Here is a 40851-nt window from a genome sequence, read left to right as displayed (position 1 = left end):
CGGGCCAAGCAGCTCACCGTCTCCCACGCCTTCCACTCGCCGCTCATGGACCCGATGCTCGACGACTTCCGCCAGGTCGTCGCCGGGCTCACCTTCACCACACCCCATATCCCGATCGTCTCCACCCTCACCGGCAAGCCCGCCGGGGACGAGATCCTCACCCCCGACTACTGGGTCGACCACGTCCGCGAGGCCGTCCGCTTCGCCGACGCGGTACGGGCACTGGACGAACTCGGCGTCACCACCTACCTGGAGCTCGGCCCCGACGCCGTCCTCACCGCCATGGCCGCCGAAACCCTCGACGGCGACGCGGTGTTCGTACCGTCGCTGCGGCGGGCACAGGAGGAGGCACCGGCCGTCGTGTCGGCACTCGGCCGGCTGCACGGGCGGGGTGTCCCGCTCGACTGGGCGGCGTTCTTCGTCGGGTCGGGCGCCCGCCCGGTCGACCTGCCCACCTACGCCTTCCAGCGGCAGCGCTACTGGCTCGACGCCCCGGCCGCCCCGGCCGTGGCCGACGGCAGCGGCGGCGGCTCCGAGTCGCGGTTCTGGGAGGTCGTCGAGAGCGGTGACCTTGACGCGCTGGGTGTGACGCTCGGTAGTGGGGACAGCGCCTCCCTCGGGGCGGCGCTGCCGATCCTCGCCGACTGGCGGCGCGGCGAACGGCTGCGGGAGACCCTGGACTCGTGGTCGTACCGCGTCCACTGGAAGCGGCTGTCGAAGGACACCGGTCCCGCGCTGTCCGGAACCTGGCTGGCGGTCGTGCCGGCCGGTCTGGCCGAGGGGCCCAGCACGGCCGCGGTCCTGGACGGGCTGCGGGCGCAGGGCGCCGAGTTCGTGGTGTACGAGGCCGGTACGGACGCGGAGGCGTACGGCGATGGTCTGCGGGCCGCGCTGGACGAGGCGTCGGGGCGGGGGGAGTGGGGCGGTGTGCTGTCGATGCTCGCGTTCGACACCCGGCCGCACCCGGAGCACCCGGCGCTGACGCGGGGTCTTGCCGCGCTCGCCCGGCTGCTGCCCGCGCTGGACGAGGCCGGTGCTTCCGGGCCGGTGTGGTCGCTGACCCGTGGCGCTGTGGGTGCGGGCCCGGACGGCCGGGTCGAGGACCCGGCGCAGGCCCTGGTGTGGGGCTTCGGTGTGGCCGCGGCCCTGGAGTTCCCGCGGCTGTGGGGCGGTCTGGTCGACCTGCCCGGCTCCGACGGTCTGGACCGCAGGACCGTGCAGCGCCTGGCGCTGGCCCTAGGCGGTGCCGAGGGTGAGGACCAGCTCGCCGTCCGCGCGTCGGGCGTCTTCGTCCGCCGTCTGGTGCGGGCGCCGCAGCGTGGCGCGGTCACCGAGTGGGCGCCGCGCGGCACGGTTCTGGTGACCGGCGGTACGGGCGGGGTGGCCGCGCAGATCGCGCGCAGGCTCGCCCGTGCGGGCGCCGAGCATCTGGTGCTGACCAGCCGGCGTGGGTCGGCCGCCGAAGGTGTGGCCGAACTCGCGGCCGAGCTGGCCGAGTCGGGGGCCGAGGTGACGGTCGCCGCGTGCGACGTGACCGACCGGGCCTCGCTCGCCGCGGTGCTGGACGCCGTGCCGGACGCGCTGCCGCTGACGGCCGTCGTGCACGCGGCGGGTGTCGGGCAGACGGGCTCGGTCGCGGAGACCGGGCCGGAGGAGATGCAGCGGATCCTGGCGGGCAAGGTGCTGGGTGCGGCGCATCTGGACGATCTGCTCGCGGACCGGCCGCTGGACGCGTTCGTGCTGATCTCGTCCAGTGCCGGTGTGTGGGGCGGCGGCGGGCAGAGCTCGTACGCGGCCGCCAACGCCTATCTCGACGCGCTCGCCCTGCGGCGTCGCGCGCTCGGCCGGACCGCCACGTCGATCGCGTGGGGTTCGTGGGGCGGGGCCGGGATGGGTGCGGAGGACGGCTCGGCGGAGCGGATGCGCCGGCTGGGTGTGCCGCCGATGGAACCAGAGCTGGCCGCGACGGCGCTGATGCGTGCCGTCGGGCGGGGCGAGACGACGCTGTCGGTCGCGGACGTGGAGTGGTCGCGGTTCGCGCCGGGCTACACGGCGGCCAGGCCGAGCGCGCTGATCGGCGAACTGCCCGAGGTGGTCGAGGCGCTGCGTGAGGACGACGTTCCGGCCGCCGCGGCGGGCGGGGGCGGTTCGTTCGCCCAGAAGATCTCCGCGCTGCCCGAGGGGCGCCGTGCGGACGCGGTCCTGGAGGTGGTGCGTGAGGCGGCGGGTGCCGTGCTCGGGTACGCGAACGGGTCGGCGGTCGCGCCGGAGAAGACGTTCAAGGAGCTCGGGTTCGACTCGATGACGGCGGTCGAGCTGCGCAACCGGCTGGGTGCGAGCACGGGGGTGCGGCTCTCCCCCACCCTGGTCTTCGACCACCCGACGCCGCGGCGGCTCGCCGAGCACCTGCTCGCGGAGGCCGGGATCGGTGCGCAGAGCGCCGCCCCGGTGGTGGCTGCCCGCGCGGTCCTGGACGACGATCCGATCGCGATCGTGTCGATGGCCGGGCGGTTCCCCGAGGGCCTGGACTCCCCCGAGGCGCTGTGGGGTCTGCTGGCCGAGGGCCGGGACACGATCGCCGACTTCCCCACCGACCGTGGCTGGGACATCGACGGCCTGTACGACCCGGAGCCGGGTACGCCCGGCAAGACGTACTCGGTGAAGGGCGCGTTCCTGCGCGGCGCCGACCGGTTCGACGCGGCGTTCTTCGGGATCTCGCCGCGTGAGGCGCTGGCGATGGACCCGCAGCAGCGGGTGATCCTGGAGACGGCGTGGGAGACGTTCGAGCGCGGTGGTATCGACATCACCACGCTGCGGGGCAGCCGGACGGGTGTCTTCGTGGGCGCCTTCCACACCGGATACGCGGTCGGCACGGACAACGACGAGGTCGACGGCTACACGGCGACCGGTAACCAGCCGAGTGTGCTGTCGGGCCGGGTGTCGTACACCTTCGGCTTCGAGGGTCCGGCGGTCACGGTCGACACGGCGTGCTCGTCGTCGCTGGTGGCACTGCACCTGGCGGCGCAGGCGGTCCGTAACGGCGAGGTGGACCTGGCGCTCGCGGGCGGTGTGACGATCCTGGCGAGCCCGGACGGGTTCGTGGAGTTCTCGCGGCAGCGGGGGCTCGCCATGGACGGCCGGTGCAAGGCGTTCGCGTCGGGCGCGGACGGTACGGGCTGGTCGGAGGCGGCCGGGCTGCTCCTGATCGAGCGGCTTTCGGACGCGCGCCGCAACGGCCATCAGGTCCTGGCGGTGCTGCGGGGCAGCGCCATCAACCAGGACGGCGCGTCGAACGGTCTGACCGCGCCGAACGGTCCCGCGCAGCAGCGGGTGATCCTCCAGGCGCTGGCGGACGCGGGTCTGGCGCCGGCCGACGTGGATCTGGTCGAGGCGCACGGTACGGGTACGAAGCTGGGTGACCCGATCGAGGCGCAGGCGCTGATCGCGACCTACGGTCAGGGGCGCCCCGAGGGGCAGCCGCTGTGGCTGGGGTCGTCGAAGTCGAACATGGGCCATTCGCAGGCGGCGGCCGGTGTCACCGGAATCATCAAGGTGATTCAGGCGATGCGGCACGGTGTCCTGCCGAAGACGCTGCATGTGGGCGAGCCGACGCCGCACGTGGACTGGTCGGCCGGTGACGTGGAGCTGCTGACGGAGGCGCGGCCGTGGCCGGAGACCGGCCGTCCGCGCCGGGCGGGTGTGTCGTCGTTCGGTGTGAGCGGGACGAACGCGCACGTCATCATCGAGCAGCCGCCGGCCGAGGAGCCGGTGGAGAGCGCCGACGAGACCGAACTTCCTGTCGTCGACTGGCAGTTGGCTGGGGCGACGGAGGAGGCGCTGCGGGCGCAGGCCGGGCGGCTGCTGGACTTCGCCCGTGGCCGGGACGCCCGTGCGGTGGGCCGTGCGCTCGCCCGGCGTCCGGCGCTCGACCGCCGTGCGGTGGTCGTCGGCGCGGACCGCGATGAATTGCTCGCGGGTCTGGAGTCGCTGGCGGCCGGTACGGCGTCGGCGCAGGTGGTCACCGGGTCTCCGGTGCCGGGCAAGGTGGCCTTCCTGTTCACGGGTCAGGGTGCGCAGCGGGCCGGGATGGGCCGTGAACTGTACGCCGTGTTCCCCGCGTTCGCCGACGCCTTCGACACCGTCTGCGCCGAACTCGACCAGTACCTCGACGGATCACTCGCCGAAGTCATTGAAACAGGTGACGGTCTGGACGACACGGGCTGGACCCAGCCCGCCCTCTTCGCCATCGAGGTCGCGCTCTTCCGGCTCTACGAGTCCTGGGGCGTACGCCCCGACCACCTCGCCGGGCATTCGGTCGGCGAGATCGCCGCCGCTCATGTCGCCGGCGTCCTCTCCCTTCAGGACGCGGCCAAGCTGGTGACCGCACGCGGGCGCCTCATGCAGGCCCTTCCCGCGGGCGGAACCATGGCCGCACTCAACCTCACCGAGAACGAGGCTCTCGCCCTCATCGACGGCCGCACCGACCGGGTGTCGATCGCCGCCGTCAACGGGCCGGCCTCGGTGGTCATCTCGGGCGCTGAAGAGGTCGTCCTGGAGATCGTGGCGAAGGTCAAGGAACAGGGCGGCCGGGCCAAGCAGCTCACCGTCTCCCACGCCTTCCACTCGCCGCTCATGGACCCGATGCTCGACGACTTCCGCCAGGTTGTCGCCGGGCTGACGTTCGAGGCGCCGAATGTCCCGATCGTGTCCACCCTCACCGGCAAGCCGGCCGGGGACGAGATTCTCACCCCCGACTACTGGGTCGACCACGTCCGCGAGGCCGTCCGCTTCGCGGACGGGGTGCGGGCGCTGGGCGAACTCGGCGTCACCACCTTCCTGGAGCTCGGCCCCGACGCCGTCCTCACCGCCATGGCGGCGGAGACGCTGGACGGCGAAGGCTCCCTGACCGTGCCCGCGCTGCGGCGGGGCCATGACGAGGTCCGGGCCGCCGTCCTCGCGTGGGGCACGCTGCACACCCGTGGTGTGCCGACGGACCGGGCGGCCCTGCACGCCGTCGACGCCGAACGGCCCGACGAGCGGCTGCTGCTGCCGACGTACGCCTTCCAGCGCGAGCGGTACTGGCTGGACCCGGCGGCGCCCTCCGGGGACGTCGGTTCGGTCGGTCTCGGCGAGCCGGACCATCCGCTCCTCGGCGCGGTGATCGTGCTCCCCGACTCGGGTGGTGTGCTGGCCTCGGGCCGGCTGTCGCTGGCCACCCAGCCGTGGCTGGCCGAGCACACGATCGCGGGGACCGTGCTGCTGCCTGGCACCGCGCTCGTGGAGCTGGCGGTGCGGACCGGTGACGAGGCGGGCAGCCCGCATCTGGAGGAGATGATCGTCGAGGCGCCGCTGGTGATCCCGGCCAAGGGCGGGGTCCACGTCCAGGTCGTCGCCTCCGGCGAGGACGCCTCGGGCCGTCGTACCGTCGGGATCTGGTCCCGTGCGGACGACGCGGCGGCGGACCTGCCGTGGACCCGGCACGCGAGCGGCTCGCTCACCGCGGCCGGTGCGGCCGCGCCGGAGGCGGACCTGACGGTCTGGCCGCCGGCGGGGGCGGAGCCCGCCGGGACGGACGGCTTCTACGAGCGGCTCGCCGAGGGCGGTTTCGCGTTCGGTCCGCTGTTCCAGGGGCTCGGCCGGGTGTGGACGCGCGGCGAGGAGGTGTTCGCCGAGGTCACGCTGGACGACCTGGGGGCCGCCGACCGGTTCGGGATCCATCCCGGGCTGCTGGACTCGGCGCTGCACGCGGCGGCGTTCGCACCGTCGCGGGCCGGTGACGAGCGGACGCGGCTGCCGTTCGCGTGGAACGGCGTCACCCTGTACGCGTCGGGTGCGACCGCGCTGCGGGTGCGGATCGCCCCGGCCGGTGCGGACGGGTTCTCGGTGACGGCGGCGGACGCGACCGGTGCTCCGGTGGCGGCGGTGCGCTCGCTGGTCTACCGGGAGGTGGCCGCCGAGCAGCTGGGCGGCGGCGCGGAAGCGGCCGTGCGGGACGCGCTGTTCCGTACGGAGTGGACCGAGGTGCCGCTGGGTGCCGCGGCCGGGGATCCGGGCTGGTCGCTGCTCGCGGCCTCGGCCGATCCGGCGCTGCCGGTCCCGGCCAGGGTGCGGGCGCTGACCGGGCAGGTCCTCGCCGCCGTGCAGGAGTTCGTGGAGGACCCGGCGAAGGACGGCACGTCCCTCGTGGTGACCGTGGACGCGGGCGATCCGGCGTCGACGGCGGTACGGGGTCTGCTGCGCACCGCGCGGCTGGAGTACCCGGGCCGGATCGTCCTCGTCGAACTCGACGGTACGGACGCCTCCCGCACCGCGCTGGCGGCGGCCGTGGCGACGGGCGAGTCTCATCTCGCTCTGACCGGCGGCGTGGCGACGGCTCCTCGGCTGGCGCGGAACGTGCCGGTCGGGACGGAGGCCCCGCTCGGGGCGGACAGCGTCGTCCTGATCACGGGCGGCACGGGTTCGCTGGGCGCGCTGGTGGCCCGGCACCTGGTCTCGGCGTACGGCGTGACGCGGCTGGTGCTGACCAGCAGGCGGGGCCGGGCCGCGGACGGGGTCGACGGACTGGTCGCCGAACTGACGGAGCTGGGTGCCACGGACGTGGCGGTCGAGGCGTGCGACGCCGCCGACCGGGACGCCGTACGGGCCCTGCTGGAGCGGCATCCGGTGACGGCGGTCGTGCACACGGCCGGTGTCCTGGACGACGGCTCGCTGGCGTCGCTGACACCGGAGCGGTTCGACACGGTCCTGACGCCGAAGGCGGACGGAGCCTGGAACCTGCATGAGCTGACCGTGGACCGGGAGCTGGAGGCGTTCGTGCTCTTCTCGTCGGTGTCGGGCACGCTCGGCAACCGGGGTCAGGCCAACTACGCCTCCGCCAACGCCTTCCTTGACGGTCTGGCCGCGCTGCGGCGGGCCGCGGGCCTCCCGGCGACCTCGCTCGCCTGGGGCCTGTGGGAGCAGGTCGGCGGTATGGCGTCCACGCTGGAGGCCGGCGAGCAGCGCCGGGCCGCGCGGGACGGCATGCGGGCGATCGGCCAGGCGGAGGGGCTGGCGCTGCTGGACGCGGCGCTGCGCTCGGAGGAGGCCGCGCTCGTCCCGGCGAAGCTGGATCTGGCGGCGTACGCCCGTCAGCAGCCCGTCCCCGCCCTGTTGCAGGGGCTGGTGCGGCCGGCCCGTAAGCAGGCGGTCGCGGCGGCGGCCGAGCAGTCGGCGGAGTCGTTCGCGGACCGGCTGGCGAAGCTGGACGAGCGGGAGCGGGAGGCCGCGGTCCTGGAGCTCGTACGGACCGAGGCGGCGATCGCGCTGGGGCACTCCGGTGCCGACGCGGTCCAGCCGGAGCAGGCGTTCAAGAACCTCGGGTTCGACTCGCTGGCGGCGGTGGAGCTGCGTAACCGGCTGACCGCCACGACCGGGATCCGGCTGCCGGCGACGCTGGTCTTCGACTATCCGACGCCGCTGGCGCTGGCCCGTCAGCTCCAGGAGCAGCTGGCCCCGGCCGCCGCCCAGGGGGCGACCGCGTCGGAGGTGCTGGCCGAGCTGGAGCGCCTGGAGCGGGCGCTGGCCGCGACCGTCCTGGACGACGGGCGGCAGTCGGAGCTGGCGCTGCGGCTGCAGACCCTGGCGGCGCAGTGGGGCGGCAAGGCCCCGCTGGGCGGCGGGGACGACTCGGGGATCGATCTGGACTCCGCGAGCGACGACGAACTCTTCGACCTCATCGACAGCGAACTCGGGCTGTCCTGACCGGTGGACCTCACCTCTTTCACACAAAGGAACAGACTTGTCATGACCAATGATGAGAAGCTCCGCGACTATCTGAAGCGTGTGGTCGCCGAGTTGAAGCAGACGCAGGGACGGCTGCGCGAGATCGAGTCGGTGAAGTGCGAGCCGATCGCGATCGTCGGCATGGCGTGCCGGCTGCCGGGCGGGGTGTCCACGCCCGAGGAGCTGTGGCGGCTGGTCGACGAGGGCCGGGACGCGGTGAGCGAGTTCCCGGTCAACCGGGGCTGGAACACCGACGACCTGTACGACCCCGATCCGGAGAAGTCCGGGAAGTCGTACGTCCGCGAGGGCGGATTCCTGCACGACGCGGACGAGTTCGACGCCCGGTTCTTCGGGATCTCGCCGCGTGAGGCGCTGTCCATGAACCCGCAGCAGCGGCTGCTGCTTGAGACGGCGTGGGAGACGTTCGAGCGGGCCGGGATCGATCCGACGACGCTCGGCGGCGCCAGCGTCGGCGTGTACGCCGGGGTGATGTACCACGACTACGCGGTCGGTCTGACCGATGTGCCGCGTGAGGTCGAGGGGATGCTGTCGATCGGCAACTCGGGCAGCGCCACCTCGGGCCGGGTGTCGTACACGCTGGGCCTGGAGGGTCCGGCGGTGACGGTGGAGACGGCGTGCTCGTCGTCGCTGGTCGGTATCCATCTGGCGGCGCACGCGCTGCGCTCCGGCGAGTGCACGATGGCGCTGGCCGGCGGGGTGGCCGTGATGGCGACGCCGGACACGTTCGTGGAGTTCTCGCGGCAGCAGGGCCTGTCCCCCGATGGCCGGTGCAAGGCGTTCGCGGGTGCCGCGGACGGCACCGGCTGGTCGGAGGGCGCGGGTCTGATCCTGCTGGAGCGCCTGTCGGACGCCCGACGCAACGGTCACCCGGTCCTCGCGGTGATCCGTGGCACGGCCGTCAACCAGGACGGCGCGTCGAACGGTCTGACCGCGCCGAACGGTCCGGCGCAGCAGCGGGTCATCAAGCAGGCCCTGTCCAACGCGGGTCTGTCCCCGCAGGACGTGGACGTCGTGGAGGCGCACGGCACGGGTACGAAGCTGGGTGACCCGATCGAGGCGCAGGCGCTGATCGCCACCTACGGGCAGGGCCGCCCGGAGGGACAGCCGCTGTGGCTGGGGTCGCTGAAGTCGAACATCGGCCACTCGCAGTCGGCGGCCGGTGTGGCCGGTGTGATCAAGATGGTGGAGGCGATCCGGCACGGCGTGCTGCCGAAGACGCTGCACGTGGACGAGCCGACGCCGCACGTGGACTGGTCGGCCGGTGAAGTGGAGCTGCTGACCGAGGCGCGTCCGTGGCCGGAGACGGGCCGCCCGCGCCGGGCCGGTGTGTCGTCCTTCGGGGTGAGCGGCACCAACAGCCATGTCGTGATCGAGCAGGCCCCGTCGGAGGAGCCCGCGGCGGACGAGGCGGAGCGCCGGGAGGTGCCGGTGGTGCCGCTGGTGCTGTCGGCCCGTACGCCGGAGGCGCTGGGCGCCCAGGCCGGGCGGCTGCACGCGCTGCTGTCGGCCGACCCCGAGCTGGACCCGGTCGACGTGGGCCATGCGCTGGTGACGACCCGTACGGCCTTCGAGCACCGTGCGGTGGTCGTGGCCTCGGAGCGGCAGGAGCTGCTGGACGCGGTCGCGGCGCTGGCGCGCGGTGAGCGTCCGGCGGGCGTGGCCGAGGGTGAGCGGGCGCCGGGGAAGCTGGCGCTGCTGTTCACCGGTCAGGGCGCGCAGCGGGCCGGGATGGGACGGGAGCTGTACGAGTCGTTCCCGGTGTTCGCGGAGGCGTTCGACGCGGTCTGCGCGGAGTTGGACCAGCACCTCGACCGGCCGCTGGCCGAGGTGATCGCGTTTGGTGACGGCCTGGACGAGACGGGGTTCACGCAGCCCGCGCTCTTCGCCCTGGAGGTCGCCCTCTACCGGCTCGTGGAATCTTGGGGGGTGCGGCCCGACCATGTGGCGGGACACTCGATCGGTGAAATTGCAGCGGCGCATGTGGCGGGCGTACTCACGCTTGCGGACGCGAGTGCGCTCGTCGCGGCTCGTGGCCGGCTGATGCAGGCCCTGCCTTCGGGCGGGGCGATGGTGGCGCTGGGTGTGCCGGAGGCCGAGGTGGCTCCGCTGCTGGCCGGGGCGGTGTCGATCGCGGCGGTCAACGGGCCGTCGTCGGTGGTGATATCGGGTGAGGAGGCCGCGGTCCTCGCGGTCGCCGAGCAGGTGAAGGCGGCCGGGCACCGCACCAAGCGGCTGACGGTGTCGCACGCATTCCACTCGCCGCTGATGGAGCCGATGCTGGCCGACTTCCGCGCGGTGGTGTCGGGGCTTTCGTTCGCGGCGCCGAAGATCCCGGTGGTGTCGACGCTGACCGGTGCGCTCGCCGGGGAGGAGCTGCGGACGCCGGAGTACTGGGTGCGGCACGTCCGGGAGGCCGTGCGGTTCTCGGACGGGGTCCGGGCGCTGGCCGCGCTGGGGACGACGACGTTCCTGGAGCTGGGGCCGGACGCGGTGCTCACCGCGATGGCGACGGAGTGCCTGGACGGCGACGGCGACGCGGTGGTCGTGCCGGCGCTGCGGCGCGGGCACGCCGAGGCGCCGGTCCTGGTGGAGTCGGTGGGCCGGGTGTGGTCGGCCGGCCGGATCGTGGACTGGCCCGCCTACTTCGAGGGCACCGGCGCGCGCCGGGTGGAGCTTCCGACGTATGCCTTCCAGCGTGAGCGGTACTGGCTCGCGGGCGGCGCGGGCGCGGGTGATGTGACGGCGGCCGGTCTGGCCGGTGCCGGGCATCCGCTGCTCGGCGCGGTCCTCGGCCTGCCGGGCGAGGAGGGCCTGTGGGGGACGAGTCGGCTGTCGGTGTCGACGCATCCGTGGCTCGCCGACCACACCGTCGGCGGTGTGGTGGTCGTCCCCGGCGCGGCGCTGGTGGAGCTGGCCGTACGGGCCGGTGACGAGGCGGGCGCGGGGACGCTGGACGAGCTGGTGGTGGAGGCGCCGCTGACGCTGCCCGCGCACGGCGCCGTGCAGCTGCGGATCGGGGTCGCGGGTCCCGACGCCACGGGCCGCCGTCCGGTGACGGTCCATTCGCGGCCCGAGGACGCCCTGGCGGGCACGCCGTGGACGCGGCACGCGTCCGGGTTCCTGACCGAGGCGCCGTCGGCGGCCGGTGCGGCGCTGGCGGTGTGGCCGCCGGCCGGTGCCGAGGCGGTGGACCTGGCCGGGTTCTACGAGCGGCAGGAGGCGGCGGGCCTGGGCTACGGCCCGGTCTTCCGCGGGCTGCGGAAGGTGTGGACCCGCGGGGAGGAGGTGTTCGCCGAGGTCGCCCTGGACGAGCAGGAGACCGGCGCCGCCGAGCGGTTCGGGCTGCATCCGGCTCTGCTGGACGCGGCGCTGCAGGCCAGCACGTTCCTCGACGTTGCCGTGGAGGACGGCGAGGAGGACGGCGTACGGCTGCCGTTCGCGTGGAACGGCGTGACCCTGCACGCGGCGGGCGCCGCGGCGCTGCGGGTGCGTGCGGTGGCCTCCGGGTCCGGGGTGTCGCTGGATCTGGCGGACGCGTCGGGCGCGCCGCTGGCCACGGTCGGGTCGATGGTGACGCGGCCGGTGGCGGCGGAGCAGCTGGCCGGTGGCGGTGACGATCCGCTGCGGGACGCGCTGTTCCAGGTGGAGTGGGTCCCGGCCGCCCTCGACACGGCGTCCGTCGCCGGGGGCTGGACCGAGCTGGACGCCACCTCCGGGGACGGCGGTTCGCTGCCGGAGCGGGTGCGGGCCCTGACCGGCCGGGTTCTCGCGGCCGTCCAGGAGCATGTGGAGGACGGCGACCCGGCCGCGGGTCCGCTGGTGGTCACGGTCCGCTCCGGCGACCCGGCCGCGGCGGCCGTGCGCGGTCTGCTGCGCTCGGCGCAGCTGGAGTACCCGGACCGGCTGGTCCTCGCCGAGCTGGACGGCACGGACGCCTCGCGGCAGGCCCTGGCCGCGGCGGTGGCGGCGGGCGAGTCGCAGTTCGCGCTCACCGAGGGCGCGTTGAGCGTGCCGAGGCTGGTGCGCGCCACGGTGGCCCCGGCCGACCACGGCGTGCTGCGGGACGACGGCAGGGTCCTGATCACGGGTGGTACGGGCTCGCTCGGCGCGTTGCTGGCCCGGCACCTGGTGTCGGAGTACGCGGTGCGCAACCTGGTCCTGACCAGCCGGCGAGGCCGGGCCGCGGACGGCGTGGAGGAGCTCGTCGACGAGCTGTTCGAGCTGGGTGCGGCCTGTGTGGCGGTGGAGGCGTGCGACGTCGCCGACCGCGAGTCCGTGGCGGCGCTGCTGGCGCGCTATCCGGTGACGGCCGTCATCCACACGGCCGGTGTCCTGGACGACGGCATCCTCGGCTCGCTCACCCCCGAACGGCTGGACACCGTCCTCGCCCCGAAGGCGGACGGCGCCTGGCATCTGCACGAGCTGACCGCCGGCCGGGATCTCGACGCGTTCGTGCTGTTCTCGTCGGTGACCGGCGTCCTGGGCAACCCCGGTCAGGCCAACTACGGTGCCGCGAACGGCTTCCTGGACGAGCTGGCCCGGCTGCGGCACGGTCTGGGCCTGCCGGCGACATCGCTGGCCTGGGGCCTGTGGGAGCAGAGCGGCGGCATGGCCGCCACGGTCGAGGCGCGGGCCGCCAAGGGCGGGATGCGGGCGATCGGCGAGGCGGAGGGGCTCGCGCTGTTCGACGCGGCCCTGGCCGCCGAGGAGGCCGCGCTCGTGCCGGCGAAGCTGGACCTGGCGGCGTACGCCCGGCGTCAGCCCGTACCGGCGCTGCTGCACGGGCTGGTGCGCCCGGCCCGTAAGCAGGCCGCGGTGGCCGTGGCCGGCGGGGACACCCTGGCGGTCCGGCTGGCGGCGCTGCCCGAGGCCGAGCGGCAGCGCGAGGTGCTGACGCTGGTGCGGGCCGAGGCGGCCGCGGCGCTGGGTCACTCGGGCGGTGACGCGATCAAGGCCGGGCAGGCGTTCAAGGAGGTCGGCTTCGACTCGCTGGCGGCGGTGGAGCTGCGTAACCGGCTCACCGCGGCGACCGGGATCAAGCTGCCCGCGACGCTCGTCTTCGACTATCCGACGCCGGCGGTGCTCGCCGAGCACCTGCTGGCCCAGCTCGCCCCGGCGGCCGGCGGCCAGGCCGCCGACCCGGCCGGCCGTGAGGCGGACATCCGCCGGTTCCTGGCCACGGTGCCCCTGGACCGGCTCGCCACCCTGGGGGTCCTGGACCGGGTGCTGCCGCACCTGGACACCGTCACCCTCGAATCCCTCGAACTCCCCGTCGAGAGCGGCGCCGACGATGCCGTCGCCTCCGAACGGATCAGCGACATGAGCGTCGACAGTCTGCTGGAGCTCGCGCTGGGCAGCGAAGCCCGCTGAGCCAGGCCCATCGACCGAGCCCCTTTACGGAGGAAGCAATGACCGCAACAGAGGACAACGCCGCCAAGCTCGTCGAGGCGCTGCGGGCCTCGCTCATCGAGAACGAGCGGCTCAAGCGGGAGCAGGCCGCGGCGGCCGCGGCCGCCAAGGAGCCCATCGCCATCGTCGGTATGGCGTGCCGGCTGCCGGGCGGGGTCACCACGCCGGAGGAGCTGTGGCGGCTGGTCGCCGACGGCACCGACGCGATCAGCGAGTTCCCGGCCGACCGTGGCTGGAACACCGACGACCTGTACGACGAGGACCCGGAGAAGTCGGGCCGTACGTACGTCCGCGAGGGCGGGTTCCTGCACGACGCAGCCGACTTTGACGCCGGGTTCTTCGGGATAGCCCCGCGGGAGGCGCTCGCCACCGACCCGCAGCAGCGGCTTCTCCTCGAGACGGCGTGGGAGGCGTTCGAGCGGGCCGGGATCGCGCCGAGCAGCCTGCGCGGCGGCAGCGTCGGCGTCTACGCCGGGCACATGTACCACGACTACGCCGGCCGCCTCCAGGACGTTCCGAAGGAGGTGGAGGGGCTGCTCGGGATCGGGAACTCCGGCAGTGTCGCCTCCGGCCGTATCTCGTACACCTTCGGGTTCGAGGGCCCCTCGCTCACCCTGGACACCGCCTGCTCCTCGTCGCTGGTGGCGATCCATCTCGCGGCGCAGGCGCTGCGCTCCGGCGAGTGCTCGATGGCGCTGGCGGGCGGTGTCGCCGTGATGTCGACGCCGGGTGTGTTCGTGGAGTTCTCCCGGCAGCGCGGGCTCGCCACCGACGGCCGCTGCAAGGCGTTCGCGGCCGGCGCCGACGGCACCGGCTGGTCGGAGGGCGCGGGTCTGATCCTGCTGGAGCGCCTGTCGGACGCCCGACGCAACGGCCACAAGGTCCTGGCGGTGGTCCGGGGCAGCGCCGTCAACCAGGACGGTGCCTCCAACGGTCTGACCGCCCCCAACGGCCCGTCCCAGCAGCGGGTCATCAAGCAGGCCCTCGCCAACGCGGGCCTGACCGCCCGGGACGTCGACGCCGTCGAGGCGCACGGCACCGGCACCACCCTCGGCGACCCGATCGAGGCGCAGGCGCTGCTGGCCACCTACGGCGAGGACCGGCCCCGGTCGGCGCGGGGCGTCGAGCCGCTGTGGCTGGGGTCGCTGAAGTCGAACATCGGCCACTCGCAGTCGGCGGCCGGTGTGGCCGGTGTGATCAAGATGGTGGAGGCGATCCGGCACGGCGTGCTGCCCAAGACGCTGCACGTCGACGCGCCGTCGCCGAAGGTGGAGTGGACCGGCGGGGTGGAGCTGCTGACCGAGAACCGGCCGTGGCCGGACCTGGGCCGGCCCCGCCGGGCCGCGGTCTCCTCGTTCGGTGTCTCCGGCACCAACAGCCACGTCATCCTGGAGCAGGCACCGGCCGAGGAGGAGACGGAGGAGCCCCGTACGGCCCCGCCGGCCGTGCCGTGGGTGCTGTCCGCCCGCTCGGCGGCCGCGCTGAAGGACCAGGCGCTGCGGCTGCACGACCATGTCACCGCCCGCCCGGAGCTCGAACTCACCGACATCGGCCACTCGCTGCTGACGACCCGTGAGGGCCTGGAGCGGCGGGCCGTGGTGGTGGCCACCGACCGCGCCCAGGCGCTGACGGCGCTGGCGGACCTGGCGGCCGGGGAAACCCCCGCGCAGGTGGTGCGGGGCACCGCCGACGCCGACGGCAAGACCGTGTTCGTCTTCCCCGGACAGGGTTCGCAGTGGGTCGGCATGGGCGGTCAGCTGCTTGACGAGTCGCCGGTGTTCGCGACGAGGATCGCCGAGATCGAGGAGGCGTTCGCGCCGTTCGTCGACTGGTCCCTGACCGATGTGCTGCGGCAGGCGCCGGGCGCCGCGTCGCTGGAGCGGGTGGACGTCGTCCAGCCGGTCTCCTTCGCGATGATGGTGGCGCTGGCGGAGCTGTGGCGTTCGTACGGCGTCGAGCCGGACGCCGTCGTCGGCCACTCGCAGGGCGAGATCGCGGCCGCCGCGGTATGCGGGGCGCTGTCCCTGGCGGACGCGGCCCGGGTGGTGACGCTGCGGTCGCGGGCGATCGGCGCGATCACCGGCAAGGGCGCCATGGCGACCGTGTTCCTGCCCGCGGAGGAGACCGCGCGGCGGCTGGAGCCGTGGAGCGCGGACCTGGCGGTCGCGGCGGTCAACGGCCCCGGGTTCACCGTCGTCGCGGGCGGTATCGAGGCCCTGGACGCCTTCTCGGCGAGCCTGGAGGCCGACGGGGTGCGGGTGCGCCGTATCCCCGTGGACTACGCCTCGCACTCCCCGCACGTGGAGGACATCCGCACCGACCTGTACGACGTCCTGGCGCCGATCGTCGCGCTCAAGCCGCGGGTGCCGATGCTGTCGACCGTCACCGGCGAGTGGATCGGCGCGGGCGACACCGACGCGAAGTACTGGTACGAGAACCTGCGCCGCACGGTGCGCTTCGCGGACGCCGCGGCCGCACTGCGCGACCAGGGCTACCAGGTGTGGGTGGAGTCCAGCCCGCACGCGGTCCTCGTGCCGGCGCTCCAGCAGCTGCTGGAGTCCGCCGCGGCCGGCGCCGTGGTCACCGGGTCGCTGCGCCGGAACGAAGGCGGCCACGCCACGTTCCTCACCTCGCTCGCCCAGCTCCATGTGCGGGGCGTGCCGGTGGACCTCGGCCGCGTCCTCGAGGGCACCGGCGCCCGCCGCATCGACCTTCCCACCTACGCATTCCAACACCGTCGCTACTGGCTGGAGGCTTCCATCGTGATCGGCAACGGCGAGACCGCCGCGCAGAACAACCTCGTCGAGGAGACCACGGAGGAGCCCGCGCAGCTGCTCGCGGCGCGGCTCGACGGCCTCTCCCCCGACGAGCGGATCGACGTGCTCACCGATGTGGTGCGCACCGAGGCAGCGGCCGTCCTCGGCCACGACGATCTGGAGGAGATCGAGGAGAACAGCGGCTTCTTCGACATCGGCTTCACCTCGCTGACCGCGGTGGAGCTGCGCAACCGGATCTCGGAGGCGACCGGTCTCGCGCTGCCCGCGATGCTGCTGTTCGACCAGCCGACCCCGGGCATGGTCGCCGAGTTCCTGGAGCCGCTGCTGCCGGCCGGGGTCCCGGCGAACGCCTGACCGTGCGCGCGGGGGCGGGCGGGTCCTTCGGGGTCCTCCCGCCCCCGCGCCGTCCGTCCCCTGAACTGATCCTGATCGAGGAGTGGAAGCACCATGTACGACACGCATGCGGAGCCGGGCGGCGACAGCGAGGTCCTGGTCGTCGGCTACGGCCCGGTCGGGCAGACCCTGTCCGTCCTGCTGGCACAGCGCGGCCACCGGGTCACCGTCGTGGAGCGGTGGCCGAAGGCGTACGCGATGCCCCGCGCGGTGAACTTCGACAGCGAGTCGGCGCGGATCCTCGCCGCGGCCGGTCTGGCCGAGCAGATCCCGTCGTTCTCCGAGCCGTCCGGCGCCTACGAGTGGCTGAACGCGGAGGGCCGGACGCTGCTGCGGATCGAGGCGACCGAGGAGGGCCGCTGCGGCTGGCCGGACTCGACCGCCATGTACCAGCCGGGACTTGAGGCGGCTCTGGCGGCGCGGGGTGCGCAGCTGCCGCGGCTGACCGTCCTGCGCGGTCTTGAGGGGGTCGCCCTGGACGTCACCGGCGACCGGGTGCGGCTGACGGTGCGGCCCACCGAAGGCGGCGACGGCGAGCGGGTGCTCACGGCGTCCTGGATCGTCGGCTGCGACGGCGCGAACTCGTTCGTACGGGGTGTGATGGGCGTCGGCCAGACCGACCAGGGCTTCTCGCACGACTGGCTGATCTGTGACGTGGCCCCGCACGAGCGGCGCGTCTACGAGCCGAACAACCTCCAGGTCTGCGACCCGGCACGGCCCCGTACGCATGTGTCGGCCGGGCCGGGGCACCGCCGCTGGGAGTTCATGCGGGTGCCCGGCGAGACGGTGGAGGAGCTGAACACCGAGGAGCGGGCGTGGGAGCTGCTGGCCGAGCAGGGCATCACACCGGACGACGCGGTCATGGAGCGGCACGCGCTGTACACGTTCAACGCGCGCTGCACGGACGAGTGGCGTACGGGCCGGATGCTGCTGGCGGGTGACGCGGCGCATCTGATGCCGCCGTTCGCGGCGCAGGGCATGTGCTCGGGGTTCAGGGACGCGGCGAACCTTGCGTGGAAGCTGGATCTGGTGCTGTCGGGCCGCGCGTCGGAGGCGGTCCTGGACAGCTACACGGTGGAGCGGCGCCAGCATGTGCAGCACGCGATCGGGATGTCGGTGAACCTGGGGAAGGTGATCTGCCAGGACGATCCGGTGGCGGCCGCCGAGCGGGACGCGGTGATGCTGGCCGCCCGCGAGCGCGGGGTGGGCACCGCCCAGCCGAAGGGTGCGGTGCAGCCGCTGAAGGACGGCCTGCTGTACCGGCGTTCGGCGGGCCGGGCGCCGCGCCGGCCGGCCGGTGATCTGATGCCGCAGGGCCGGGTGGAGCGCGACGGTCTGACCGGGCTGTTCGACGAGGTCGTGGGCCTTGGCTTCGTCCTGCTGACCGCGGACGACCCGGCCGGGCTCCTCGGCGACGAGGACCGGGCGTTCCTGGACGGTCTCGGCGCGCGGGTGGTGCGGGTGGTGCCGGTGGGTACGCAGGCGGGTCCGGGCGAGGTCGTGGACACCGACGGTGTGTACCTGACGTACCTGGCCGAGTCGCGGACGCGTGCGGTGCTGGTACGCCCGGACTTCTACGTGTACGGGCCGGCGGCGGACCGCGCCGAACTGGCTTCGGTGCTGGGGCAGTTGCGGGAGGGACTGGGAGTGCTCGCCGCGGTGTGATCGACGACCGCCGAAGAAGGGGGGCCGCCCGGCACCAGCCGGGCGGCCCCCTTCGTCGTTGGGCGATGTGCGCGTCAGGCGGCTTCGCCGACGATGTCCTTGACGATGGCGGCGTACTCGCCCTTGTCGATGATGGCTCGGAAGGTCTCGGCGCCGTTCTCGGAGACGACGTAGCGGCGTCCGATGAGAATCTTCTGGCCGGTCTCGAAGGCGCGGCCGCGGATGACGGTGGTGGAGCTGAGCTGCTGGCCCTCCCACTCCCATTCGTCGCGGCTGGTGAGGGACTCGGCGTAGCCGACCCAGGCGGTGAGCTCGCGGGCCTCGGGACGGAAGCGGAAGACCGCGATCCAGTCGCCGGTGGCGCCCTGGCGCTGGACGATCTGGTAGCCGTCCTCCTCCACGACGCGGAAGCGGAAGCCGTTCTGCTCCTGGATCCCGGGGCCGACGTGCAGGGGCTCGGTGAAGGACGGGCCGACGTAGCCGACATCGGCGAGGTAGAGCTCGCCGTCGATGGTGACGCCGTTCAGCATGTGGTCGAGGTCGGGGCCGAACTGCTGGTCCGCGCCGCGAATTCCGGCGGAAAGGATGACGACGTCGAATCCGATCTGGCGCAGCAGCGTGCGGAAAAGGCCGTTGAGTTCGTGGCAGACGCCGCCGTTCGCCTCGGTGACGAGGTGCCGGAAGAGTTCCTGCGGGTCGGCGTCGGCCGCTTCGTCCCATACCGCGGCGCCCTTGTGGACATGGCGGGAGTTGTCGAACGGCACCGTCATCAGATGGCGCTTGTGCAGGGCCCGCAGCGTCTCCAGAGTCGGCTCAAGAGGGCCGGAGAGTCCCAGGTGGGCGGCGTATGCCTCGACGTCGAGCATGATGGATCTCCTCTTTCGGCAGCTTCCGGGATTCGCGTGATAACGGCACACGTACAGGCCGCACCATAACCGCGTCCAGGGTGCATTGTCTGCGCCCAGAGGACCCCCCTAATACCCCCCTGCATGTGCACCCTTGAGTTTCTCAAGGTGTTTGGGGAGGGGGGTCGAATAGGGGTGTTCGCATCGATGTTCTCACTCTAGATTCTGTTTGACTTCAATGATCTGTCCCCGGCGCCGAGTCGGTGACAAACGGAGGAGATTACATTGTTGAATCGGCGGAACTTTCTGCGGGCGAGCGGCGGTGTCGCGGCCGCCGGCGCGCTGGCCGGTGCCGTGCCGTCCGTGTCGTTCGGTGCCACGGGCTCGTACGAGAGGCTCCGGGCCGGCCTCCAGGGTGATCTGCTGCTGCCCACGGACAGCGGCTACGACCTGGCGAAGCAGCTCCAGATAGCGCAGTACGACGCGGTCAGCCCGCAGGCCATCGCCTACTGCGAGACCCCGCAGGACGTCGCCAAGGCGATCCAGTTCGCCAGCAGCGAGGGCATCGCGGTGCGCACCCGCAGCGGTGGCCACAACTACTCGGGCTGGTCCACGGGCGAGGGCCTGGTGGTCGACGTCTCCCGGATCCAGCACGCCAAGGTCAACGGCAGCACGCTCAAGGTCGGCCCGGGCGCCTCGTCGATCCGTGCCATCGAGGCCCTCACGCCGTACAACAAGCAGATCGCCACCGGCACCTGCCCGACGGTCTGCCCCGGCGGCTTCTTCTCCGGCGGCGGCATCGGCTACCAGACGCGGAAGTTCGGCACGGGCAGCGACCGGGTGACCGCGGCGACGGTCGTCCTCGCCGACGGCAGCATCGTGCGCGCCTCCTCCTCCTACGACTCCAGCCTGCTGTGGGGTCTGCGCGGCGGTGGCGGCGGCAACTTCGGTGTGGTCGTGGACTGGGAGGTCCGTCCGGTCGACCAGCCGCGGATGGTCTGGTACGAGCAGTGGTGGGACTACGACCAGGCGCCGGCGATCTTCGCGGCCTGGCAGGCCTGGATGGCCAACGGCTCCGACGACCTCGCCGGTCAGTTCGTCCTGGTCACCCCGGACGCGGCCCCCGGCGCCAAGCCGATGGTGCTGACCACCGGCGCCTACCTCGGCCCGCAGTCCGAGCTGGAGACGGCGCTCGCGCAGCTCAACTCGCTGGCGAAGACCGCCCCGCTGAGCAAGGTGGTCGCCGACCTCACGTACGCCGAGGCGATGAAGCGTACGTACCACTGCGACCAGCTCACCGTCGCCCAGTGCCAGCGCGCCGGCACCACCCCGGACGCGCAGCTCCCGCGCACCGGCTTCCAGCGCGAGAGCTACCGCGTCTTCAACCGCGAGATGACGGCCACCGAGATCGAGAAGGTCCTCGCGGCCTACGACGCCAACCGCGCCGCGGGCCACACGCGGGTGCTGCACGTGATGGGTCTGGGCGGCGCCGCCAACCGGATCAGCCGTACGTCGACGGCGTTCTGGCACCGGGACGCCACCTTCGTCGCCGGTTTCGTCAACCAGCTGGGCGCCAACCCGTCCGCGACGGACGTCCAGGCCGCGACCGCCTGGGCGGGCAACGGCGGCCGGGTCCTGGACCCGATGTCGAGCGGTGCGTACGTCAACTTCACCAGCACCGAGCTGACCGACTGGCAGACCAAGTACTACGGCGGCAACTACAACAAGCTCCGCTACGTGAAGTTCGCCTACGACCCGGACAACTTCTTCCGCCACCCGCGCAGCATCGGCAGCTGACGCGGTCCGACCAAGCCCAGGGGGCCGGTGCGCGAAAGCGCACCGGCCCCCTTCGGCATGTGGCGCGTGCGGTGGCAAGCGGGGAACGCCTGGAGGGGGTGGTGCGCTTTCGCGCACCACCCCCTCCGTGTGGGACCCGCCGTGGACCGCCTTACAGGACGGCCGGGGCGGCCGGGGTGTCCGTCTTGGCGTCACCCTCCTGGCCCGCGCCCTGGGCCGCCGGCGCGGCCTTGAGCATGATCACGGCCAGGACCAGGCCGGCGGCGATGAAGCCGATGGCGATGGTGAAGGCCAGGTTGTAGCCGGCCGTGAGGGCGGCCGGGGTCGGGTTGGCGCCGGACTCCGCGGTGGCGAAGGTGTTCAGCAGCGCCAGGCCGACGGCACCACCGATCTGCTGCGAGGTGTTGAACAGACCGGAGATGACACCGGAGTCCTCCGGGGTCGCGCCCGACAGCCCGAGCATCATCAGCGCGGGCATGGCCGCACCGAAGCCGACACCGAGCAGCAGGTTGGCCGGCAGGAAGTTGGCCAGGTACGTGCCGTCGACCGGGAGCTGCGCGAAGAGGACGAAGCCCAGACCGATGAGGACGAGGCCGGTGATGAGGACGGCGCGGGCCCCGAACTTGGTGATCAGCTTGGCGGACAGGCCCAGCGAGACACCGGCGATCGCCACGGCGACCGGGATGAAGCCGAGACCGGTCTGCAGCGGGTCGTAGCCGAGGACCCGCTGGAGGTAGAGCGTCCCGAAGTACAGGAAGCCGAACATGGCGCCGATCATCAGGAGCTGGATCAGGTTGGCGCCGGAGACGTTGCTGGAGCGGAAGAGCCGCAGCGGCAGCAGTGGGGACGCGGCCTTGGACTCGCGGATGAGGAAGCCGACGAGCAGGACGACGGCGAGCGCGGCGTAGCCGAGGGTGTGGGTGGAGGCCCAGCCTTCCTTCTCGATGCCGACGATGGTGTAGACGAGGAGCATCAGACCGGCGGTGACCAGGACGGCGCCGAGGAAGTCGGCGCTGGAGCCGAGGCCGGGGCCGCGCTCGGTCTGCAGGGTGCGCAGGGCGAGGGCGACGACCACGATGCCGATCGGGATGTTGATGTAGAAGATCCAGCTCCAGTCGACCGAGTCGGTGAGGATGCCGCCGACCAGGGGGCCGATGGCGCCGCCGCCCGCGGAGGCGAAGCTGAAGGCGCCGATCGCCTTGGCGGTCTCCTTGGGCTCGGTGAAGAGCGTGACGATCATGCCGAGGATGCCGGCCGAGGTGATGGCGCCGCCGACACCCTGCACGAAGCGGGCGACGATCAGCATCTCCTGGCCGGTGGCCAGGCCGCAGAAGAGCGAGGCGACGGTGAAGAGCGTGAGACCCGTGATGAAGACCTGCTTGCGGCCGAGCAGGTCGCCGAGGCGGCCGGCGAGGAGCAGCAGACCACCGAAGGGAATCACATAGGCGTTGACGATCCAGACCAGGTTGGTGGCGGTGAAGCCGAGGTCGGTCTGGACCGCGGGGAGGGCGACGTTGACGATGTTCTGATCAAGGATGATCATCAGCTGGCCGGCGCAGAGCACTGCGAGGGCCAGCCAGCGCGACGCGGTCGCCGCAGGCGTGGTGCCCATGGAAATCTTTCCTCCAGAAGAGCGGTAAGGGGTGGGTGGGAACGGTGGTCAGCCGCGCAGCATCTCGGCCACGAGGAACGCGAGTTCCATCGACTGCTGGGGGTTGAGGCGGGGGTCGCAGTACGTGTCGTACCGCTCCGCGAGACCGGAGTCGTCGATGGCCTGGGCGCCGCCCACGCATTCGGTGACGTTGTCTCCGGTCAGTTCGATGTGCAGGCCGCCGGGGTGGGTGCCGAGCGCGCGGTGGACCTCGAAGAAGCCCTCGACCTCGTTGATGATGCGGCCGAAGTCGCGGGTCTTGTAGCCGCTGGCGGCCTCGTGGGTGTTGCCGTGCATCGGGTCGCACTGCCAGACGACCTGGTGGCCGGTGGCGGTGACGCGCTCCACTATGGCGGGGAGAACGTCGCGGATCTTGCCGCAGCCCATCCGGCTGATGAGGGTCAGCCGGCCGGGGACGTTGTGGGGGTCGAGCCGCTCGACGTACTCGGCGGCCTGTTCCGGGGTGGTGCTCGGCCCGATCTTGAGGCCGATGGGGTTGGCGAGCAGCGAGGCGAGGGCGATGTGGGCGCCGTCGAGCTGGCGGGTGCGCTCGCCGATCCACAGGAAGTGGGAGGAGAGGCCGTACAGCTTCTCGGTGCCGTCGGCGCCGGTCTCGCGGCGCAGCAGACCGCGCTCGTACTCCAGGAGCAGCGCCTCGTGGCTCGCCCACAGCTCGGTGCTGTGCAGGGCGCCGTGGTCGACGCGGCAGGCGGACATGAAGTCGAGGCCGCGGTCGATCTCCGTGGCGAGCGCCTCGTAGCGCTCGCCGACCGGTGAAGTGCGCAGGAAGTCGCGGTTCCACTCGTGGACGCGGTGCAGGTCGGCGAAGCCGGAACCGGCGTAGGCGCGGGTGAGGTTGAGGGCGGCGCCGGAGTGGGCGTACGCCTGGAGCATCCGGGCCGGGTCGGCGACCCGGGCCTCGGGGACCGGGTCGAAGCCGTTGACGATGTCGCCGCGGTAGACGGGCAGGCCGAGCTGGTCGGTGCTGTTGGAGCGGGGCTTGGCGTACTGGCCCGCGATCCGGCCGACCTTGACCACGGGCATGCTGGCCGCGTAGGTCAGCACGACGGCCATCTGCACGAGGGTGCGCAGATTGGCGCGGACATGGGATTCGGTGTTCCCGGCGAAGGTCTCGGCGCAGTCGCCGCCCTGCAGCAGGAAGGCCCGGCCTCGGGCGACCTCGGCCAGCCTGGACTGGAGACGGTCGACCTCCTGCGGCACCACGAGCGGAGGCATGGTCTCCAGCGTGGCGACGGCGGAAAGCGCCGAGACGGGGTCGGGCCACTGCGGCTGCTGTGCCGCGGGGCGGGACAGCGCCTCGGCTATCCGGGCGTCGAGCGAGCCGGCGGTCGTGGACGGCTGAGGAGGCACGGCCGTGTCGGTCCGTGCTGCGATGGTCGGCTGCATGCCGCCAGGCTAGGTTTTGTGTACCAACTCCCCGCCCATCTGCCGGTAATCGCAAGGTCAGGGCGCCATGACGCCTTCGAATCACTGACCTTGGGGGAAGTCGAGTGAGAAGTACTCGCGGTAGAGGGCGACTTGGCTCTCCAGCATGGGCGCACCGTAGTGCACGGGCAGTCCGTGGGCGAGGGCCGTGCGCAGCAGCCGGGTCTCGCGCGGCTTCATGATGATGTCGGCGACGAGGGTGCCGGGGGCGAGGCCGGCCGGGTCGAACGGCAGGGGGTCGCTCTCGCGCAGCCCGAGCGGGGTGGCGTTGACGACGAGGTCGGCGCCGTCGACGTCGGGGCGGGTGGCGTGGGTGGTGCGGCCGGGCCAGCGGGTGTCGAGCCGGGCGGCGAGCGCCGCGGTCCTTGCCGGGTCGAGGTCGCACAGGACGAGGTGGTCGACACCGGCCGCGAGCAGGGCGGGCGCGATGGCGCAGCCGGCGCCGCCGGTGCCGACGAGGGTGACGCGGCTGCCGGCGGGCCGGTGGCCGGCGGCTTCGAGTCCGGCGACGAAGCCGGCTCCGTCGAAGTTGTCGGCGTGCCAGCGGCCGTCGGGTTCGCGGCGCAGGACGTTGGCGCTTCCGGAGAGCTGGACGGCGGGGCTCTCCAGGTCGGCGAAGCGGCGGACGGCGACCTTGTGGGGCACGGTCACCAGGAGGCCGTCGAGGTTCTCCACGGCCTTGAGGCCGGTGACGACGGCGGCGAGCTGGTCGTGGCGGACGTGGACGGGGACGAGGACGGCGTCCCGGGAGAGCCGGGCGAGGAGCGGGTTGACCATGGTGGGCGCCTGGACCTGGGCGACAGGGTCGCCCAGGACGGCGTAGAGCCGGGTGGTTCCGGTGATTCTCGGCTGCTGGTGGCGGGCGTCGTCGGACATACGGGGGGCCTCGGTTCGGGTGGTGGAAGGTGGGGCCGCGCTGCGGGTCAGGGGACGAGCGTGACCTTGCCGGTGGTACGGCGGGCCAGCAGGTCCTGGTGGGCGCGGCGGACGTCGGCGAGCGGGTAGCTGGGGCCGGCGAGCGGGCGGAGGGCGCCGGCGGCGGTGAGGGCGAGCAGTTCGCGCAGGGGGCCGGTGACCGCATCGGGCCGGGCCAGGACGGGCCGGAGCCAGAAGCCGACGACGGAGGCGCCGAGCCGGGCGAGGCGCTGGGGGTCGACGGGGGCGGCGGGGGTACGGGCGGCGCTGCCGTAGGTGACGATCCGGCCGAGGGTGCCGAGGGAGCCGAGGGCGTCGTCGAAAAGGGCGCCGCCGGTGCCGTCGAGGATCACGTCGGCGGGGTTCTCCAGCGGGTACGTGGCGACGGCGTCGGCCCCGAGGTCGAGGGCGAGGGCGCGCTTGGCGTCGGTGGAGGCCTGGGCGAGGATCCGGCCCGCGCCCATGTGGCGGGCGAGCTGGACGGCGAGGGAGCCGACACCGCCGGCGGCGGCGTGCACGACGACGGTCTCGCCGGACGCGAGGCGGGCCGCGGTGGTGAGCAGGTGCCAGGCGGTGAGCCCCTGCATCAGCAGGGCGAGGGCGTGGGCGGCGGGCAGGTCCTCGGGGATCGGGACGACCGTCCCGGCGTCCGCGACGACCTGCTCGGCGTAGCCGCCCCGGACCCGGGCGAGGACCCGGGTGCCGTCGTCGGTGCGGCCGACGACCTCGCTGCCGGGTACGAACGGCAGCTGGTCGGCGGCGAGATAGGAACCGTCGGTCTGGTGGGTGTCGGCGTAGTTGACGCCGGCCGCCTCGACGGTGATCCTCAACTGGCCCGGACCCGGCGTGGGTTCGGGCAGGTCGACGTAGTCCAGTACGTCGGGTCCGCCGAAGCGGTCGAAACGAACGGCTCTCATGCCGCCCTCCCCCCGAGGGCCGCGGCCGGGGCCGCGTGTCTCTCCCGGACACGCGCACCCGCGACCGGCCCCCTGTCGTGTCGTCGGTGCCGGTCAGGCCGAGAGCCGGTCCTGTGCGTCCTCGCCGTCCTCCGAGTCGTTCGAGTCCGGGCTCTCCGCGAGCTCCTTCCGCTGCTGCTCGTAGAGAGCCAGGCCACGGGCGGGCGAGGTGTCGATCTGGCCGAGGATCGCCGGGGCGGCGATCGCCGGCAGGGTCAGGTCGTACATCCGGGAGATCCGGGTCTCCAGGTCCGCCATCTGACAGACCGCCTGCGACAGCATCTGGATGCCGTTGAAGGATCCGACGAGCATCTCGGCGGTGGCGGTGGCGTCGACGTACGGCAGGACCTCGCCGCGTTCCTTGGCCTCGGTGAGCTGGGTGGTCATCACCCGCACCCATTCGTTCCAGGGCTCACCGAAGAAGTGCCGCGCGTTCTGGTCCGCCGCGAGGCGGGCCGAGGCGCGCAGCAGGGGTTCCCGGGGCAGCCGGTAGGCCAGCACCAGCCCCATGTCGACCGCCGTCTGCAGCTTCAGCAGCTGCTCCGGCGGCGGCTCGGTGACCGCGTGCTCCAGGACGCCGAGTGCCAGTTCTTCCTTGGAGGCGAAGTGGAAGTAGAGCGCTCCCTTCTTCACTCCGGCCCGGTCGAGGATCATCGTGATGGTCGCTGCCTCGTAACCGAACTCGGCGAAGACCTCCGCCGCGGCTTCCAGTACTGCCCTGCGCGTGCGGATGGCCCGCTCTTGCCGTGCCAATGCCAACCTCCGGGTCGATCTGCGGTTCTTTGCGTCCCCCCAAAAAACCAAACGGTCCGTATCTTATCTGCCCCCTCACCTCCTCTGCCACCCCGGCTCCACCGGCCCTCCATGGGCGTGCCACCAGGGATCCACCGACCGGGAACCTGACATACTCGCGTCGGGTCTTGAAAAAGAAACCGTGCGGTCCGTATCTTACTGGCCATGGACGGGGCTTCCCCGCTCCTCACCCGAGTCGTCGCGCATTCCTATGGGGGGATCGACATGCACATCACGACCGTGGCCCAGAACAAGACCGTCACCCACGCCCGTACCGCCACCCAGGCCGGTACCGGCGCCGCAGCCCGCACGCCGCGGCCCGTACCCCACGCACCCACCGCCTCCTTCGCCCACCGCGACCTGGACCGGGACGTCCTGATAACCGGCTGGACCCGCCGGGACGAGATGGCCTTCTCCGTCGACATCAACTGGGCGAGAGACCACTGCTTCTTCGCCCCGGCCCCGGGCAGCGTCCACCACCACATGCTGATCGCCCAGACGATCCGGCAGGTGACGCTCTCCCTCGCGCACGCCGCGTTCGAGATCCCCACCTCGGACAAGTTCCTGATGAACGAGCTGACCTACGCGGTCGACCCGCACCACCCCACGACCCTGACCGACCCCGTCCGGGTGGAGGCGGAGTACTCCTGGGAGGGCCGGCGCTGCATGCGGGTCAAGCTCGCCCTGCGTCAGCGCGGCGCGACCTTCGCCACCAGCGACAACCTCTTCTCCTGGGTGCCGCCCCGGGTGTACGGCCGGATGCGCGGCGACTACCTGACCGCGCTTCCCGGCGACTCCGCCGAGCCGGTCGCCGCGCCGCTGGTCGGCCGGATCGCCGACAACGAGGTCCTGCTCGCACCCGGCGGCCGCCCGCACCGCTGGCAGCTGCGCTGGGGCACCGGCCACATGGCGCTGATCGACCACGCCGTCGACCACGTCCCCGGCCTCGTCCTGCTCGAAGCCGCCCACCAGGCCGCGTACGCCTTCGCGGGCGCCCCCCACTTCAACCCGACGGGGCAGGCCATGTACGCCAGCCGGTACGTCGAGTTCGACGCGCCGTGCTGGATCGAGGCCCACGCGCTCCCCGCCCGAGCCGGCATCCCGGCGGCGGTCGAGGTCATCGGCCTCCAGCGGGACAGCATGGCCTTCCGCTGCGTGGTCGAAGGCTTCACGATCCGGGATTAACGAGCACGAGACGACGGCCCCGACGCGGTACCGCTACGCCGGTACACCGCGCGGGGTCTCGTCGTGCCCGCCCCCCAGGAGGACCGCGACACCCTCCGGCCGCACGGCTCGCGCCGCCTCAGGGGTGGCCAGCATGGAGAGCGCGGCGCGCCAGAACTCGGTGAGGGTCGCGTGCGAGAGCCACTTCTCGTCACCGCGGCCCAGCATTTCCAGCCCCGCGGTCGCCGCCGCGACGAACGTGACGGCCGCCGAGTGCGGCAGCCCGGTCGTCAGCTCCCCCGCCGCCGAGGCCCGCCCGATCAGAGCCGCGACCTTGTGGTGCCACTCGTCGCGCAGCCCCAGGGCGAGTTCGGCGTCGCCGTCGCTGTTGAGCCGGAACCCGGCCCGTACCACCACGTCCGTACGGAACAGCGCGGCGAAGCTGTGGGTGAGATCGGCCAGCGTCTGCAAGGGGGTGCCCCGGCGGGCGTGGACCTCGCGCGCCGCCGCGCCCAGCCGGTCCGCGGCCTGCGCCACGACCGCGTCCGCCAGCGTGTTCTTGTTCTCGAAGTGGAAGTGCAGGGCTCCCGGACTGACTCCGGCGGCGGCCGCGATCCGGCCCACCTTGGCCTCGGCGTAACCACCGCCCTCGAAGGCTTCGGCGGCGGCGACGATCAGAGCGCGGCGCGTCCGCACAGCACGATCCTGCTTGGTCATGGGGGGTCCCTGAGCTGGTCGACACATCATGAAGATGTATTCAATGAAACCAACCCCCCGGTTTTTTAACTAGGCTGGAGCAACAATTGGCCGGTAATCGCCAAAACCGGGCGCCCCCTCCGCGCGCCCCCTCAACCGGCCTGACGTGCGAGGGAGTCCAGCAACTCGTCCGCCCAGCCGGCGTCGTAGCGGTCGAGCCGCGGGAAACCGCCCGTCTCCGGGGAGCCGTTGTACGTGTAGTGGGCACCCGGATTGTGTACGGCCCAGCCGCCGGGCGCGAAGAGGTGCGGGCTGCCCTGGATCTCCGGCCCCTGCGCCTGATGCCACTGCTCGTAGACCTCGCGGCGCCCGGCCCCCCGGGCGAGGGCGGCCTCCAGCGCCTTGGCGTCCACGTGTGCGCAGCCCTCGGCGATGTCGAGGATCACGGAGTGGATGCTGATGCACCGGTGGTCGACGTAGAAGGCGCGGCGCAGGGCGGTGTCGAGCTGGTCGGAGCCGCGCAGGCCGCCCACCTCGGGGGCCTTGGCGGCCTGGACGGCCTCCAGCGCCGGCAGGATGCTCGACGGGTACTCCCACTCGTGTCCCGCCCACAGCCGCCAGCCGAGTTCGGGGCGGTGCGCCCCCAGCATCACGACCTCGGCGTCGACGATGAGCTTGGGGGTGGGCTGGCTGTTGAACAGCTCCAACGGGAAGGCGCGGTGGTCGATCAGGAGCTCCTGGCCGCGCGCGTCGGCGGCGGCGTGCAGCGTGTGCAGGGCGAGCGTGGCCCAGGGGCAGCCGATGTCGGACCAGAAGGTGATGATCGGCTGCTCGGAGGCGGGTGCGGCGGTCATGGGGTGCTCCCTTCAGGCGGCCCGGCGGCCGTCCGGACAAATGAGCGTGGTCGACCCGGGTCGGCCCGGTCAAAGGACCGGCGGCGACTTCGTCACCATGCGGATCCCGCGTCTTCCCGCTACCGTGGACCTTAACGGATAACTTTCCGTTTCTTCCTGGGGCGGGATGGAGCTTGCTGTGCAGTTCGGAATCTTCACCGTCGGGGACAGGACCACGGACCCGACCAAGGGCACCACACCGGGCGAGTACGAGCGGATCAAGGCGATGGTCGCCATCGCGGTCAAGGCGGAGGAGGTGGGCCTGGACGTCTTCGCCACGGGCGAGCACCACAACCCGCCCTTCGTGCCGTCGTCACCGACGACCCTGCTGGGCCATATCGCGGCCAGGACCGAGCGGTTGATCCTCTCCACGTCCACGACGCTGATCACCACCAACGACCCGGTGAAGATCGCCGAGGACTTCGCGATGCTTCAGCACCTCGCCGACGGACGGGTCGACCTGATGACGGGCCGCGGCAACACCGGCCCGGTCTACCCGTGGTTCGGGCAGGACATCCGCCAGGGCATCCCGCTCGCCATCGAGAACTACGCCCTGCTCCATCAGCTGTGGCGCGAGGACGTGGTGAACTGGGAAGGCCGTTTCCGTACGGCGCTGCAGGGCTTCACCTCAACGCCTCGCCCGCTGGACGGCGTACCGCCGTTCGTCTGGCACGGCTCCATCCGCTCTCCGGAGATCGCCGAGCAGGCCGCGTACTACGGCGACGGCTTCTTCGCCAACCACATCTTCTGGCCCAAGGAACACACGGCCAAGATGGTCGGTCTCTACCGCCACCGGTTCGCCCACTACGGCCACGGCACCCCCGAGCAGGCGATCGTCGGCCTCGGCGGCCATGTCTTCATGCGGAAGAACTCCCAGGACGCCGTAAGGGAGTTCCGGCCCTACTTCGACAACGCGCCCGTCTACGGCCACGGCCCCTCCCTGGAGGAGTTCGCCGAGATGACCCCGATGACGGTCGGCTCCCCGCAGCAGGTCATCGACCGCACGCTCTCCTTCCGCGAGTACGTCGGCGACTACCAGCGTCAGCTGTTTCTGGTCGACAGCGGCGGCCTGCCGCTGAAGACCGTGCTGGAACAGCTCGACATCCTCGGCGAGGAGGTCCTGCCCGTCCTGCGCAAGGAGATGGCGAGCCGACGGGCCCCCGGGGTCCCCGACGGCCCCACCCACGCGGCGCTGGTCGCCCGGAAGGCCCGGGAACAGGAAGAGGCCGAGCACACCGCGAAGGGTGTCCCGGCCTCCTAGAGAAGGAACAAGGCGCACGGGTCGGTGTCCGGCCTGGGGCATTAACCGGAGACTGGCCCGTGCCGCCTCGTGAGGGCGATGTTCCGCCCCCGCCGACCTGCGCGCAAAGCCGCGCGGACGACTCTGTCAGATCGCTTGCACACCACACGTACATCGGTGGCCGGACCGCACCCCCCAGGTCGTCCGGCCACACTCCTTTCCGCCCATCGAGACCGACCACACCCCCTCTGGCCTGCGACGACGCCCCGACCGGTGGTCCGGCCACCATCCGCCGCCCCAGGGGGGTGACGGCTACACCTCGTGTCCCGCCCCGCCAGGCACGACTGTTGAAGGGCAGCTGGAGGGAGCTGCAAAACCGTCGGGCAGGAGTGTCGTGAGTACATCCGCAAGTAAACGCAGGACTGTTCTCGAACCACGGGGGATCCACCGGCTGGAGCGGACCGTGTTCCGCGGCAGCGTGGTGGCGGACGACGTCGTCGACGAGCTCTGTGCCACGCTCTTCGCCAGATTCCCCCGGCGGGACCAGCGGGTGAAGGCCGGGCAGTATCTGAGGGGGCTTCTCACCGCGCAGGGACGCAAGTCCATCCGTAACATCGCAGCGCAGATCGGCGGCCCGGCCGCCGAGCAGAGCCTGCACCACTTCATATCCAGTTCCACATGGGACTGGCGGCCGATGCGGGCCGCGCTCGCCGGCTACGTCGAGCAGAACAGCTGCCCGCAGGCCTGGGTCGTACGCTCCATGCCGATACCGAAGGCCGGCGAGCACTCGGTGGGCGTGGACCGCAGGTTCGACCCCGAGCGCGGCCAGGTCTTCCGTGGCCAGCAGGCGTTCGGTGTGTGGCTGGCCTCCGAGGAGCTGAGCGTGCCGGTCAACTGGCGCCTGTTCCTGCCCGATCCGTGGGTGAAGGACCGTACGCGCCGGGACCGGGCGGAAGTTCCCGAGGAGGCCGGCGAGGAGACCCTGGAGGAGTGCGCGGTCGCCGCCGCCCTGGACACCGCCGCCTGGCAGGACATCACCCGCAAGCCGCTGCTCGTCGACATCCGGGGCGGCGCAGCCCGGGCCGCGCTGTGCCGGCTGACCTCGGCCGGGGTGCCGGTCATCGCCCGTATCGGCGCGACCTGCCGCCTCACCGTCGCGGACCGGGCCCTGCCCGGGTACGGCGCGGGCCCGCTGCCCGCCCAGCAGATCCTGGAATCGCTCAAGGGCCTGCGTCGGCCGGTGGGCTGGCTGGACACAGCCACCGGCCGGCCGGTCTCCCGGACGTCCCTGACCACAGCCGTCCGGGTCATGCTGCCGACCACGTCGGGCAACGAACGACAGCTGCTGCTGATGGGCGAGTGGGACGACCCGCGGCGGCCGCTGGCTCGGCTGTGGATCACCGACCTGACCGGAGCGCACGTGGGACAGCTGCTGCGGCTGACCAAGCTGACCCGGCGGGTCGAGCGCGACTTCGCCCAGGTCGGCGAGGGCGCGGGCCTGCGCGACTTCGTCGGCCGCTCGTTCCGCGGCTGGCACCGCCACATCACGCTCGCCTCCGCGGCCCACGCGGCCACGGTGCTCAGTGCCGGCTGGGACGCCACCTACGAGGCCGTACGGTCCACCGGCTGACGGGCGTGCTCCAGGCCCCGCTGCTGGGCCAGGACGTCGCGGGTCCGCTGCAGCCGCAGGGCGAGCTGGACCTCGAGGACCTGGCCCGGCTTCTGCCACTCGGCGCCGAGGAGTTCCCCGATCCGCTCCAGCCGGCGGGAGACCGTGTTGGGGTGGACGTGGAGCGCCTCGGCGGCGTTGGTGGGGCTTCCGCCGGAGGCGAAGTACGCCTCCAGGGTGCGGGTGAGGTCGGTGAACCGCTCGGCGTCGTAGTCGAGCACCGGCCCGATCGCGGACTCGATGAACCCGTCCACGTCGTGGTCGTCGGAGAGCAGCAGACCGAGAAAGCCCAAGTCCTGCACGGAGGCCGCGGAGCCACCGGCACCCAGCGCGCTCATCGCGTCCAGGCAGCGGGTCGCCTCGCGGTACATCCGCCCCGCGCTGTCCGGGCTCCAGCCCGGCCCCGCCGAGCCGACCGAGACGGGATGGCCCAGCAGCGGCGAGAGCTCGCCGGAGACCGCGCGGGCCGCCGCCGACGCGTCGAGGCCGGGCAGCAGCAGCACGATGCAGCCGCCCTGCACGGTCTTGAGCCCGGACATGCGGTACGCGTACGAGGAGGCCCACACGACGGCCCGGCCCTGCTCACCGCCCTCCGGGCGGGCGACCACGAGCACATGCGGCTTGCGCAGATCGATGCCAAGCCGACGGGCGCGCTGCACGATCTGGTGCGGAGAATGCTGCGGATCGGCCAGCAGATCGTCGAGGAGCTCGTCACGCACGGGCCCCTCGGCGACGGCGGTGGAACGCTGCATCAGCAGCAGGAACGCGACGGACTGCGCAGCCAGTTCGAGGAGCCGTTCGTCCTCGGCGGTCAGCCCGGTCGTGGGGCGGGTCACCAGCACGCCCAGATCCTCCGAGCCGGCGATGACCGGGGCGACCCAGGTGTTGTCACCGGTCACCACCGGACGGCGGCCGGCATGCGCGTCGAGGGACGCCTTCGCCACCGCCTCCTCGTCGAGCCCTGGCAGCTCCCCACCGGTGGGAAGGGACGACGCCAGCGAACGCCCGCCCGGATCACGGATCATCACCGCGCCGTCGAGGGCGTCCCCCGCCGCCTTGGCCACGTTGCACAAGTCCCCGCCCGCGAGGACGAGATTCATGATCCGGCTGTGGGCCTCGCTGACGTGCCGCATCCGGGTGAGGGTCGTACGGGCCCGGGAGCTGTCCAGCTCCAGCTCGGTCACCTCGGCCCGGGTCTGATCCAGCAGGCCCGCCTTCTCTATCGCGACGGCGGCGAGATCGGCGAGCGAGCACATCAGCCCAAGCTCGTCGGGGGTGTAGTGACGGATCCGCCGGTCGGCGCCGTACAACGCCCCGACCGAGGCGTCGCCGTTCCGCAGCGGCACGGCCATGACCGCGTGCAGCCCCTCCAACCGTACGACCTCGTCGATGGCCTCACAGTGCGGAAAGCGGTCGTCGTTGAGGTAGTCCGAGGTCCACGCCGGAGCGTCCCCGGCCTGCGCCTCCCCGCCGAGCCCCCGCCCGTCCAGGACCCGGAGCCCGGTGCTGAGACCGGTCTTCGAACCCTCGGTGCTGTGGATGTACGACGCGCCGCTGCCGCCGCGCAGACTCACGTACGCCATGTCGAAGTCGAGCAGCCGGCGGGCGCGTTGGGTGATGACCCGCAGCAGACTGTCCAGGTCGTACGGGAACGTCAAGTCACGGGCGGTGTCGACAAGCGCGGCGAGCCCCGCCTCGCGCTGCTCACGGCGGCTGAACGACGAGTGGATGCCGCCGGCGAGCTCCACGGCCCGCTCCAGCTCGGCCAGTTCCGCGGCGGACGCGCCGCTCCGGCGGGCCTGACGGAGCAGTTCCTCGAACCGGTGCGGCGGAGCTTGCTGGGCGAGTAGTTCAAGCACGGTGAGTGCTGAGGCGCCGCCGGTATCCGCTCCTTCCCACGTCATGGTCCCAACCCCCGTTGTGTAAAAAAAGTCAGAAAATCCCAAACCGCTGGCCGAAACTAGTTTGCCCCCGAGTAAGGGTCAACGGTGACCTCGGCCACTTCGTTCCCGGGCGTCGGCGGTGTGTGACACGACCACCGCGAGAGCCCCTGTGCGGTGTTCCCGGACCACCTTCCGGCTACTGGCGAGTCGGGCGAGGCTGAGGGAGATCCTCCGGTTCGAAGAAGAAGGAAAGCGGAACTCCTGTGCGCACGCTGCTGGTCGACACCTATGGCCCCTTTGGTTGCTTTGGCTCCTTGAACGACTGCTGGAACTCCAACTTCCGCCAGGACGGCGACCCCGGCTGGTCATGAGCCGGAATGCCGAGCAACTTCGGCATATGCCGCAGGCTCCAACAAGTGGCGAACCCACGCCAGTTGTGTGATTCGGGTCACCTGTGTGGAGTGGGGTGGTTACGCTCAGCGACGGATCGTCCGTCCCGACTTGGAAGTGACCGTCGCTCGTGGTCAACATCCGCAGCCTGGATCCCAGCGCCTCACCGCTGGACTACTACGGCTCAGAACTCCGCCGCTTGAGAGAGGCGGCGGGACTGAACCAGGCGCAGTTGGGGGCGTGCGTCTTCTGCACGGCATCGCTGATCGGCCAGATCGAGAATGCTCGGAAGGTACCGACGCGGAAGTTCTCGTTGAGGCTGGATGTGGCGCTGGAGACGGGGGGTGTGTTCGAGCGGCTGATTGGGCTGGTGCTGAAGAGCCAGCCGCCGACGTGGTTCCAGGCGTATGCGGACATGGAAGCGAAGGCGACGTACATCTCGACGTACCAGGCGCAGGTGATTTACGGCCTGTTGCAGACGGAGGTGTACGGGCGGGCGCTGCTGAGCGTCGACTACCCGGACCGGGTGGACGAGATGTGGGCGGGCAGGCTGGAGCGCCAGCGCATCCTTGAGCGCGAGAACCCACCAGTGCTGTGGGTGGTGCTGGACGAGGCAGTGCTCCACCGGGAGGTTGGCAGCCGCGAGACCATGCGGGAGCAGCTGGCCCACCTGCTGACGTTCCTGGAGCGCCCGTGGGTGAACATCCAGGTGCTCCCCTTCTCGGCGGGCCAACACACAGGGATGGTCGGCACGTTCACCCTTCTTCGCTTCGAGGACGACCCTGACATCTTCTACAGCGAGAGCTACGACCAGCCTCATATGACGGCCAACCCGGAACTCATCAGGGAGCGTTCGGTCGGATACGCTCGACTTCAGGCAGCTGCCCTCTCCCCCGAGGAATCGGCGGCGCTGATCGCTCGCGTAATGGAGGAACGTTATGGGCACGATCCGCGACCTGACGCGCGCACAGTGGCGTAAGTCGTCATACAGCAGCACCAACGGCGGCGAGTGCATCGAGTGCGCACCGCTCGGCGCCGCCGCCTGGCGTACGTCCTCATACAGCGGCAACACCGGCGGCGAGTGCGTCGAGGTCGCCGCCCAGTCCTGCCTCGTCGGGGTGCGGGACTCCAAGAACCCGGAGGGCCCCGCCTTCACGGTCACCCCCTCCGCCTTCGAGGCGTTCGTGGGCGGGGCAGCCGAGGGCGCGCTCTGACCTCGTCTCGTCAGAGGCCAAGGGCCTCGATGACCTCTGACGCGCGCCGGTTCGACGAGAGGCCGTAAACCGGGCGTGCGGTCGCCAGCTTGGCGACCGCATTCCCCAGCCACTCCGGATCGCCCAGACGGCGTGCCGCCTTCGCCTCGACCGTCTTCCGGAACAGATGTCCGACCCAGAAGATGTGGGGCTGCGTGTAGGGGCGCTGGTGGTGGGTGTAGTTCAACGACCAGTATTCGTACGGATGGCGTAGAAGTCCGGACACTGAGCAGGCACTACGACCGCCGACCTGCGGGCCGGTACCGCTGACCGCTTGCAGCACGCCCATGGTGCGGGTGGCCAGCCACGCCCGCGTGGTGGCGTTCACCCTCATGTCCATGAACCGCGACCATGGAATGACGAGCTGCGGTTCGGGGACTCCGGACTTGTGATGCTCCATACCGCCGGCGGTCAGGACCAGGCACGAGCCGCCCTCTCGCTTCGGGTCTCCGATGACCCACCGATCCCCAACCAGTTCCAGCGGCCCCAGATGCTCGGTCATGATCCCCCCTGCCGCGCGAGCGTCCCCCTGCCCCGCACCCTAACCTCGGCTCTGCTCACCTGAGCCGGTCGCGGTGATCCGGGACCGTGAGCTTCTGGTGGGGCCGCCCTCACTCCGAGTGGGGGGCGGGTCCCACGCGACAGTCCGGACGGTCCTTTTGTTCGCGGGTGTCTGCGGTCAGAGCTGCGCAAGAGGCGCGGCTCTGACTCGGGCCCGTTCCTCAATGTCCCGCGACGGTAGGTCCCGTCCGACCCGGCGGCCGAAAGGCTTCGCAGTCCCTTGAACGACCCCGAACCCGGTGAGGCCACGCGCGGCCTTCAGGCTCTCTTCAGGTCGAAACCTTGCGTTAACTCTGCAAAGGATTTTGCCGGGTTATTGTTTTTCTTGGCTGATCGTTGACCAAGCGTTGGCATGCGCTAGAGCCGTGAACTACCTGGAGGGAGGCTCATGTTCCGAGGTGTGACGGTCCGGACCGTGGTGTCGCTCGTTGCCGCCGTCCTGCTCGGCCTTCAGGTCTTCGCGTCTACCGCAGCCTTCGCATCCGCGCACATGGCCCGTCATGCCGTGGCCAAGAGTCAGCCCGGGATCAAGCCCTCCGGGAAGGCTCTATGGGACGAGATCGCCACCTGCCGGGACGCCGGCCGCCACGGGGAGCCGATCGGTCCCCTGGGCACCCGCGACCGGCACCGCACTGCCGCCGACTGCGCACCCGGGACACCCGACCGTCCGCACCTGAGGCAGGGGGCCTCGACAGCGGGCGGGCCGGGCACACCCCGTACCGCGCCCCACCGGCCGTCGAGATCCTCGACAGCCCACTGTCCGGCGGCACTTCAGATGTTCCGCTGCTGAGCAGCAGAGCAGCCCCCCACACTCACCTGTCCTTGCCCGTCCGACGCGCCGCTACGGCGCGCCAGGAGGATCACCACATCATGCAACCCCTCATCGACAACGCCCGCATGTTCGGACAGCGCCCTGAGGAGTTCGCCGGCCTCGCTGAAGGCCAGTCGCCCGAGGTCCTGTTCATCACCTGCGCCGACTCCCGGGTCGTCCCGGCCCTGATCACGGGCGCCCGCCCCGGGGAGCTCTTCGAGCTGCGCACCGCGGGCAACATCGTCCCCCCGTACGCCTTGGAGCACCCCACCAGCGAGGCGGCCACCATCGAGTACGCCGTTGAGGTTCTCGGCGTCCAGCACATCGTGGTCTGCGGCCACTCCCACTGCGGCGCCGTGGGCGCTGTGGTGCGCGGCGACGACCTGGACGCCGTACCCGCCGTGCGTGACTGGCTCGCGCACGCCGCGGACGAGCCCAAGTGCTCCGACCCCGCCGACCCGACGGTCGCCGAGGCGGTTCAGCACCACGTCCTGACACAGCTGCTGCGACTGCGCTCCTACCCCTGCATCGACAAGCGCCTGCAGGCGGACCAACTCAGCCTGCACGGCTGGTACTACGAGGTACACACCGGAGCCGTGCGCGAACACCGCGCGGAGACCGACGCGTTCGAGGCGCTGTGAGGGACACCATGACTGTGATGTCGAGGTTCCCTTACCTGCGGCAGGATTTCGCCGCGTCCATCGTCGTCTTCCTGGTTGCCGTGCCGCTGTGCGTCGGCGTGGCGGTCGCCTCCGGGGTCCCCGCGGAGCTGGGCCTGGTCACCGGCATCGTGGGCGGCCTCATCACCGGGCTCATGCGCGGCAGCAGCCTTCAAGTGTCCGGCCCGGCCGCAGGCCTGACCGTGCTGGTCTTCGAGGCCGTCAGCGAGTTCGGAGTGGCCGCGCTCGGCGTGATCGTACTGATCGCCGGGCTGCTCCAGCTCGCCATGGGCTTCCTCCGGATCGGCCGCTGGTTCCGTGCGATATCCGTCGCCGTCGTCGAAGGCATGCTCTGCGGCATCGGCCTGGTGATCATCGCAGGCCAGATCTACGCGGCGGCGGGCCTGAAAGCCCCGGAAACCGGCATCGGCAAGCTCGTGGGCCTGCCCGGGGCTTTCGCCGACGCCCTCGGCAGCACCGAGGCCCTGACCTCCCTCGCGATCGGCGCGGGCACCATCGCCGTCATCGTGCTGTGGAAGAAGCTGCCGAAGAAGGTGCAGGCCGTGCCCGGCGCCCTCGCGGCGGTGATGCTGGCCACTCTCGCTTCGCTCGCCTTCAGCCTGCCGGTCGCCACCGTCGAGGTGGAGGGCCTGCTCGGCGTCATCCAGCCGCCCGGCGCCGAGGCTTTCGGTGAGCTGGCCAGCCCGGCCATCTGGGGCACCATCATCGCGTTCGCACTGATCGCCTCCGCCGAGTCGCTGTTCAGCGCGGCAGCCGTGGACCGGCTGCACGACGGCCCGCGCACCGAGTACAACAAGGAGATGATCGCCCAGGGCGCGGGCAACACGCTATGCGGTCTGCTCGGCGCGCTGCCGATGACCGCGGTGATCGTGCGCAGCTCCGCGAACGTCCAGGCGGGCGCCAAGACGAAGGCGTCGCGTGTGCTGCACGGTGTGTGGCTGCTGCTGTTCGCCGCCGCGCTGCCCTCCGCACTGGCGCTGATCCCGTTGCCCGCCCTCGCCGGCATCCTGGTGCACGCGGGCTGGAAACTCATCCCGTTCCGCCAGGTCGCGGAGTTGTGGCGGGGGCACAAGGGTGAGGCGCTGATCCTCATCGTCACCGCCGTGTCGATCGTCGCGGTGAACATGTTCGAAGGCGTGCTCATCGGCCTGGCTCTGGCGGTGGCCAAGACCGCCTGGGAGGCATCGCACCTGAAGACGGAGGTCATAGACAAGGGCGCCGGGCCGATCCAGGTGTACCTGTCGGGCAACGCGACGTTCCTGCGGCTGCCGAAGATCCTCGACAGCCTGGAGGCGCTTCCGCAGGACCGGCCGATCGAGGTGGACCTGTCCGGGCTGCACCACCTCGACCACGCCTGCCGCACGGCACTGGAGACCTGGGCCGAGCGACACAGCGCACCCGACACCAATCCGGTGAAGGTCACGTCCGCCGCACCGGATGAAGGCCACGACGCCATGAGGGTCTCGTCGTAGGGATCTGCCGCCCGGCGGAGGCTCGATCAGGCTCCGCCGGGCATATCTCTCCTGCCACCGAGGCAGCGGTTCGGCGGAAGGGCGGTCGAAGGCCTCGCCGAAGTACTGGCCTCGACGCCGACCACATGTTGGCCTCGGTGTTGGGGCTCCAACAGTCGTTCGACCCGTCCGAGGGGGCCCGCCCCCACGGCTGGTACGCGGCGTGGGGGACAGGCCGTCCCGTGGTGGCGCGCTCCCCCGAATGGCGGCGCCCGTCGGGTCGGCCTACGTTGGTCTCAGGGGTGTCGACGTGCCAGTCGACGGAGACGGACTCGAAGACGAACTCTCGTTGTCCCGTTCAACCTGGAGGCCTCAGATGGCCGGCAAGGAACTTGGCTACCCGAAGGCCGGACCCCGTATCGAGCCGACGAGTCCTGAGGAGCTCGCGAAGCAGCCTCGTCGAAAGCTGACCATGGCCGAGCTCCAGGAGCGTGAGCGCAAACACAAGGGGCCGCACAACAAGGTCATGGGGCCGCCGCGGGAGCCGAAGCCGTACGAGGACGCAATTGCCCCCGCCCCTGAGGCGGATGTGCCGCCCACGCCCACGCCGGAGCCCGGTGCGTGAACGCGACCGAGGAAGGTGGCAGCGATGTCCTCCGTGCAGCTGCTCCAGAACGTCACCCTGGACGACCTGGCGACAGGAGCCGACACGACGTCGGCGACGAACGAGCCCACGGTTGCCCGGTTCCTGGATCACGTGCTCATGACCGGCAACACCTTCGCCAGCCACTCCGTTGACGGAGGCGCGAGCTGGACGCACCTCGACCCGTTCACCGAGTTCCCCCATGCGGCCGGCGGGTTCTGCTGCGACCAGATCGTGATCCATCACCGCGGGCGCAACCTGTGGTTCCGGGTGTTGCAGTACGACACCGGGCCGGGCGGAGCCCCCAACATCGTCCGGCTCGCCGTCTCGACCAACGGCACTCCGGCTCCGGGCTCGTGGACCACGTACGACTTCGCTCCCCAGGACTTCGACTCCGCGTGGCAGACGGGCACCCAACTCGACCGGCCGGACATCGCGACGAGCTCCCGCCATCTCTTCATGACCATGAACGTCTTCCGGGAGAACTGGCTGGCGACCGTCGTCATGAGGATCCCGCTGGCCGACCTGGAGGCCCATGCGGCGTTGGACCTCGAGTACTACACGCTCGACGCCAACTTCGGGCAGCGGAGTTCCGTATGTCTGACGCACGGCGCGACCACGGACATGTACATGATGGGTGCCGAGGTCGGCAATCCCGTACGGATCTTCCGCTGGCCCGACGCGCCCGGGTCCGCGATGTCGCAGTTCGACATCTCGACCACGCTTCCTTGGACCGGCAGCCTGAGGCAGGGTGACTACATCTCGATCTGCCCGAACGGGGCCACCAACTGGCTGCGCAAGCAGCACTCCCGGCCGGCCGGCTGGGTCACCGGCAACCGGGTCGGCTTCATGTGGAACGCGCTTCCCAACGCCACCCGCCCACAACCATGGATCAAGACGCTGATCGCGGACACCACCACCATGACCGTCGTTGCCGAGCCCGACCTCTGGAGCGACATCGCCTGGGCCTACCCGGCCCCTTGCCCCAACGTCAACGGTGTCGTCGGCGTCTCCGGGACTGTAAATCGTTCGGTGTAACTCCCGATCATGGAGGATGCACCGATGACTAGTGAGAACGTGACCGAGGCC

Annotated in this window: 24 protein-coding genes; 14 read left to right on the top strand and 10 right to left on the bottom strand. The window is 71.7% G+C overall.

What is annotated here, in order from left to right; genetic code table 11:
• The 4 genes from IEZ01_RS32325 to mhpA form a co-directional block, all read left to right on the top strand.
• A partial coding sequence (locus tag IEZ01_RS32325; protein WP_189205285.1) for a type I polyketide synthase occupies positions 1 to 7740 on the top strand: 7740 nt, incomplete at its 5' end.
• A gap of 42 nt (positions 7741 to 7782) precedes the next feature.
• Positions 7783 to 13152 carry a type I polyketide synthase gene (locus tag IEZ01_RS32320; RefSeq protein ID WP_189205283.1) on the top strand — a complete coding sequence of 1790 codons (5370 nt, stop codon included), beginning with the start codon at positions 7783 to 7785 and terminating at the stop codon, positions 13150 to 13152.
• Positions 13149 to 16322, top strand: a complete 3174-nt coding sequence (locus IEZ01_RS32315) for a type I polyketide synthase (RefSeq protein ID WP_444545501.1) — start codon at positions 13149 to 13151, stop codon at positions 16320 to 16322. The genes IEZ01_RS32320 and IEZ01_RS32315 overlap by 4 nt, the downstream gene beginning before the upstream one ends.
• Before the next feature lie 93 nt (positions 16323 to 16415).
• A complete protein-coding gene (gene mhpA / locus IEZ01_RS32310) occupies positions 16416 to 18026 on the top strand; it encodes a bifunctional 3-(3-hydroxy-phenyl)propionate/3-hydroxycinnamic acid hydroxylase MhpA (RefSeq protein ID WP_189205279.1) in 1611 nt (536 codons plus the stop codon).
• A 74-nt stretch (positions 18027 to 18100) separates the two neighbouring features.
• Here the strand turns inward: mhpA and IEZ01_RS32305 are convergent, their stop codons facing one another.
• Entirely contained in the window at positions 18101 to 18892 is a 792-nt protein-coding gene (locus tag IEZ01_RS32305) for an arylamine N-acetyltransferase family protein (RefSeq protein WP_189205277.1), read from the bottom strand.
• A gap of 267 nt (positions 18893 to 19159) precedes the next feature.
• Between IEZ01_RS32305 and IEZ01_RS32300 the strand changes: the two genes are divergently transcribed.
• Positions 19160 to 20668 (top strand): FAD-dependent oxidoreductase, encoded by a 1509-nt coding sequence (locus tag IEZ01_RS32300; RefSeq protein WP_019886433.1) that lies wholly within the window; start codon positions 19160 to 19162, stop codon positions 20666 to 20668.
• A 151-nt stretch (positions 20669 to 20819) separates the two neighbouring features.
• Here IEZ01_RS32300 and IEZ01_RS32295 read toward each other — a convergent pair whose 3' ends face one another.
• The 5 genes from IEZ01_RS32295 to IEZ01_RS32275 all read right to left on the bottom strand — a co-directional run bounded on the left by IEZ01_RS32295 (position 20820) and on the right by IEZ01_RS32275 (position 26389).
• Positions 20820 to 22280, bottom strand: a complete 1461-nt coding sequence (locus tag IEZ01_RS32295; protein ID WP_019886434.1) for a DHA2 family efflux MFS transporter permease subunit — start codon at positions 22278 to 22280, stop codon at positions 20820 to 20822.
• Between the two features lie 48 nt (positions 22281 to 22328).
• The gene (locus IEZ01_RS32290) at positions 22329 to 23726 is read right to left on the bottom strand and encodes a class II 3-deoxy-7-phosphoheptulonate synthase (RefSeq protein ID WP_019886436.1); all 1398 of its coding nucleotides are present in this window, start codon (positions 23724 to 23726) and stop codon (positions 22329 to 22331) included.
• Positions 23727 to 23807: 81 nt separating this feature from the next.
• Positions 23808 to 24641, bottom strand: coding sequence for a shikimate dehydrogenase family protein (locus tag IEZ01_RS32285; protein ID WP_019886437.1), 834 nt, complete (start codon positions 24639 to 24641; stop codon positions 23808 to 23810).
• A 47-nt stretch (positions 24642 to 24688) separates the two neighbouring features.
• Positions 24689 to 25597, bottom strand: a complete 909-nt coding sequence (locus IEZ01_RS32280) for a quinone oxidoreductase family protein (protein WP_189205275.1) — start codon at positions 25595 to 25597, stop codon at positions 24689 to 24691.
• A 93-nt stretch (positions 25598 to 25690) separates the two neighbouring features.
• A complete protein-coding gene (locus IEZ01_RS32275; RefSeq protein WP_189205273.1) occupies positions 25691 to 26389 on the bottom strand; it encodes a ScbR family autoregulator-binding transcription factor in 699 nt (232 codons plus the stop codon).
• 264 nt (positions 26390 to 26653) lie between these two features.
• Here IEZ01_RS32275 and IEZ01_RS32270 point away from each other — a divergent pair, with 264 nt between their 5' ends.
• A complete protein-coding gene (locus IEZ01_RS32270) occupies positions 26654 to 27613 on the top strand; it encodes a ScbA/BarX family gamma-butyrolactone biosynthesis protein (RefSeq protein WP_019886441.1) in 960 nt (319 codons plus the stop codon).
• Between the two features lie 33 nt (positions 27614 to 27646).
• Here IEZ01_RS32270 and IEZ01_RS32265 read toward each other — a convergent pair whose 3' ends face one another.
• Together IEZ01_RS32265 and IEZ01_RS32260 are read right to left on the bottom strand one after the other, a co-directional pair.
• Positions 27647 to 28309, bottom strand: coding sequence for a ScbR family autoregulator-binding transcription factor (locus tag IEZ01_RS32265; RefSeq protein ID WP_063828504.1), 663 nt, complete (start codon positions 28307 to 28309; stop codon positions 27647 to 27649).
• 131 nt (positions 28310 to 28440) lie between these two features.
• Positions 28441 to 29142, bottom strand: coding sequence for a DsbA family oxidoreductase (locus IEZ01_RS32260; RefSeq protein ID WP_189205271.1), 702 nt, complete (start codon positions 29140 to 29142; stop codon positions 28441 to 28443).
• 178 nt (positions 29143 to 29320) lie between these two features.
• On the opposite strand from IEZ01_RS32260, the gene IEZ01_RS32255 reads away from it, so the two are divergent.
• Together IEZ01_RS32255 and IEZ01_RS32250 are read left to right on the top strand one after the other, a co-directional pair.
• Positions 29321 to 30442 (top strand): LLM class flavin-dependent oxidoreductase, encoded by a 1122-nt coding sequence (locus IEZ01_RS32255; protein ID WP_189205262.1) that lies wholly within the window; start codon positions 29321 to 29323, stop codon positions 30440 to 30442.
• A 421-nt stretch (positions 30443 to 30863) separates the two neighbouring features.
• On the top strand, positions 30864 to 32051 hold the full coding sequence (locus IEZ01_RS32250; protein WP_444545500.1) for an IS701 family transposase: 1188 nt from the start codon (positions 30864 to 30866) through the stop codon (positions 32049 to 32051).
• Here IEZ01_RS32250 and IEZ01_RS32245 read toward each other — a convergent pair.
• Positions 32024 to 33994: a helix-turn-helix domain-containing protein gene (locus IEZ01_RS32245; protein WP_040875130.1), complete on the bottom strand. Its 1971-nt coding sequence runs from the start codon at positions 33992 to 33994 to the stop codon at positions 32024 to 32026. The two genes, IEZ01_RS32250 and IEZ01_RS32245, sit on opposite strands and share 28 nt — an antisense overlap.
• A gap of 499 nt (positions 33995 to 34493) precedes the next feature.
• Here IEZ01_RS32245 and IEZ01_RS32240 point away from each other — a divergent pair, with 499 nt between their 5' ends.
• Positions 34494 to 35342 carry a helix-turn-helix domain-containing protein gene (locus tag IEZ01_RS32240; protein WP_189205261.1) on the top strand — a complete coding sequence of 283 codons (849 nt, stop codon included), beginning with the start codon at positions 34494 to 34496 and terminating at the stop codon, positions 35340 to 35342.
• The gene (locus IEZ01_RS32235; protein ID WP_189205260.1) at positions 35302 to 35577 is read left to right on the top strand and encodes a DUF397 domain-containing protein; all 276 of its coding nucleotides are present in this window, start codon (positions 35302 to 35304) and stop codon (positions 35575 to 35577) included. Before IEZ01_RS32240 ends, IEZ01_RS32235 begins: the two co-directional genes overlap by 41 nt.
• A 10-nt stretch (positions 35578 to 35587) precedes the next feature.
• On the opposite strand, the gene IEZ01_RS32230 is transcribed toward IEZ01_RS32235, so the two are convergent.
• Positions 35588 to 36118: a hypothetical protein gene (locus IEZ01_RS32230; RefSeq protein ID WP_189205259.1), complete on the bottom strand. Its 531-nt coding sequence runs from the start codon at positions 36116 to 36118 to the stop codon at positions 35588 to 35590.
• A 929-nt stretch (positions 36119 to 37047) separates the two neighbouring features.
• Here IEZ01_RS32230 and IEZ01_RS32225 point away from each other — a divergent pair.
• The 4 genes from IEZ01_RS32225 (at position 37048) to IEZ01_RS32210 (ending at position 40800) form a co-directional block, all read left to right on the top strand.
• Positions 37048 to 37629: a carbonic anhydrase gene (locus tag IEZ01_RS32225; protein ID WP_019886455.1), complete on the top strand. Its 582-nt coding sequence runs from the start codon at positions 37048 to 37050 to the stop codon at positions 37627 to 37629.
• A 17-nt stretch (positions 37630 to 37646) separates the two neighbouring features.
• Positions 37647 to 39140 carry a SulP family inorganic anion transporter gene (locus tag IEZ01_RS32220; RefSeq protein ID WP_189205258.1) on the top strand — a complete coding sequence of 498 codons (1494 nt, stop codon included), beginning with the start codon at positions 37647 to 37649 and terminating at the stop codon, positions 39138 to 39140.
• A 355-nt stretch (positions 39141 to 39495) separates the two neighbouring features.
• Entirely contained in the window at positions 39496 to 39744 is a 249-nt protein-coding gene (locus IEZ01_RS32215) for a hypothetical protein (protein ID WP_019886457.1), read from the top strand.
• A gap of 24 nt (positions 39745 to 39768) precedes the next feature.
• Positions 39769 to 40800, top strand: coding sequence for a hypothetical protein (locus tag IEZ01_RS32210; protein ID WP_189205257.1), 1032 nt, complete (start codon positions 39769 to 39771; stop codon positions 40798 to 40800).
• Positions 40801 to 40851: the final 51 nt, after the last annotated feature.

The organism is Streptomyces purpureus, assembly GCF_014648195.1.
Classification (GTDB): Bacteria; Actinomycetota; Actinomycetes; order Streptomycetales; family Streptomycetaceae; genus Streptomyces; species Streptomyces purpureus.
This window is presented reverse-complemented; position numbering and strand designations above follow the sequence as displayed.

Excerpts from the sequence above, each read along its gene's own strand:
- IEZ01_RS32320 (WP_189205283.1), top strand. The coding sequence starts at position 7,783 with ATGACCAATGATGAGAAGCTCCGCGACTATCTGAAGCGTGTGGTCGCC.
- mhpA (WP_189205279.1), top strand. The coding sequence starts at position 16,416 with ATGTACGACACGCATGCGGAGCCGGGCGGCGACAGCGAGGTCCTGGTC.
- IEZ01_RS32305 (WP_189205277.1), bottom strand. The coding sequence starts at position 18,892 with ATGCTCGACGTCGAGGCATACGCCGCCCACCTGGGACTCTCCGGCCCT.
- IEZ01_RS32295 (WP_019886434.1), bottom strand. The coding sequence starts at position 22,280 with ATGGGCACCACGCCTGCGGCGACCGCGTCGCGCTGGCTGGCCCTCGCA.
- IEZ01_RS32290 (WP_019886436.1), bottom strand. The coding sequence starts at position 23,726 with ATGCAGCCGACCATCGCAGCACGGACCGACACGGCCGTGCCTCCTCAG.
- IEZ01_RS32285 (WP_019886437.1), bottom strand. The coding sequence starts at position 24,641 with ATGTCCGACGACGCCCGCCACCAGCAGCCGAGAATCACCGGAACCACC.
- IEZ01_RS32280 (WP_189205275.1), bottom strand. The coding sequence starts at position 25,597 with ATGAGAGCCGTTCGTTTCGACCGCTTCGGCGGACCCGACGTACTGGAC.
- IEZ01_RS32270 (WP_019886441.1), top strand. The coding sequence starts at position 26,654 with ATGCACATCACGACCGTGGCCCAGAACAAGACCGTCACCCACGCCCGT.
- IEZ01_RS32265 (WP_063828504.1), bottom strand. The coding sequence starts at position 28,309 with ATGACCAAGCAGGATCGTGCTGTGCGGACGCGCCGCGCTCTGATCGTC.
- IEZ01_RS32260 (WP_189205271.1), bottom strand. The coding sequence starts at position 29,142 with ATGACCGCCGCACCCGCCTCCGAGCAGCCGATCATCACCTTCTGGTCC.
- IEZ01_RS32245 (WP_040875130.1), bottom strand. The coding sequence starts at position 33,994 with ATGACGTGGGAAGGAGCGGATACCGGCGGCGCCTCAGCACTCACCGTG.
- IEZ01_RS32235 (WP_189205260.1), top strand. The coding sequence starts at position 35,302 with ATGGGCACGATCCGCGACCTGACGCGCGCACAGTGGCGTAAGTCGTCA.
- IEZ01_RS32230 (WP_189205259.1), bottom strand. The coding sequence starts at position 36,118 with ATGACCGAGCATCTGGGGCCGCTGGAACTGGTTGGGGATCGGTGGGTC.
- IEZ01_RS32225 (WP_019886455.1), top strand. The coding sequence starts at position 37,048 with ATGCAACCCCTCATCGACAACGCCCGCATGTTCGGACAGCGCCCTGAG.
- IEZ01_RS32220 (WP_189205258.1), top strand. The coding sequence starts at position 37,647 with ATGTCGAGGTTCCCTTACCTGCGGCAGGATTTCGCCGCGTCCATCGTC.
- IEZ01_RS32215 (WP_019886457.1), top strand. The coding sequence starts at position 39,496 with ATGGCCGGCAAGGAACTTGGCTACCCGAAGGCCGGACCCCGTATCGAG.
- IEZ01_RS32210 (WP_189205257.1), top strand. The coding sequence starts at position 39,769 with ATGTCCTCCGTGCAGCTGCTCCAGAACGTCACCCTGGACGACCTGGCG.